Source organism: Hoeflea sp. AS60 (assembly GCF_038900115.1).
Classification (GTDB): Bacteria; Pseudomonadota; Alphaproteobacteria; order Rhizobiales; family Rhizobiaceae; genus Hoeflea.
Window position 1 is genome coordinate 115,344 of sequence record NZ_JBBMQP010000004.1, and the last position, 56,320, is coordinate 171,663.

The 56,320-nt window shown below is 59.4% G+C and carries 54 protein-coding genes (2 of these 54 only partly in view); 24 read left to right on the top strand and 30 right to left on the bottom strand.

Translation table 11 applies throughout. The annotated features are described in order from the left end of the window. A protein-coding gene (locus WNZ14_RS20970) for a DUF2147 domain-containing protein (protein ID WP_342870635.1) crosses the window boundary here: on the bottom strand, positions 1–352 show its 5' portion. 125 nt of this gene lie to the left of the window's left edge; the window shows 352 of its 477 coding nt (coding positions 1–352); it begins with the start codon at positions 350–352; the stop codon falls past the left edge of the window. Positions 353–685: 333 nt separating this feature from the next. Between WNZ14_RS20970 and WNZ14_RS20975 the strand changes: the two genes are divergently transcribed. After that, on the top strand, positions 686–952 hold the full coding sequence (locus WNZ14_RS20975) for a sel1 repeat family protein (RefSeq protein WP_342870636.1): 267 nt from the start codon (positions 686–688) through the stop codon (positions 950–952). A gap of 211 nt (positions 953–1,163) precedes the next feature. Here the strand turns inward: WNZ14_RS20975 and WNZ14_RS20980 are convergent, their stop codons facing one another. After that, positions 1,164–2,276 carry a pyridoxal phosphate-dependent aminotransferase gene (locus tag WNZ14_RS20980; protein ID WP_342870637.1) on the bottom strand — a complete coding sequence of 371 codons (1,113 nt, stop codon included), beginning with the start codon at positions 2,274–2,276 and terminating at the stop codon, positions 1,164–1,166. Positions 2,277–2,494: 218 nt separating this feature from the next. On the opposite strand from WNZ14_RS20980, the gene WNZ14_RS20985 reads away from it, so the two are divergent. From WNZ14_RS20985 to glpK, 3 genes are all read left to right on the top strand, one after another. Next, complete coding sequence (locus WNZ14_RS20985) at positions 2,495–3,451, top strand: AEC family transporter (RefSeq protein WP_342870638.1); 957 nt, start codon at positions 2,495–2,497, stop codon at positions 3,449–3,451. A gap of 115 nt (positions 3,452–3,566) precedes the next feature. Further along, positions 3,567–5,072, top strand: coding sequence for a glycerol-3-phosphate dehydrogenase (gene glpD, locus WNZ14_RS20990; protein ID WP_342870639.1), 1,506 nt, complete (start codon positions 3,567–3,569; stop codon positions 5,070–5,072). A gap of 75 nt (positions 5,073–5,147) precedes the next feature. Beyond that, positions 5,148–6,635 carry a glycerol kinase GlpK gene (gene glpK / locus WNZ14_RS20995; protein WP_342870640.1) on the top strand — a complete coding sequence of 496 codons (1,488 nt, stop codon included), beginning with the start codon at positions 5,148–5,150 and terminating at the stop codon, positions 6,633–6,635. Positions 6,636–6,767: 132 nt separating this feature from the next. On the opposite strand, the gene WNZ14_RS21000 is transcribed toward glpK, so the two are convergent. Next, on the bottom strand, positions 6,768–7,658 hold the full coding sequence (locus tag WNZ14_RS21000) for an alpha/beta hydrolase (protein ID WP_342870641.1): 891 nt from the start codon (positions 7,656–7,658) through the stop codon (positions 6,768–6,770). A gap of 166 nt (positions 7,659–7,824) precedes the next feature. Here WNZ14_RS21000 and WNZ14_RS21005 point away from each other — a divergent pair, with 166 nt between their 5' ends. From WNZ14_RS21005 to WNZ14_RS21015, 3 genes are all read left to right on the top strand, one after another. After that, complete coding sequence (locus WNZ14_RS21005; RefSeq protein WP_342870642.1) at positions 7,825–8,772, top strand: helix-turn-helix domain-containing protein; 948 nt, start codon at positions 7,825–7,827, stop codon at positions 8,770–8,772. An 80-nt stretch (positions 8,773–8,852) separates the two neighbouring features. Beyond that, a complete protein-coding gene (locus WNZ14_RS21010) occupies positions 8,853–9,746 on the top strand; it encodes an alpha/beta hydrolase (RefSeq protein WP_342870643.1) in 894 nt (297 codons plus the stop codon). 129 nt (positions 9,747–9,875) lie between these two features. After that, complete coding sequence (locus tag WNZ14_RS21015; RefSeq protein WP_342870644.1) at positions 9,876–10,247, top strand: VOC family protein; 372 nt, start codon at positions 9,876–9,878, stop codon at positions 10,245–10,247. A 134-nt stretch (positions 10,248–10,381) separates the two neighbouring features. On the opposite strand, the gene WNZ14_RS21020 is transcribed toward WNZ14_RS21015, so the two are convergent. From WNZ14_RS21020 to pcaC, 9 genes are all read right to left on the bottom strand, one after another. Beyond that, positions 10,382–11,746 carry a L,D-transpeptidase gene (locus WNZ14_RS21020; RefSeq protein ID WP_342870645.1) on the bottom strand — a complete coding sequence of 455 codons (1,365 nt, stop codon included), beginning with the start codon at positions 11,744–11,746 and terminating at the stop codon, positions 10,382–10,384. Positions 11,747–11,839: 93 nt separating this feature from the next. Beyond that, positions 11,840–13,021 carry a 4-hydroxybenzoate 3-monooxygenase gene (gene pobA, locus WNZ14_RS21025; protein WP_342870646.1) on the bottom strand — a complete coding sequence of 394 codons (1,182 nt, stop codon included), beginning with the start codon at positions 13,019–13,021 and terminating at the stop codon, positions 11,840–11,842. Next, entirely contained in the window at positions 13,018–14,076 is a 1,059-nt protein-coding gene (locus WNZ14_RS21030; protein WP_342870647.1) for a 3-carboxy-cis,cis-muconate cycloisomerase, read from the bottom strand. Before WNZ14_RS21030 ends, pobA begins: the two co-directional genes overlap by 4 nt. Before the next feature lies 1 nt (position 14,077). Further along, on the bottom strand, positions 14,078–15,283 hold the full coding sequence (pcaF, locus tag WNZ14_RS21035; protein WP_342870648.1) for a 3-oxoadipyl-CoA thiolase: 1,206 nt from the start codon (positions 15,281–15,283) through the stop codon (positions 14,078–14,080). Beyond that, complete coding sequence (locus WNZ14_RS21040; RefSeq protein WP_342870649.1) at positions 15,283–16,077, bottom strand: CoA-transferase subunit beta; 795 nt, start codon at positions 16,075–16,077, stop codon at positions 15,283–15,285. Before WNZ14_RS21040 ends, pcaF begins: the two co-directional genes overlap by 1 nt. Continuing rightward, positions 16,074–16,928 (bottom strand): CoA transferase subunit A, encoded by an 855-nt coding sequence (locus WNZ14_RS21045; RefSeq protein WP_342870650.1) that lies wholly within the window; start codon positions 16,926–16,928, stop codon positions 16,074–16,076. Before WNZ14_RS21045 ends, WNZ14_RS21040 begins: the two co-directional genes overlap by 4 nt. Positions 16,929–16,942: 14 nt before the next feature. Further along, complete coding sequence (gene pcaG, locus WNZ14_RS21050) at positions 16,943–17,569, bottom strand: protocatechuate 3,4-dioxygenase subunit alpha (RefSeq protein ID WP_342870651.1); 627 nt, start codon at positions 17,567–17,569, stop codon at positions 16,943–16,945. A gap of 1 nt (position 17,570) precedes the next feature. Next, complete coding sequence (gene pcaH, locus WNZ14_RS21055; RefSeq protein WP_342870652.1) at positions 17,571–18,311, bottom strand: protocatechuate 3,4-dioxygenase subunit beta; 741 nt, start codon at positions 18,309–18,311, stop codon at positions 17,571–17,573. Then, complete coding sequence (gene pcaC, locus WNZ14_RS21060; protein ID WP_342870653.1) at positions 18,308–18,703, bottom strand: 4-carboxymuconolactone decarboxylase; 396 nt, start codon at positions 18,701–18,703, stop codon at positions 18,308–18,310. The genes pcaH and pcaC overlap by 4 nt, the downstream gene beginning before the upstream one ends. 91 nt (positions 18,704–18,794) lie before the next feature. Here pcaC and pcaQ point away from each other — a divergent pair, with 91 nt between their 5' ends. Together pcaQ and WNZ14_RS21070 are read left to right on the top strand one after the other, a co-directional pair. Then, the gene (gene pcaQ, locus WNZ14_RS21065; RefSeq protein WP_342870654.1) at positions 18,795–19,712 is read left to right on the top strand and encodes a pca operon transcription factor PcaQ; all 918 of its coding nucleotides are present in this window, start codon (positions 18,795–18,797) and stop codon (positions 19,710–19,712) included. 124 nt (positions 19,713–19,836) lie between these two features. Then, positions 19,837–20,613 (top strand): DeoR/GlpR family DNA-binding transcription regulator, encoded by a 777-nt coding sequence (locus tag WNZ14_RS21070; RefSeq protein WP_342870655.1) that lies wholly within the window; start codon positions 19,837–19,839, stop codon positions 20,611–20,613. Here the strand turns inward: WNZ14_RS21070 and WNZ14_RS21075 are convergent. Beyond that, complete coding sequence (locus WNZ14_RS21075; RefSeq protein ID WP_342870656.1) at positions 20,610–21,407, bottom strand: pyrroline-5-carboxylate reductase dimerization domain-containing protein; 798 nt, start codon at positions 21,405–21,407, stop codon at positions 20,610–20,612. The two genes, WNZ14_RS21070 and WNZ14_RS21075, sit on opposite strands and share 4 nt — an antisense overlap. Before the next feature lie 437 nt (positions 21,408–21,844). Between WNZ14_RS21075 and WNZ14_RS21080 the strand changes: the two genes are divergently transcribed. Next, positions 21,845–22,990, top strand: a complete 1,146-nt coding sequence (locus tag WNZ14_RS21080; protein WP_342870657.1) for an efflux RND transporter periplasmic adaptor subunit — start codon at positions 21,845–21,847, stop codon at positions 22,988–22,990. Beyond that, entirely contained in the window at positions 22,987–26,130 is a 3,144-nt protein-coding gene (locus WNZ14_RS21085) for an efflux RND transporter permease subunit (RefSeq protein WP_342870658.1), read from the top strand. The genes WNZ14_RS21080 and WNZ14_RS21085 overlap by 4 nt, the downstream gene beginning before the upstream one ends. Before the next feature lie 93 nt (positions 26,131–26,223). On the opposite strand, the gene WNZ14_RS21090 is transcribed toward WNZ14_RS21085, so the two are convergent. Then, a complete protein-coding gene (locus tag WNZ14_RS21090) occupies positions 26,224–27,195 on the bottom strand; it encodes an SLAC1 anion channel family protein (RefSeq protein WP_342870659.1) in 972 nt (323 codons plus the stop codon). Between the two features lie 580 nt (positions 27,196–27,775). Here WNZ14_RS21090 and WNZ14_RS21095 point away from each other — a divergent pair. The 4 genes from WNZ14_RS21095 to WNZ14_RS21110 are packed head-to-tail and all read left to right on the top strand — an operon-like array spanning position 27,776 to position 31,651. Next, positions 27,776–28,828, top strand: a complete 1,053-nt coding sequence (locus WNZ14_RS21095; protein ID WP_342870701.1) for an ABC transporter ATP-binding protein — start codon at positions 27,776–27,778, stop codon at positions 28,826–28,828. Continuing rightward, positions 28,825–29,721, top strand: coding sequence for an ABC transporter permease (locus WNZ14_RS21100; RefSeq protein ID WP_342870660.1), 897 nt, complete (start codon positions 28,825–28,827; stop codon positions 29,719–29,721). The genes WNZ14_RS21095 and WNZ14_RS21100 overlap by 4 nt, the downstream gene beginning before the upstream one ends. Beyond that, on the top strand, positions 29,718–30,551 hold the full coding sequence (locus WNZ14_RS21105; protein WP_342870661.1) for an ABC transporter permease: 834 nt from the start codon (positions 29,718–29,720) through the stop codon (positions 30,549–30,551). The genes WNZ14_RS21100 and WNZ14_RS21105 overlap by 4 nt, the downstream gene beginning before the upstream one ends. A gap of 32 nt (positions 30,552–30,583) precedes the next feature. Continuing rightward, on the top strand, positions 30,584–31,651 hold the full coding sequence (locus tag WNZ14_RS21110) for an extracellular solute-binding protein (protein ID WP_342870662.1): 1,068 nt from the start codon (positions 30,584–30,586) through the stop codon (positions 31,649–31,651). Between the two features lie 71 nt (positions 31,652–31,722). Here the strand turns inward: WNZ14_RS21110 and WNZ14_RS21115 are convergent, their stop codons facing one another. The 8 genes from WNZ14_RS21115 to WNZ14_RS21150 all read right to left on the bottom strand — a co-directional run bounded on the left by WNZ14_RS21115 (position 31,723) and on the right by WNZ14_RS21150 (position 39,848). Next, a complete protein-coding gene (locus WNZ14_RS21115; protein WP_342870702.1) occupies positions 31,723–32,508 on the bottom strand; it encodes an ABC transporter permease in 786 nt (261 codons plus the stop codon). A 67-nt stretch (positions 32,509–32,575) separates the two neighbouring features. Continuing rightward, positions 32,576–33,346 carry an ABC transporter ATP-binding protein gene (locus WNZ14_RS21120; protein ID WP_342870663.1) on the bottom strand — a complete coding sequence of 257 codons (771 nt, stop codon included), beginning with the start codon at positions 33,344–33,346 and terminating at the stop codon, positions 32,576–32,578. Positions 33,347–33,432: 86 nt separating this feature from the next. Beyond that, positions 33,433–34,467: an ABC transporter substrate-binding protein gene (locus WNZ14_RS21125; RefSeq protein WP_342870664.1), complete on the bottom strand. Its 1,035-nt coding sequence runs from the start codon at positions 34,465–34,467 to the stop codon at positions 33,433–33,435. A gap of 85 nt (positions 34,468–34,552) precedes the next feature. Beyond that, entirely contained in the window at positions 34,553–35,215 is a 663-nt protein-coding gene (locus WNZ14_RS21130; RefSeq protein ID WP_342870665.1) for a GntR family transcriptional regulator, read from the bottom strand. Positions 35,216–35,276: 61 nt separating this feature from the next. Then, positions 35,277–35,510, bottom strand: coding sequence for a hypothetical protein (locus WNZ14_RS21135; RefSeq protein WP_342870666.1), 234 nt, complete (start codon positions 35,508–35,510; stop codon positions 35,277–35,279). An 18-nt stretch (positions 35,511–35,528) separates the two neighbouring features. Then, a complete protein-coding gene (locus WNZ14_RS21140; protein ID WP_342870667.1) occupies positions 35,529–36,734 on the bottom strand; it encodes an aminomethyltransferase family protein in 1,206 nt (401 codons plus the stop codon). A 1-nt stretch (position 36,735) separates the two neighbouring features. Further along, positions 36,736–38,247 carry an NAD(P)/FAD-dependent oxidoreductase gene (locus tag WNZ14_RS21145; RefSeq protein ID WP_342870668.1) on the bottom strand — a complete coding sequence of 504 codons (1,512 nt, stop codon included), beginning with the start codon at positions 38,245–38,247 and terminating at the stop codon, positions 36,736–36,738. Beyond that, positions 38,244–39,848 (bottom strand): NAD(P)/FAD-dependent oxidoreductase, encoded by a 1,605-nt coding sequence (locus WNZ14_RS21150; RefSeq protein ID WP_342870669.1) that lies wholly within the window; start codon positions 39,846–39,848, stop codon positions 38,244–38,246. The genes WNZ14_RS21145 and WNZ14_RS21150 overlap by 4 nt, the downstream gene beginning before the upstream one ends. A 103-nt stretch (positions 39,849–39,951) precedes the next feature. On the opposite strand from WNZ14_RS21150, the gene WNZ14_RS21155 reads away from it, so the two are divergent. From WNZ14_RS21155 to WNZ14_RS21170, 4 genes are all read left to right on the top strand, one after another. Beyond that, entirely contained in the window at positions 39,952–40,572 is a 621-nt protein-coding gene (locus WNZ14_RS21155; RefSeq protein ID WP_342870670.1) for a TetR family transcriptional regulator C-terminal domain-containing protein, read from the top strand. 211 nt (positions 40,573–40,783) lie between these two features. After that, positions 40,784–41,629: a methyltransferase domain-containing protein gene (locus WNZ14_RS21160; protein ID WP_342870671.1), complete on the top strand. Its 846-nt coding sequence runs from the start codon at positions 40,784–40,786 to the stop codon at positions 41,627–41,629. A 117-nt stretch (positions 41,630–41,746) separates the two neighbouring features. Continuing rightward, positions 41,747–42,346 (top strand): TetR family transcriptional regulator C-terminal domain-containing protein, encoded by a 600-nt coding sequence (locus WNZ14_RS21165; RefSeq protein WP_342870703.1) that lies wholly within the window; start codon positions 41,747–41,749, stop codon positions 42,344–42,346. 80 nt (positions 42,347–42,426) lie between these two features. Next, positions 42,427–43,440, top strand: a complete 1,014-nt coding sequence (locus tag WNZ14_RS21170; RefSeq protein WP_342870704.1) for an extracellular solute-binding protein — start codon at positions 42,427–42,429, stop codon at positions 43,438–43,440. Between the two features lie 70 nt (positions 43,441–43,510). Here WNZ14_RS21170 and WNZ14_RS21175 read toward each other — a convergent pair whose 3' ends face one another. From WNZ14_RS21175 to WNZ14_RS21185, 3 genes are all read right to left on the bottom strand, one after another. Then, on the bottom strand, positions 43,511–44,584 hold the full coding sequence (locus WNZ14_RS21175; protein WP_342870705.1) for an ABC transporter ATP-binding protein: 1,074 nt from the start codon (positions 44,582–44,584) through the stop codon (positions 43,511–43,513). A 65-nt stretch (positions 44,585–44,649) separates the two neighbouring features. Beyond that, a complete protein-coding gene (locus tag WNZ14_RS21180) occupies positions 44,650–45,456 on the bottom strand; it encodes an ABC transporter permease (protein WP_342870672.1) in 807 nt (268 codons plus the stop codon). After that, positions 45,453–46,307, bottom strand: a complete 855-nt coding sequence (locus WNZ14_RS21185; RefSeq protein WP_342870706.1) for an ABC transporter permease — start codon at positions 46,305–46,307, stop codon at positions 45,453–45,455. The genes WNZ14_RS21180 and WNZ14_RS21185 overlap by 4 nt, the downstream gene beginning before the upstream one ends. A gap of 299 nt (positions 46,308–46,606) precedes the next feature. On the opposite strand from WNZ14_RS21185, the gene WNZ14_RS21190 reads away from it, so the two are divergent. Further along, complete coding sequence (locus tag WNZ14_RS21190; RefSeq protein WP_342870673.1) at positions 46,607–48,001, top strand: aminotransferase; 1,395 nt, start codon at positions 46,607–46,609, stop codon at positions 47,999–48,001. Positions 48,002–48,101: 100 nt separating this feature from the next. On the opposite strand, the gene WNZ14_RS21195 is transcribed toward WNZ14_RS21190, so the two are convergent. The 5 genes from WNZ14_RS21195 to WNZ14_RS21215 all read right to left on the bottom strand — a co-directional run bounded on the left by WNZ14_RS21195 (position 48,102) and on the right by WNZ14_RS21215 (position 53,044). Next, positions 48,102–49,304 (bottom strand): aromatic ring-hydroxylating dioxygenase subunit alpha, encoded by a 1,203-nt coding sequence (locus tag WNZ14_RS21195; protein ID WP_342870674.1) that lies wholly within the window; start codon positions 49,302–49,304, stop codon positions 48,102–48,104. 234 nt (positions 49,305–49,538) lie between these two features. Then, positions 49,539–50,852, bottom strand: a complete 1,314-nt coding sequence (locus WNZ14_RS21200) for a TRAP transporter large permease (RefSeq protein WP_342870675.1) — start codon at positions 50,850–50,852, stop codon at positions 49,539–49,541. After that, positions 50,845–51,351 (bottom strand): TRAP transporter small permease subunit, encoded by a 507-nt coding sequence (locus tag WNZ14_RS21205; protein WP_342870676.1) that lies wholly within the window; start codon positions 51,349–51,351, stop codon positions 50,845–50,847. Before WNZ14_RS21205 ends, WNZ14_RS21200 begins: the two co-directional genes overlap by 8 nt. 69 nt (positions 51,352–51,420) lie before the next feature. Beyond that, complete coding sequence (locus WNZ14_RS21210; RefSeq protein WP_342870677.1) at positions 51,421–52,443, bottom strand: TRAP transporter substrate-binding protein; 1,023 nt, start codon at positions 52,441–52,443, stop codon at positions 51,421–51,423. A 103-nt stretch (positions 52,444–52,546) separates the two neighbouring features. Continuing rightward, the gene (locus WNZ14_RS21215; RefSeq protein ID WP_342870678.1) at positions 52,547–53,044 is read right to left on the bottom strand and encodes a MarR family winged helix-turn-helix transcriptional regulator; all 498 of its coding nucleotides are present in this window, start codon (positions 53,042–53,044) and stop codon (positions 52,547–52,549) included. A gap of 160 nt (positions 53,045–53,204) precedes the next feature. Here WNZ14_RS21215 and WNZ14_RS21220 point away from each other — a divergent pair, with 160 nt between their 5' ends. The 4 genes in view from WNZ14_RS21220 to WNZ14_RS21235 are tightly spaced (at most 11 nt apart) and all read left to right on the top strand, a layout consistent with a single transcriptional unit that may run on beyond the window. Then, on the top strand, positions 53,205–54,122 hold the full coding sequence (locus WNZ14_RS21220) for a PDR/VanB family oxidoreductase (RefSeq protein ID WP_342870679.1): 918 nt from the start codon (positions 53,205–53,207) through the stop codon (positions 54,120–54,122). Between the two features lie 11 nt (positions 54,123–54,133). Beyond that, positions 54,134–55,474, top strand: coding sequence for an aromatic ring-hydroxylating dioxygenase subunit alpha (locus WNZ14_RS21225; protein ID WP_342870680.1), 1,341 nt, complete (start codon positions 54,134–54,136; stop codon positions 55,472–55,474). Further along, a complete protein-coding gene (locus WNZ14_RS21230) occupies positions 55,471–55,950 on the top strand; it encodes an aromatic-ring-hydroxylating dioxygenase subunit beta (protein WP_342870681.1) in 480 nt (159 codons plus the stop codon). Before WNZ14_RS21225 ends, WNZ14_RS21230 begins: the two co-directional genes overlap by 4 nt. After that, positions 55,947–56,320: the start of an AMP-binding protein gene (locus tag WNZ14_RS21235; RefSeq protein WP_342870682.1), read on the top strand. Its footprint extends 1,270 nt past the window's final position; the window shows 374 of its 1,644 coding nt (coding positions 1–374); its start codon is at positions 55,947–55,949; its stop codon lies beyond the right edge, outside the window. Before WNZ14_RS21230 ends, WNZ14_RS21235 begins: the two co-directional genes overlap by 4 nt.

Sequence of the window (56,320 nt, forward strand, 5' to 3'; positions counted from 1 at the left end):
TTCCGCTGTAGCTGGAACCGTTTCCGGTGAATTTTCCGACGCTCTTACCTGCGAACTCGCCCGATACGGCTTTCGCACAGAAACTGTTGCCACATTTGGAAAACTTGACCAGAGCACCGTTTGACGGTCTCAGCCATGTTCCCTCGATAGGTTCTGCTGCCAGCGCCGGAGCGGTCATGGCGGCGACAAGCGCGCCAGCTACAATCAAATTGCGGATCATCGTGTTCCTCCAAAGGATTGACGCGCTTGCTCGAGCGCATTTCTTACTTAGCTCGAGTTTACGTAAAGGTAAACTGAGATTTCTGAGGGGCAAAATCGGCTTTTCGAGCCCATGCGGACCGCGCTTTTTCATGTGCAGTGTTTGTCGTCCGCTCAGATTTTCAGAAAATGCGATGCATCTTTGGTTAGCCGTTCGTAACTTTTCCAGCCGGGCCAAAAACGCCGGATTCGGTCACTCTGGCCGAAACGCAACGGCTTGGATGTTTAACAAAATCGCAAATTTACGAAGCCTTCGGACTTTGTTCGTTTCCAGTTAAGCATGCAATTTAACGCGCTTTTTAATCGATAACGGCACACTCCAATCCAACAAGACAGCGCCGGGCCAAACCGGACAGACGCACAAAACAGATGGCTCCCAGGAGCTGACAGGGACAACGAAACAAACCACCTTACGGGGACTGAGAAAATGGCACGTTACGAAATTCACGATCAGGATCAGGCACTCATCGGCGGCGAAGCCAAGGCTGATGTCTTCTGCGAAATGGGTCTGATGTATGCGACCGGACGCGAATGCGAAGTCGATTACATCGCCGCACACAAGTGGCTCAACATCGCCGCAATCAAGGGCTCGGACCGGGCAGCAACACTACGCGCCGAACTGGCCGAAAGCATGAGCAAGGCGGAACTTGCTGCGGCGCTGCGCGCTGCACGCGAATGGATGACCATGCATTGATCTCGGCATTGATCCGGGCCTTGAGCCTGAAAGATCTTTGCAGCGCAGGGCGCCCGCTCGGGCAACCGCATGCCACCACCGACAAGACTTTACCTCGAGGGGAACGAGGCAGGGGCCATAACTCCGGACAAAACGGAGAGGCTTTCACATAGGCCGCAACTGCCCATGCCTGGTCAGTTGCGGCCTTTTTCTTTTGGCTCGCAGCGCAAGTTCATCCGAGCTCTGCGACAACCTCAGACAGAGCCTTCTCGAACAGGCCGATCTCAGCCTCCGGTCCGGTCGAAATGCGGATGCAGCGGTTGAGTGGCGCAACGCCTGGCATGCGGATGAAGATGCCACGGCTGACCAGGCCATCGAGCAATGCCTTGGCGTAAGCCGCGTCCCGCCCGCAATCGATGGTGACGAAATTGGTGGCCGACGGGATCGGCGTAAAGCCGTGACTTTCTGCGATTGCCCCGATCCGTTCCCGCGATGCGGAAACCTCGGAAATGACATGACCGAGCCAGGCCTGGTCCTGAAGTGCAGCAAGAGCTGCGGCTTGGCCGAGGCGATTGACGCCAAAGTGGTTTCGCACCCGGTGGAACATCGCCACCGTTTCCTCGACCCCAAAGACATAACCGACGCGCTGGCCGGCGAGGCCATAGGCCTTGGAAAATGTGCGGAAGCGCAGCACGTTGGGCATGTCGGCGAGCAAGGCGATCGCGGGAACGGCGGAAGCGGGGGCAGTTTCGCCATAGGCCTCGTCCAGAACCAGCATGGTGGTTTCGGGCAGGGCCCTGGCGAAGGCGATTACCGCTTCGGCCGAATGCCAAGTGCCCATCGGGTTGTCAGGATTGGAGAGATAGACCATGGCCGCATTTTCGCGCTGGACGGACTCAAGCAGCGCATCCAGATCCTCGTGGTCATTGCGGTAGGGAACAGTCACCAGCCGGCCGCCAAAGCCCGCGACATGGAAGTTGAACGTCGGATAGGCGCCGAGCGAGCTTACCACCGGGGTTCCGGGTTCGACGATCAGCCGCACGATCAGCCCCAGCAACCCGTCAATGCCTTCGCCAACCACAACCCGTTCCGGCGCCAGTCCCAGATGGGCAGCCAGCGCCACCCGCAGATCATGGTTCTCCGGATCGGCATAGCGCCAGCTCAGCTGCGCCTCTTGGGTAATCGAATCGATCACCGACGGCGCCGGCCCAAACCCGCTCTCATTGGCCCCAAGCCGCGCCCTGAATGTCTCGCCCCGAGCCCGCTCCTGGGTCTCCGGCCCGACAAACGGCACGGTGGGCGGCAGGGACTGGGCAAGGCCTGTGAAACGGGAGAAGCTGGTCATGGCAGGATCGGTCCTCGGTGAATGGCTCGAAATCCCTACCGGCAATGGGGCATCGCTTCAAGCGGGGATGGGGTTGCGTGCGCCACGATGATCCGACCACTCCCTGAGTGGGAGTTCGGGTTTCCGCCGACGTATCACGTCAAATAACCCCCGACGCTTTTCGCGGCCGTTCGCACGGTCTATGAACAAAGTCCCGCCACCATGCCCTTGAGTCCCTTATGCCCCCCTTTGCCGAAACCATCCTTGTTGTCTTCACATTGATTGCCATCGGCTATGGCGCGGCGGCGTTCCGGGTGCTCAAGCCCGAGACCGGTGACGGATTGTCGGATTTCGTGTTCACCATCGCCGTGCCGCTCTTGTTGTTTCGCACCATCGCCACGGCGACATTCGATCATGGCGCGCCGTGGGCGCTGTGGGTGACCTATTTCACCGCCATTTTCGTGACCTGGAGCTCAGCGCATCTGGTCATTCGGTCGGGCTTTGGCCGCGATGCGCGCTCGGGCGTGGTGGCCGGGGTGACGGCGGGTTTCTCCAATCTGGTGCTCTTGGGCATCCCGTTCATGTCGGGCGTTTATGGCGAGGCGGGTCTCGCCATCCTGTCGCAGATCGTCTCGGTTCACCTACCGATCATGATGGCAGCGTCGATCATTCTTTTTGAATGGGCGCTCAAGCGGGATGGCGCCGCTACCGGGCCAAAATCGGTCTTCGCGCTGGTGACGGGGTTTGTGCGGCAGCTGATCGCCAATCCGCTGATCATCGGCATTTTTGCGGGGCTGCTGGTCCGGCTGTCGGGGCTAGAGATTCCGGGGGTCGCGGACCGGGTGATTGGAAGTCTTGCCGGTGTGGCTGGCACATTGGCGCTGTTTGCGATGGGGGTTTCGCTCAGGGGCTACGGGATCCGCGGGCAGGTGAGCCAGGCGCTGGCGATGGTGTCGCTGAAACTGGTGTTGATGCCCGCGGTGGCTCTTCTGATGGCGTTGCTGCTCAATCTGCCCGAATTCCAGGCCAAGGTCGCGGTCGCCGCAGCATCGCTGCCGGCGGGGGTCAATTCCTGGCTGATTGCCAATCGTCTGGGTACCGGTCAACGGCTTGCCTCGACCTCAATGACGATCGGCACAGCATTTGCCGCCGTCTCGACTGGCGTCTGGTTGCTGATAGCAGAAGCGGTCCTGTGAGCGGCTCGCAAGCGGGCTCTTGAAGCGGTGTTTTTCTTTCGTTTGTTTTCTTTTGACATTCGTAAAGGTTTCGTTTTAGACCAAGTAGCAATATAATGCATGACCGGAGAGGCCAATGACGCAGGACAAACTCCATGATGTTTTCGTTATTGGCGGCGGCATCAACGGATGCGGCATCGCCCGCGACGCCATCGGTCGTGGCTATTCGGTGTTTCTGGCAGAGATGAACGATCTGGCATCAGGCACATCGTCCTGGTCGTCGAAGCTCATCCACGGTGGTTTCCGCTATCTTGAGTATTATGAATTCCGGCTGGTGCGCGAAGCTCTGAGCGAACGCGAAGTGCTGCTGGCAAATGCGCCGCACATCATCTGGCCGCTCAGGTTTGTGCTGCCGCATCACACCGACATGCGGCCGGCCTGGCTGCTCCGGCTTGGGCTGTTCCTTTATGATCACATCGGCACCCGCAAGCTGCTGCCCGGAACCAAGACGGTCGATCTGAAGACAGCGGCCGTGGGCAAGCCGCTCAAGCCGCTTTTCACCAAGGGCTTCGAGTATTCGGACTGCTGGGTCAACGACGCCCGGCTGGTGGTGCTCAATGCACGCGATGCCGCAGATCGGGGCGCGGTTGTGCGAACCCGCACGGAAGTGGTGTCAGCCGAGCGCAAGGACGGTATCTGGGAGGTCACGATAGCCGACCGGGCAACCGGCGCGCGCGAAACCGTAAAGGCGCGGTTGATCGTCAATGCCGGTGGGCCATGGGTCGACCGGATCCTGTCCGGTGTCGTCGGCCGCAATGATGCGCAAAATGTCCGGCTGGTGCAGGGCAGCCATATCGTGGTGCCGAAGCTGCATGAGCACGACCGTGCCTACATCTTCCAGAACGGCGACGGGCGCATTATCTTCGCGCTGCCCTATGAGGAGGATTTCACCCTGATAGGCACCACCGACCAGGATTATCAAGGTGATCCAAAAGACGTCGCCATCTCGGACGCCGAGATCGACTATCTTTGTGCGGCGGCAAGTGAGTATTTCACCAAGCCCGTTGAGCGGTCTTCCATTGTCTGGACCTATTCGGGTGTGCGCCCGCTCTATGATGACGGGGCATCTGCGGCGCAGGAAATAACGCGCGAATATGTGCTCAAGCCGGACCCGGCCGAGGGTGCGCCGCTCATCAACATCTTTGGCGGCAAGATCACCACCTATCGCAAATTGTCGGAATCGATGCTGGAACTGATCGAGGAGCGGCTTGGAAAGAAATCGGCGCCCTGGACACACCGGGCAGCACTGCCAGGCGGCGATTTCCCGGCTGACGGTTTCGACAAACAGGTTGCACTTTTGCAGGCAGACTATGCGCTTCTCGACCCCAAACAGGCCCGGCGTTATGTGCGCCAGTATGGAACGCGGGCGTGGGTGTTGCTTGACGGTGCTCAGACACGCGATGATCTGGGCCAGCACTTTGGCTTCGGGCTCTATGCGCTTGAAGTCGATTACCTGATGGCGCACGAATGGGCTATGGAGGCGGCAGACGTTCTCTGGCGGCGGACCAAACGCGGAATTCGATTCAACGCGGAGCAAGTGGTCGCGCTTGAAGACTATATGGCTGCAAAGCGGCCGGCATAAGCGGGAGAATGGCGGCGGCGGGGGTTTGCACAAGGCGCGAATCCGGGTCAAATTCGGCCAGCATTGGAGGACGTAATGAGCGGATATATTCTCGCGATCGATCAGGGCACCACTTCGAGCAGGGCCATCGTGTTTGACGGCGAGATGCGAATCGCTGGCGTCGGGCAGAAAGAGTTCACGCAGATCTATCCGCAATCGGGCTGGGTCGAGCACGATCCGGAGGAAATCTGGAAAACAGTGGTCTGGGCGGTCAAGCAGGCCTTGAAGAAGGCAGGCGTCGAGGCCTCGGACATTTCCGCGATCGGCATCACCAACCAGCGCGAGACCGTGGTGGTTTGGGAACGCGAGACCGGCAAGCCGATCCACAATGCGATTGTCTGGCAGGACCGGCGCACGGCCTCCTATTGCGAAAAGCTCAAGCGCCAGGATCTCGAAAAAACCTTCACCCGGAAGACGGGTCTGCTGCTCGATCCCTATTTTTCCGGAACCAAGCTGTCGTGGATGCTGGCCAATGTGAAGGGCACCAGGGCGCGGGCTGCGCGCGGCGAACTCTGCTTTGGCACCATCGACACATTCCTGATCTGGCGGCTGACCGGCGGCAAGTCATTTGTCACCGATGCGACCAATGCCTCACGGACGCTGATGTTCAACATCACCACCCAGGAATGGGACGCGGAGCTGTTGAAGATCCTGCGCATTCCCGGGGACATGATGCCGGAAGTCAAAGACTGCGCGGCTGATTTCGGCATCACCGACAAGGCGCTCTTCGGCGCGGAAATTCCGATCCTGGGCGTCGCTGGTGATCAGCAGGCGGCGACCATCGGCCAGGCCTGTTTCGAGCCTGGAATGCTGAAATCGACCTATGGCACCGGCTGCTTTGCACTGCTCAACACCGGCGAAGACATGGTGCGATCAAAGAACCGGCTGCTGACTACCATCGCCTACCGGCTCGACGGCAAGGTGACCTATGCTCTGGAAGGTTCGATCTTCATAGCGGGGGCCGCAGTGCAATGGCTGCGTGACGGAATCAAGGTGATCAAGAAGGCCGAACACAGCGGCGATCTGGCGGCGGAAGCCGATCCGACGCAGAATGTCTATCTTGTGCCTGCATTCACAGGCCTTGGCGCACCACACTGGAATGCCGAGGCGCGCGGCGCGATCTACGGGATGACACGCAACACCGGGCCTGCCGAGTTCGCCCGCGCGGCGCTGGAGGCGGTCTGCTACCAGACGCGCGACCTGCTCGACGCCATGCACAAGGACTGGAAGAGTTCGGAATCCGACACAGTGCTGCGCGTCGATGGCGGCATGGTGGCGTCAGACTGGACCATGCAGCGTCTGGCCGATATTCTTGACGCGCCGGTGGATCGGCCGACCATCCTTGAGACCACGGCGCTGGGCGCTGCCTGGCTTGCGGGTCAGCGGGCCGGTGTCTGGCCCAAGCAGAAAGCATTTGCCAAGGCCTGGTCGCGCGATCGGCAATTCAAGCCGAAGATGGACGATTTGACCCGCAACGCCAAGCTCAAGGGCTGGCGGGACGCGGTGCGGCGGACGCTGAGTTAGCCTGTCCGGCGGACCTTCATTTGAACAACTGCCACCGGCCGTACATACAGCCGGTGGCGGGTTTCTTGTTTCCTAGCCGTTACCCCAAAATGATGAGTCGCGTCTGCCGCTAAGGCCTTATGTTCCGCCGGATTACATCAGGTGCCTTGTAAACCAGCCACACTGTTCTGGCGCGGAGATGGCAAAGGCATCATCGACATAGGCGTCGAAGTGTCCGCAATCTAGGATCAGCAGCTTTTTCGGCTCAAGCGCGTTCTCGTAAGCCTTCAGAGTAAGGTCTGCTGGGGTCAGGTGATCCTTGTTGCCGATGACGATCATCAGCGGGGTCGGCGCGATGCGGGCAATGTATTCGCCCGGTTCATACTCGGTGAACATCTCCATCGATCGAAGCGTGATCTCGTTTTGCCATCTGCCGAGGTTTTCGGGCGGCAGGGTCGTGAAGAAGGTCAGGCTATCCTCGGTCGGCAGCGCACAGGGGCCGCCCTCGGCTGAGACCACAGGCAGGGTCAATGGCGCTTCGCCGGCAAGACGTCCGGCGCGGTCGGCAGCAAAACCCTCGCGCAGACCGACCCAGTGATCGCTGCGCACCAGGCGCTGGGCATTGGCCAGCCCGGCCACCAGGGGCACCTGGGCGACAACGCATTTAACGCGCCGATCCATTGCCGCAACCACCAGAACATGACCACCGCTATAGCTTGAGCCCCAGATGCCGATCTTGTCGGCATTCACGTCGTCCCGGCTCTGAACATAGGTGATCGCATCGCGGAAATCGCGAATCTGCTGGATCGGGTCAATTTCGCCGCGAGGCGTTCCGGCGCTGTCGCCGAGGTTACGGTTGTCATAAACCAGAACGTTCATTCCGGCGGCCTGAAAGGTCTTGGCGAACCCTTCGAGATGCATTTCCTTGGTCGCTGAGAAACCATGGCACATGACGATTGTCGGAGCGGGAACGCTCCCGGCGGCAAAAAACCAGCCGGCCAGCTTGGTGCCGTCTTCAGTTTTAAATGAGATGTCGTGTTTCATGCGATTTCCTCCCGTGCATGCAAGACTGCGCCAAAGTAGGTTGACCTCGTTCCCGGTGCTTGACCCGGAGTGCGCTAATCGCCATCATTTGATGCGAAATTCTGCGGAGGAGGCGGCCAGAGGAGCATCTGACTTTTTGTCAATGCGCCGCTTTTGGGAGAACATCATGGAATGGGCGACAGCAGAGCTCCCGGCAGGAGACCGGTATGAGGCATGGAGATATGCGCTCAACGATACGCATCTGCCATGGAGCCTCGGAAGGCCTCAATCAAAGCACTTCTCGGCCTCGTTGCGAAGCTTGGCCGTTGAGGGATTGAGTATTGTCGATTGTGCTTGTGATCCCTGCCATGGCTATCGAGACTTCAGGGACATCCGTAGCGGCGATGATGGCTGCTTTGGCGTTTTGATGGTGCGCAAGGGGCGTGAACGGGTTGAACAGGACGGCGAGGTTGTTGAGCTGTTTGCAGGTTCGACCCTGATCTGGGACGCCAGCCGTCCGGCCGCCTTCGAGGTTCTGGAGCCTCTGGAAAAGTGCACGCTTCTGGTGACCCGGGACATGCTCAAACGCGAAACCGGCCTCTCGGAATTGCCCGTTGGCGTGCTCGACAGTTCCCGCGGGTTTGGTGCATTGCTGCATGGACGCGCCAGCCTTCTCGGACCGGTTTTTACCGATTTCGACGAGCGGGAAAAGGTTCGGCTGGCGTCCGCCATGCTGATGGACCTCACGCATGCGATCGAGGCCAGGCTGCGCCCTAATGCCGTGCCGCCGCGGACCCGGCTGATCCAGCGGATCAACCTGATCATCGACACGAAATTTTCCGATCCCGGGCTGGACCTGCGCGGTGTGGCGGAGTGCGCGGGCATTTCGGTCCGCTATCTGCATCAGGTTCTCGAGGGCGCAACTGAAACTGCCGGCAACCGGATTGTCCGGCGGCGGCTTGAGGCCTTGCAGCACGCGTTGTCTGACCCGGCATTGGCAAGCGTCAGCATTACACAGATTGGCTTTGCCAGTGGTTTTTCCAGTGCGACACACATAAGCAGGGCGTTTCGCGAACACTATGGCGAAACGCCGTCGGAATTTCGCAAGAAAGCACTGTCAACGCCAATCCAGTGAGGAACCTCGATCTGGCTTTGGTTGAATGAGCCGGGCAGGTAGGTCATTTGCGCTGCCTGCAGGACTTTTAAGGACAATTTATGGATGTCGTCACACACCGCCATGTCGAATTGAATGGCAATCCGTTCCATTATCTCGAATGGGGCAATGCGGATGCGCCGGTTCTGCTTTTCCTGCACGGGTTTCCCGAATATGGCGCGTCATGGACCGAGGTCGCGGAGCGGTTGGCCGACAGCTACCATTGCATTGCACCCGACCAGCGCGGGTTTGGCCAGAGCTGGGCACCGGCTGCGGTCGAAGCTTATGAGATGCGGGAGCTCGTCGGTGACATGGCGGCGTTGATCGGCACTCTGGCTGATCAGGTCACCGTGGTCGGACACGACTGGGGGGCTGCCGTGGCCTACGGGCTGGCCATGTTCCGGCCTGAGCTGGTGTCGGGGCTGGTCATTCTGAATGGGGTTCATCCGGCACCCTTCCAGAGGGAACTCGCTGCCGGTGGCGCGCAAACGGCAGCCTCTCAATATATCCGGTTTCTGCGTCCCGAAGGGTCGGAGGATAAGCTGTCGGCTGATGATTACGAAGGGCTGATGCGGCTGTTTTCAGCGCGGATGGATCTGAGCTGGCTGACGCCGGAGCGGCTCAAGCTTTACAAGGCGGAATGGTCGCGCCCCGGCCGATTGCGGGCGATGATCAACTGGTATCGGGCTTCGCCTCTGCAAGTCGCAAACCCCGGCGAACCGCTGACGGATCTTCCGGCACTTCGAAAAGACAGGTTACAGGTGCGCTGCCCGCATCTGCTGATCTGGGGCGACGCTGACACGGCCTTGCTGCCGGCTTGTATTGATGGTCTGGAGGAGTACGCGGCAGAGCTGACGGTTCATCATGTGGCCGACGCTGATCACTGGATTTGCCATCAGAAGCCGCAGGTTGTCGCAAGGTTGATCAGGTCGTGGATCAACCAGGCGCCCGCGTGATCGGCTGAGGGCAGGTCTTGGAATAGGCAGCATTACCTGCCGGGGGCTGACCGAGTTCCCAAGACCGGGGGATGCGGTTAGGATTTGGGCGGGACAGTCCCGATTGCAGATTTTGGAGAGGACAGGGCAATGGAGCTTGGTGCATTCTCACTCAGTCTCGCCGTCAAGGATTTGGCGGTATCGCGCGCGTTTTATGAAAAGCTGGGGTTCACCGCATTTGGCGGTGATGCTGATCAAGGCTGGCTGATCCTGAGCAATGGCGGCTGTGTGATCGGGCTGTTTCAGGGGATGTTCGAGAAGAACATGCTCACTTTCAATCCCGGCTGGCGGGAAAAGGCCGAGCCGTTGGCAGAGTTTACCGATATCCGCGAGTTGCAGAAACAACTCAAGGCCAAGGGCATGGCTTTCAACGCGGAGGCCGATGAATCCAGCAGCGGTCCCGCCAGTTTCGTGATCATGGATCCCGACGGAAATCCGATCCTGGTCGACCAGCACCGCTGAGACCGGTCAGCTTGGAGCCCCTGTTGCCGATCAAGGCGAGCTGCTTGCCGTCCTGAGTCCGGAAAGCCCCTTATGTTCCTGGTTTTCAAAACATTCAAGCAAACGCGCATGTTTGATCTTGCGCGTTTGCTGCTCTACTCGACGAAGCTCACGCTGACGCCGGGCGTTACCATGCCGGCTAGTTCTTCCGCATCCCAGTTGGTCAGCCGTACGCAGCCATGGCTCTGTGTTTTGCCGATGGTCGAGGGTTCGGGTGTGCCGTGGATGCCGTAGGTGGGTTTGGAAAGTGCGATCCACATCGTCCCGACGGGACCGTTGGGTCCAGGTGGAACCTGAAGCACCTTGTCGTTGTCGCCCTGCTTGAAATTGATCTTCGGATTGTAGGTGTAGCCCGGATTGTGCGCCACGCGCTCGATGGTCACCTCACCTGAGGGCGAAGGCGTGTCGCTCGACCCGATCGTGGCAGGGTAGGCTGCAAGAAGTTTGCCGGCCGCGTCGTAAGCACGAACCTGTTTGCGGGCCTTGTCGGCAACGATTTGGGTAACCACGCCGGTCTTCTTCTTGCCGGTCGCAACGACCTTGATCTGCACGCCGGGCAGGGTGAAGTCGATACCGGGATTGAGCGCCTTGAGATAGTCTTCGTCCATGTGGAAGCGCTCGGCCAGCATCTCCGCTGTCGATGTGTAGGCCAGACGTTCAAGTCGCGCCTTCTCGGCATAATCCGTTGGGATCTCGGCAACGAACGGACCTGCGGCGTCTTCGGCGGTGATGGTGTAGGTGGTGAATGCAAGCCCACCCTCCGCAGACAGGCGGCTGACGATCAGGTCTGTGTCGGCGGGATCGAGCCGCTCGCCAGTGGCTTCAAACCAGGAATCGAGCGCTTTGGAGACGTTTGATCCCATGCGGCCGTCGATCACGCCCGGTGATATGCCGTTGCGATCAAGATAGACCTGAAGTGCGGTCACTTGTGCTTTCGACAGGGAAGGGGACTTCTGCTGAGCCTTCGCAGGCGCCATGCCGGGTGTCTGGGCCGGTTCCTGCGGAGCAGCTTCAAGCTGTGGAACCTCGATGATTTTCGGCCGGGTTGGTACCGTGCCGGTTGTCGGATTGAGGTCGCGGCGTTCTATGCTGGCTTTTGGTGCCTCAGGGAATGTGTCCCGCGAAAATTGCTCGCGCGGTGGCTGTGGGGGTGGGGGGAATGCCGACCCTTGCATATCTTGCCTGCCAGCGTTTTGCTGATTGTATTGCCATGCGGGGACCTCGAAACCGATCACCTGATCCCAGTTGTCCACGAGCAGCCTGCGGCCTTGAGTGTCGACGATCACGCGGACCGAACCGGCTTCCGGGATCTGGCGCATCAATTCGCCGTCAAGGTCGACGAGAACCGTGCGCTGCCCGCCATACTGATCGGCAAAGGCGGGCCCTGCAGCGAGTGTGCCGACTGAGATAAACGCTGCGGTCAAAAACGCTGCTGTGGGGCGGAATCGTGAGGTGGTCATGTTTTGGTCAACCTGCGGCTTGTGCAACAACAATGGCAGCATCATTGTCAGAGTCTGCTGAATGCAAGCTGAACAAACTGATAAAAACCGGCTTCAGTAAGGCAGGCCGATATAGTTTTCCGCGAGCGCCTGTTTCATCGCTTCGGATTCGAGCGTGTAGGCCAGCTCGGTTTCATGGATGCGAGCTTCAAACGGGGCCTGTTCGGGGAAGCGATGCAGCATCGTCGTCATCCACCAGGAGAACCTCACAGCTTTCCAGACCCTTGCCAGAGCGCGGCTCGAATAGGCATCAAGCAATGCTGTGTCGCGTTCGAGGAAATGGCCGCGCAGACCCTCGAACAGGTAATGGACGTCAGAGGCAGCGAGGTTGAGACCCTTGGCGCCGGTTGGCGGAACGATGTGAGCCGCGTCGCCGACCAGAAACAGGTTGCCAAAGCGCATCGGCTCGGCAACGAAGGATCGCAACGGCGCGATCGACTTTTCGAAGGATGGCCCGGTGATCATGGCTTCAGCGGTTTCCGGCGGCAGCCGGCGGCGCAGTTCGGCCCAGAACTGATCGTCCGACCAGGCATCAATGCTGTCACCGGCATTGCACTGAATGTAGTAGCGGCTGCGTGTGTTCGAGCGCATCGAGCAGAGTGCGAAGCCGCGGGAATGGCTGGCATAGATCAGTTCATGGCTGACCGGCGGCACATCGGCGAGAATGCCTAGCCAGCCAAAGGGATAGACTTTCTCGAAAGTGCGGATGGCATCCTCTGGCACCGAGCGGCGGCTTGAGCCATGAAAGCCATCGCAGCCGGCAATGAAGCGGCAGTCAATCCGGACATCCTCGCCCTTTATTCGGCAAGTGACATAGGGCTTGGTGGTTTCAAAATCGTGCAGCTCGACGTCTTCTACCTCGTAGCTGGTTTCGCCACCAGTTTCCGCGCGGCGGTCGACAAGATCCCGGGTGACCTCGGTCTGACCGTAGACCATCACCCTGTTGCCACCGGTCAATTTGGCCAGGTCGATACGATGGGTATCGTTTTCGCAAGTGATGGCGAAACCGTCGTGAACCAGGCCTTCTGCATGCATCCGCGCGCCCGCGCCGGCCTTCTCCAGAAGTTGCATGGTGCCTTTTTCGAGCACGCCGGCGCGCACCCGTGAAAGGACATGGTCAAGGCTGGAGCGTTCGAGAATGAGCGTCTGGATTCCAATGTCGTGCAAGAGCTGGCCGAGCAGCAGGCCGGAGGGGCCTGCGCCGATGATGCAGACATCAGTTGAGAGCGTCTTCATGCAGGTTTTCCCATCACTTCAATCGACTGAACGAGCGCGATGGCAGCTGCGAGACTTGCGCCAGCGGTTTCGCACATTTGCGGCAAGATCATCCATTCGAGCATCCAGGCGGCACCTGAGCGTTCGAGTTCGTGGACCTGCGCCTGATGCATGCCGGACACAAGCGTGGCGTTGAAACGCGCCAGCGTGACCAGGCGTTCGGCAGTGACCGGGTTTTGCTTGTGCGGCATCGCCGATGACGAACCGCCGCCGGACATCTTGATATCCTCGTCGCCGCGCAGCGCCATCAGCGCCACGTCCTGACCGATCTTGCCGAGCGTTCCGGTGAGTTCGGACACGAAGTTGGCGTGGGCCAGAACCGGGCCGCGTGCCGAATGCCAGCTATGGCCGGGCCAGCGCAGATCAAGCTCACGCCCCAGGGTTTCGGCGATGATGGCGGCCTTGTCGCCAAGCGCCTGAAGATCACCCACTGCACCACCAAATTGCAGGATCCGGGTCTGTTCCCGAAGTTTCGGCAGGCGGGAGCGCAGGTCCTCAAGCGGATGCCGCCAGGCGGCGAGCCGGTCGGATGCGGTGAAGCCAAGGGCTGGCTGCATCCGGGTGATGGCCTGCAGCGCATTTTCGCCGTTCCGTGTCTCAAGGTCGGCAAGCTGTGCCAGCAGCTTGTCGAGCCGTTTTGACAGGATGGTTCCGGTTTTCGCCAGAGTTTCAATGGTGGCTGTGTCGACCAGATCCTGGCTGGTGGCGCCGTGATGAAGCAACTTGCTGCCGGGACCGGAAACGTGAGCGCGCAACTGCCTCAGATACTCAGGCACCGGCACGCCATCCTGAATACTGGCTTCGGCTATGGCGGCCTGGTCAGGCGCGAAATTTGCGACCTGGTCGATGAGGTGCGCTGCATCGGCTGGATCGATCAGGTGGGCCTGTGAAAGCCCCCTGATCAGTGCCTGCTCGAAGCGAGAGAAGCTGGCGAAGAGCTTGTGGTCAGAGAACTGTTCAGCGATTTCCTGATCGCTGAACAATACCTTGGTCCATGTCTGTTCGCCAACTGCCATCTCAGACCCGTTCCAGCGCGATGGCGATGCCCTGGCCTACGCCTATGCACATGGTGGCGAGTGCCAGCTTTTCGTTGCGCACAGCCAGTTCAAGGGCTGCGGTGCCGGTGATGCGGGCGCCGGACATGCCGAGCGGATGGCCAAGTGCGATGGCGCCGCCATTCGGGTTGATGTGATCGGCGTCTTCCTGCAGCCCAAGCTGGCGCAGGACGGCGATGCCCTGGCTGGCGAAAGCCTCGTTGAGTTCGATGACGCCGAAATCGGACGGCTTCAGGCCAAGACGTGCACAGAGCTTCTGCGTCGCGGGAGCAGGGCCGATCCCCATTATCCGCGGCTCGACACCGGCAGTGGCGCCGCCGAGAATGCGGGCGATCGGCGTGAGGCCATGCTTTTTCGCTGCGGCTTCGCTGGCGATGATCAGGGCTGCTGCACCGTCATTGACGCCGGACGCGTTGCCAGCGGTCACGCTGCCGCCAGCGCGGAACGGGGATTTCAGCTTTGCCAGTTGCTCAAGCGTGGTCTGCGGACGCGGATGTTCGTCGGTATCCACGACAATAGGGTCGCCTTTACGCTGGGGAATTTCCACCGCAACGATTTCCTTGGCGAAACGGCTTGAAGCTTGCGCCTTGCCGGCGCGGGTCTGGCTGCGCAGTGCGAAGGCATCCTGATCGGCGCGGCTGATGTCATAATCCTCGGCGACGTTCTCGCCGGTTTCAGGCATCGAATCGACACCATACTGGGACCTGAGAGCCGGGTTGACGAAACGCCAGCCGATGGTGGTGTCGTAGATTTCGGCATTGCGCGAAAAGGCCGTGTCTGCCTTGGGCATGACGAACGGTGCGCGCGACATGCTCTCGACGCCGCCGGCGATGACCAGTTCAGCTTCGCCCGAACGGATGATGCGCGCGGCAGCAAGCACCGCGTCCATGCCCGATCCGCAGAGGCGGTTGAGCGTGGTTCCGGGAACCGAGACCGGAAGTCCTGCGAGCAGGGTGGCCATGCGGGCGACGTTGCGGTTGTCTTCGCCAGCCTGGTTGGCACAGCCGTAATAGACCTCGTCGATTGTGGCCCAATCGACATTTGCATTGCGTTCCTTCAAAGCGCGCATCGGGATTGCGCCCAGATCATCGGCGCGGACGCCAGCCAGGGCGCCGCCAAAACGGCCAATCGGGGTGCGGACATAATCACAAATGAATGCTTCGGCCATCAGGCGGCTTCTCCAGTTTTTCCGCCCGAATGGGCGGCTTTGGTGCGGGCGTTGAGATCACGCAGGGTTTTGAGCTCAATCTCGGTTGGGCTCGGGGTCTCACCCAGTTCATCTGCAAACCGCACGGTCCAACCGCATTCGGCCTGAACCATCTCGCGGGTGACGCCGGGGTGCAACAGAACCACGGTGAACTCGTGTGTTACAGGATCAGTCCGCCAGACCGCAAGGTCAGTCACCATCAGTGTCGGGCCCTTGGTGGTGATCCCGAGCCGTGCCCGGTGGTCGCCACCTTCGCCGTGGCCGAAACTGGTGAAGAAGTCGATCTTTTCGACCATGGCGCGTCTGGATTGCTTGAGCGTGATGAAGATCTCGCCGCAGGATGAGGCAATTTCCGGTGCACCGCCGCCGCCGGGCAGGCGGGTCTTGGGATGATCGTAATCGCCGATCACGGTGGTGTTGATGTTGCCGAAGCGGTCGATCTGGGCGGCGCCGAGAAAGCCCACGGTCACGCGTCCGCCCTGAAGCCAGTAACGAAACATCTCGGGCACCGAGACAGTGGTGACCGCCGTTTCGCTGAGTTCACCATCGCCGATGGACAGCGGCAGAACAGATGGCGCGGTGCCGATTGTGCCGCTCTCATAAATCAGGGTCACGTCGGGCGCATGGGTGAGCCGGGCAACGTTGCAGGCAGCCGATGGCGCGCCGATGCCGACGAAGCAGACATCGGTGTTTTTCAGCGCACGTGCAGCGGCGATGGTCATCATTTCAGTGGGGGTGAAATCTGTCTGGCTCATGCCGGGCTCCTGAGGTGGCTGATCCGGTCGGCAAAATCCTCCGGCTTGGCCTCGAGTACGTTGTCTTTCATCCAGGCGAGGAAAGTGTCGCGTTCGGCTGCAATCTTGTCCCAGGCGATGTAGCTCGCATTATCGCGCGAATAATAACCGTGGGCATAGGACGGATGAGCTCCGCCCGGCACCTCACAGATCGCGCTGACGGTCCAGCCGGGCAGCACGCAGGCATTGGGATGGGCGGACAGATGGTCGACGATTTCCTCTACCGTCACCACCGAGCGCTTGGCCGCAAGAACAGCTTCCTTCTGCACGCCGACGATGCCCTCGATCAGCACGTTGCCTTTTCGGTCGGCTTTCTGGGCGTGAATGAAGGTGACGTCGGGGCGGATGGCCGGGACCGCAGCCAGTTCCTCGCCGGTGAACGGGCAGGTGACCGATTTGATGTTGGGATTGACCTTGGCCAGTTCCGCGCCCTTGTAGCCGCGAAAGGCTGCAAAGGGCAGGCCGGCTGCGCCCGCCTCATAGGCGTTGGCCATGGCGGCGTGGGAATGTTCCTCGATTTCGAGTTTATGCGGCCAGCCGTTTTCGACCGCGTCGCGCAAGCGCCTGAGCAGGCCGACGCCCGGATTGCCGGCATAGGAGAAGATCAACTTCTTGACCATGCCCATGCCAATCAGTTGGTCGTAGATGACATCAGGCGTCATGCGCACCAGGGTCAGATCCTTGATGCCCTGGCGAATTGCCTCGTGCGCGCTCGCGTGCGGGATCAGATGGGTGAAACCCTCAAAGGCGACGGTATCACCCGAGTTGAGATTTTGCGCTACCGCTTCGGGCAACGTCATGAATTGCGCCATGATCTGCTTCTCTCTCATATATCGAAGAAAACGGTTTCCTGCGGGCCCTGCAGGTGAATGTCGAGGCTGTAGTGACCTGCTCCGCCCTTGGCGATCATCGTCGCCACCCGTTCGCGGGGGTCGATGCGCGCCAGAACCGGATCGCTGGCATTGGCCTCTGTTTCGTCCTCGAAATAGATCCGGGTGTTGAGCCCCAGATTAATGCCGCGGGACACGATCCAGATGTTGATGTGAGGTGCCTGCGGGCGGCCGTCGGAAAACGGAACCCGACCGGGCTTGATGGTTTCGAAACGAAATTGGCCGGTTTCGGCATCGGCGGCGCACCGGCCCCAGCCAGTGAAGGCAGGATCGGCGGTTCCGCGCTGCTCGGCATGGCTGTTGTACAATCCATCAGCATCGGCCTGCCAGATTTCAACCAGAACGTCCTTGAGCGGCGCTCCGGCACCGTCGATGACGCGGCCTTCCACAGTGATGCGGTCGCCGCTGGTCTTGTCCGTGACCATCACGGTGCCGAGGTCGGTGTCGTAGACGCCGGTGATGCCGGAGAAATTCGGCGTCAGTCCGATATGAACATAGGGGCCTGCGGTCTGGGACGGCGATTCCTTGAAGGGGTAGAGCGGTGTCTGCGCAATGTCGGTCATGTCAGTTGCCCTCCAAGCGGTTTTCGAACAGCGTCAAGCGGCTGCCGCGCAGAATGACATCGAAGCGGTAGGTGAGCGAATCCATCGGAGCCGAGGCGTTCATGTCGAGCCGTGCTACCAGGGTTTCGATTGCGGCGGGATCCTTGATTGTCCTCACGATCGGGCACAGCGGGATCAACGGATCGCCTTCGAAATACATCTGTGTGATCAGGCGCTGGGCAAAGGCCTGGCCGAAGACTGAAATGTGGATGTGAGCCGGCCGCCAGTCATTCGGACCGTTGGGCCAGGGGTAAGGGCCAGGACGGATGGTGCGGAAGGCATAGGCACCATCATCGCCCGAGATTGTGCGTCCGCAGCCGCCGAAGTTGGGATCGAGTGGCGCCAGATAACCATCCTTCTTGTGACGATAGCGCCCGCCGGCATTGGCCTGCCAGAACTCGAGCAGGACACCCGGGACCGGCTGTCCTCGCTCATCGAGTACGCGTCCCTGAACGACAATGCGCTCGCCGATGGCGCTCATGCCGGGCTGGGCAAAATTCAGCGTCAGGTCATTGTCGAGCTTGCCGATGAGATCGTGGCCGAACGCAGGGCCAGTGGTTTCCGAAAGGCTGTTGGCGAAAGCCACAAGCGGCCTTTGCGGCGAACGCAGAACGGTAGACTTGTAGCCCGGATCGTAGGCCTTGGGGTGCCAGGACCGATCGCGTGGAAAGTAGTTTGTGACGGGTGGGGTCTTCGATGTCATGAGCTGGCTCCGCTCGAAGCGGTTTTCATTTCGGCCAGCGTCCGCTTGGCGATGCGGAATGCGGTGTTGGCTGCAGGAACGCCTGCGTAGATCGCCACATGCATAAGGGCTTCACAGATGTCTTCTTCGGTGGCGCCGGTGTTGGCCGTGGCGCGGACGTGCATGGCGACTTCTTCCTCGTGCCCGAGGGCCGCCAGCAGCGCGATGGTGACAATCGAGCGGTCGCGCTTGCTCCAGTTTGGCCGCGACCAAAGGCCTTCCCAGGCGCTTGATGTGATCAGATCCTGAAACGGGGCGTCGAAGGGTGTCTTTGCTGCAATGGACCTGTCGACATGGGCGTCGCCCAGCACAGACCGGCGCGTTTGCTCGCCAGTGGATTTTGCTTCCGCCATTAGATCCTCCCTGCCAATCCAAGACCTACTTTACATACTGGAATGGAAATGAATAATGATTTCTTGAGACAACAATGATCGCGGAACTGGTATGGATATCTCGCGTCGCATCAAGATCCGGCATCTGGAAGCCTTTGTCGAAGTGGCGCGACAGAAGAGCGTCGGCCGTGCCGCGATCACCTTGTCGCTGACGCAGCCGGCGGTGACGCGGACCATTCGCGAACTCGAAGAGATCGTAGGCGCAGCACTGATCGAGCGGGACGGGCGGGGCATCCGGCTGTCGCATCAGGGCGAGGTCTTCCTTTCGCATGCCGGATCTGGACTTGCGGCTGTGCGCGGCGGTATCGCGGCGCTCGCCAATGTCGCCACAACCACTGGTCCGCCAGTGCGCATTGGTGCGCTGCCGACCGTGTCGGCCACCATCATGCCGGCCGCAGTGGTTGAATTCCTGGCGTCCGGATTGAAGAGCCCGCTCAGGGTTACGACCGGCGAGAACCGGGTGCTGCTCGACCAGCTGCGCAAGGGTGATCTCGACCTGGTGATGGGGCGGATGCCTGCGCCCGAAAACATGACAAGCCTCAGGTTCGAGCCGTTTTATCGGGACCGGGTGGTCTTCATTGTTGCGAAAACGCATCCGCTGTCGGGACAGCGGCAGGTGGCGGCCGACATTCTCTCGCGCCACCCGGTTCTGGTGCCGCCCGCAGGATCGATCATCCATCCCTTTGTCGAGCGGGTGATGCTGGAACAGGGTATGGCGGCGCCGGTGCAGGCGGTGGAGACCGTGTCTGACAGTTTCGGCCGCGCCTTCCTGCGGTCGACAAATGCGATATGGATCATTTCGCGCGGCGTGGTGGCGGCCGAGCTCGCGTCGGGCGAGTTTGTCGAATTGCCGATCGACACCGGCTCGACCATGGGCGCGGTCGGCCTGATCACACGCGACGTCGACCGGCCGCATGATGCGGCGCTGTTCTTTGCCGATATCCTGAGGCGGCGTACGGCCCAGAGCTGATTGGTGCTTGCGCAGCCTGTCTGGTTGAAACCAGACAACTCACGAAACGCGGAACGGATTTTGACTTTCGTTTCTTTCGTTTTAGAGTGAACACGAAACCAGACAATCTCGGGAATCGATGCCGATGTACCTTGCGCCGCGCCATTCTGAAATTATCGAACTTGCCAAAACCGAAGGCAGGGTTCTGGTGGACGATCTGGCCAGCCGGTTTGAGGTGACGCCGCAGACTATCCGCAAGGACCTCAATGATCTGTGCGACCGGCAATTGCTGATGCGCATTCACGGCGGTGCGGTGATTCCGTCGAGCACACAGAACATGGAATATGCACAGCGCGGCAAGATTGCCGCAGAGGAAAAACAGACTATAGGCGATGCTGCCGCAGCGCTGATCCCGGACAATGCGTCGCTGTTCATCAATATTGGCACCACCACCGAGGCGGTGAGCCAGGCGCTTTTGCGGCATGGGCGGTTGATGATCATCACCAACAACATCAATGTCGCCAACAGAATGCGTCCCTATACCCAGTTCGAGGTGGTGATCGCCGGTGGCGTGGTGCGCGCATCCGACGGGGGGATCGTCGGGGAGGCGGCCGTTGATTTCATCCGCCAGTTCAAGGTGGATTATGCGGTGATCGGCACATCGGCGATTGATCCGGACGGAGCGCTGCTCGACTACGATTTCCGAGAGGTGAAGGTGGCACAGGCGATCATCGCCAATGCGCGTCAGGTGATCCTAGTTGCCGACTCGACCAAGTTCGAGCGCACCGCGCCGGTGAGGATCGGCCATCTCGAACAAGTCGATACATTTGTCACCGATCTTTGCCCTGACGACAGGGTTCGTAAGATCTGCCGCGATTTTGATGTCGAACTGATCGAAACCAAGCGTCTATCAGACAACTAGCGGATGTTGCGCGCTTTCTCGACTGCGGCATCAAGGCCTGCTGCGATGGCGTCCCTGATTGGCGAATTCTTCATTCGGTTGAGACCCGCGGCGGTGGTGCCCGCATATTCGACCATCTCCTGCACATGGTCAGATGGTGTGGCCTTGCCATGGGCCAGCATGGCGCCGGCGGAGAAGAACAGCTGGCGAATGGCTCGATCCGCGATTTCAGGTGAAATGCCGGCTTTGACTGCATAGTCGATCATGCATTCGGCGTAGTAAGCGACGAAACCCGGGACCGGCCCGGTCATAGCGGTAAAGTGATCGAGGTGAGCCTCGTCAGCGATTTCATCGGTCGACCCGCAGGCCTCGAAAATTGCTGCGACCGTGGCTCGATTGCCGTCATCGATTTCGGCAGTAGCGACCCAGGGCGAGTAGGCCAGCCCGATTGCCGCGGCCGGGCTGCAGACGGCCCGGACAATCCGGTCAGAGCCTGTGAGGCTTCGAAGCTCGTCGATCCCGATCCCGGCCATCACCGAAATCACCAGTTTTCCCGGAACCTGAACCGACGCCTGAGAAGCTGATGCCGGCGGAACAGAGAGAATGACCACGTCACAGGCTTCGGACAATTGTTTGTTGTCGGTGGTAAAATTGACTTGCGGAAATTGCTCGAAGCCCGCCTTGCTGCCGGTTCTGTTCGAGATCCAGAGATCTGTTTCCTCGACAGCCTTGCGATCGAGCAGCGCGGTTGAAATGGCACTTCCGAGCATGCCCGAGCCGCCTATGATGCCAATTGAGAGTGCGTTCTCCGTCATCAGAATCTCTCCCGAGTGCAATCAATCAAATATGACCGAAGTGTAGCCCGATTCCCGTATTTGGAAACCGGCCGAGAGAGCAGGGTGAGATCCGTGTGCGATCTGCAACTGCAGACCAGGCAGTTGCTCGATAGAAGCCCTTTATTATCAATAGGCTGTGATTGCCAGACGCTCAGTGGGGACTGACTGCGATCAATGAATTTGGTGATACACATTGCTAAAGCTTAACCTGTTGCCGTGAAGCCACTTTGCCCAGCCGTTTGAGCCTCGAGTGATCAATTCGGACCAAGGTTCCTTTTCGGCCCGAAAGTTGCCATTATATAGGCTTCGACGCGAAAGCCCGTTCACGGTTGCAACAACCGATGGTATGCGCCCAAATCGGGCGCTTCCGGTCTATCGGAGCCTCAGCGCAGAACTAATGTAAGAGCAGGTTCAATATGGCTATGCCAAGGTTTCATACCGTCGCAGCATTCGTGGTTCTGGGCGTTTCCGCCGCATGGGTGCTTACCGGCGAATTTTCGTCGATCGGCAGTGCTGCGCAGGATACGACCAGCGATGAGCCGAAGGTCGAGCAAGCCGCCGCTTCCACCGAGAAGATGTTGCGCACGGTGGCGGTGATCGAGCCTGCCTTTATCCAGCACCACCGCATCATACGGATCTCCGGGGTGACTGCGCCGGACAAGCGAACCACGCTTGCCACCCGCAGCGCCGGGATCCTGGGCGAGCTCAAGGTCAAGAAGGGCGATACGGTTCAGGCCGGCGATGTCGTTCTGGTGCTTGATGGCGCTGAAAAGCAGGCGATGGTGGACACCGCAAGAGCCCTTTTGGACCAGCGCAAGAAGGAAGCCGACAACATCGAGCGCCTGGTCAAGAACGGGATCTCGCCGTCAACGCAGAGCGATGTTGCTCGTTCGGCGCTGGCCTCGGCGCGTTCGCAACTCGAAGCGGCTCAGGCCGATATCGACCGCCTGACAGTGGTTGCTCCGTTTGGTGGTATCATCGACCAGGTGATGGTCGAGGAGGGCAGCTGGCTGCCTTCGGGCGAAGCGGCGGCCGTGCTTCTGCAACTCGATCCTGTGGTGGCGCTCGGCGAAGTCAGCGAACGCGAAATTGCCCACGTCACCGTCGGCAGCTCGGCCGACGTGCGGTTGATCAGCGGAGACGTTGTTTCCGGCACTGTCCGCCACATCAGTCTGGAAGCAACGTCGGGCACACGCACGTTCCCGATCGAAGTTGCCATTGATAATCCGGAAAACACGATTCCCTCGGGAATGACCGCCGAAATCATGATCAGGTCCGAGGCCGTGACGGCAGTCAAGCTGCCGCGCTCCGTGGTAACACTGGATGCAGCTGGTAATCTCGGTTTGAGGATCCTCAAAGCCGACAACACGGTGGGCTTCGTGCCAATCGACCTGATCGACGATTCTCCCTCGGGTCTGATTTTGAGCGGCGTTCCGCAGGACGCCAAGATCATTGTGGCCGGACAGGATCTGGTCAGTGAGGGTGAAACCGTCAATGCAGTGCCTGCCGATGCCACTCTGGTGACCGGTGCGACCGTCAAGTCGACGGAGCAATCGCAATGAATTTCGTCGATGTCGCCATCCGGAATGCGCGGCTGACACTTGCCGTTCTCCTGTTCCTGATCATCGCCGGAACGATGGCCTATATCTCGATTCCCAAGGAAGCCGAGCCGGACATCCAGATCCCGATCATCTATGTGAGCCTGACCTATCAGGGGATTTCGCCTGAGGATTCGGAGCGGTTGCTGCTGCGTCCGATTGAAAGCAAGCTCAAGAACATCACCGGCATCAAGGAGATGCGCTCGACTGCCTATCAGGGCGGCGGCAATGTGGTGATCGAGTTCATGGCCGGCGCCGATCTTGGCAAGGCGCTCGATGACGTGCGCAACAAGGTTTCCGACGCCAAGCCGGACCTGCCGCAAGGCGCAGAAGAGCCGACGGTCAACGAGGTCAATATCTCCGAGTTCCCGGTGCTGGTGGTGACACTTGCAGGCGACGTGCCCGAGCGTGCATTGACCCGTGCCGCGCGCGAACTTCGTGACCGGATCGAGGAGGTCAACGGTGTTCTTGATGCGTCGCTGCAGGGCGCGCGCGATGATCTGGTTGAGGTGATCATTGATCCGGTGAAGCTGTCCTCCTACGGCTTGCAGCTCGACCAGCTGATCGCCGGGGTCAATGAATCCAACTCCGTGGTTGCGGCGGGCGCAATGGAAGGGGACGAGGGGCATTATGCGGTCAAGGTGCCGTTGCTGATCGAAACCCCCGAGGATGTCGCCAATCTGCCGATCATCGCGGGACCCAACGCCGTTGTGCGTGCGCGCGATCTTGCCACCATCCGCTCGACCTTCAAGGACGCGGAGACCATTACCCGGCTGAACGGCAAGCCGGCGATCGCGATCGAAGTCTCCAAGCGCACCGGCGCGAACCTGATCGAGACCGTGGATGCGGTCAAGGTGGTGGCAAACGAGTTCAAAACGTTGTTGCCGGAAGGCGCTGTCATCGGCTTCAGCCAGGACAAGTCGACCTCGATTAGGCAGCTGTTGAGCGATCTGCAGAACTCGGTGCTGACCGCGGTGATCCTGGTGTTCATCGTCATCCTTTATGCGCTGTCGGGCAGGGCCTCGCTGTTGATCGGCTTTGCCATTCCGGCGTCGTTCCTGATGGGCATTCTGGCGCTGTCACTGGCCGGGCTGACGGTCAATATCGTGGTGCTGTTCAGTCTTATCCTGGCAGTGGGCATGCTGGTCGACGATGCCATCATCGTGACCGAGTTTGCCGAACGCCGCATGACCGAGGGCATGGACCGGAAAGAGGCCTTCTCGCTGGCGGCCAAGCGCATGGCCGGTCCGGTGGTTGCAGCGACGCTGACCCGTGTTGCGGCGTTTTCGCCGCTCCTGTTCTGGCCCGGGATGGTCGGCGAGTTCATGAAATACATGCCGATCACCCTGATCGCCACGCTTTCTGCCTCGCTGCTCTATGCGCTCGTGTTCACGCCGACGCTGGGTGCGATGTTTGCCAAGCCGACCATCGACGACGGCCCCAAGCGTGACGGGCTTTACATGCGGTTTGTGGCACGTGCGGTGCGGCACCCGTTCATCGTGGTGTTCTTGACGCTGACAGCCCTGATCGTGGTGCCGGTTGCCTATGGCAAATACGGCAATGGTGTCGAGTTCTTCCCCAATGTCGAACCTGACTATGGCCTGCTCTACGTTCATGCGCGTGGCAACCTTTCGCTGGACGAAAAGGACGCCGCAGTCCGCATGGTTGAAAAGCGGATCATTGGCTGGCCCGGGCTGACCAGTGTCTACACCCGCGTCGGCAAGGTCGGCGGCGGCGGCAACGATGTGGCCGAGGATGTGGTGGGCGTCATCCAGTACGAATTTGTCGACTGGCGGGAGCGCAAGCCGGCGGGAGAAATCCTTGACGACTTCCGGCGTGAACTGACCGGTTTCCCGGGTGTCGATATCGAGGTTCTTGTGCCGGAAGGTGGACCTCCTACCGGCAAGGCGATTCAGATCCAGCTCTCCGCGGTCGATCCGGCGGGGCTGGCCGAGGTTGCCCGTAAGGTGGCCGCGCAACTCAAGGCGACACCCGGTGTCATCGATATTGCAGATGGTCTGCCGCCGCCTGGCGTGGACTGGGAAATCAAGGTGGATCGCGCGGTCGCAGCCCGTTACGGCATAGGCCCGGCTTCGGTTGGCACCGTGGTGCAGCTTGTCACGACCGGGTTGAAACTGACGGACTATCGCCCGGCAGGCGCGGACGACGCGGTTGATATCAGGCTGAGGCTGCCCGAAGACCGGCGCACGCTCGCCACGCTTGATGATCTCAGAATTGAAACCGCCCAAGGGTCGGTACCGATTTCGAACTTTGTCACCCGGGAGCCCGCCGCCAGTGTCGGTACGCTGAGCCGGATTGACGGGGTGCGGACCATCACCGTGTCCGCCGGGATCAATGAAGGGATCCAGGCTGATCCGCTGCGCCAAGGCATCGTTGCCGAACTGGAGAAGGCTGATCTCAATTCAATCGGCATTCGCTGGAAACTGGCGGGCGAGGATGAAGAGCAGAAAGCGGCCAGCGCGTTCCTCGGCAAGGCATTCGGCGCCGCGATCTTCCTGATCTTTGTCGTGCTTCTGGCCCAGTTCAACAATTTCCTCTCGGTGGCACTGGTGCTGTCAGCGGTGGTGATGTCGACCATTGGGGTGTTCCTGGGGCTTTTGATCATGGGGCAGCCGCTCGGCATCGTGATGACCGGTATCGGCATCATTGCGCTTGCGGGTGTGGTGGTGAACAACAACATCGTGCTGATCGACACTTACGACCACCTCAGGCGGGAAGGCAGCGACAAGCTTGAGGCCATTCTCGAGACCTGCCGCGAGCGTGCCCGGCCGGTGGTTCTGACCGCCGTGACCGCGATCCTGGGTGTTCTGCCGATTGCTTTCGGGTTCAATCTCGAAATCATGGCGCATGAGACCACTTACGGCGCCCCGTCAACGCAATGGTGGATCTCGCTGTCGAGCGCGATCGTGTTTGGCCTGGCGTTCTCGACCATTCTGACGCTGGTGGTGACGCCGTCGCTCTTGATGATCGTCACCCGCTCCAAGAACAGCAAGATCACCGCCTGGTGGCAGCGGATGAAAGCCAAGGTTGGGCTTGGCCGCAAGCAGGTTCTGCCTGCGGCAAGGGGAGAGGCCGCGGAGTAACCGCGTTCATCTTTGTACTGACAACAATTCAATGGGCGCTCAGAGATAGCCATCCGAGCGCCCATGTTGTTTGAGCCACCCCTGTTTGCGACCTTATTCCGGCCGACAGATCTCCTTGGCGCGGATGGCCTGTGCGGTGCGCACCAAGAGTGTTGCGACGGCAAAAGCAAGGCAGATGGTCAGGGCAAAGCCGATCAGACGGTGGGCATGGGATCCGGTCTCATTTGCGAAGACGAAAGAGGCGACCGCGAGTGCTGCGACCGGAAATGTCAGTGCCCACCAGGACAAGGCGAATGGCAGCCGGACGAATCGCGGCGCCTGTGTCAGCACGATCAGTGCGAACACATATCCGATATTGAGCAACACGCGGGCGAAGGCGTCGACATCTCCGGTCAGTCGCACCCAGGCGACAAAGGCCACCGCGGGCGGAGCAATCAGGATCACCAATGTCGGCATTAGCCGTGCCGGCAAAGGGTCATGAAAGATCAGGCGGTTCATCACCAGTGTGAGCAGCACGACCCAGAACAGGATGCCGGCCGAGAAGAACAGCCAGGAAAGTTCGGTCATGCCAAAATTGACGCCCGCGAGGGGGACCAGCACATTGCCGACGGCCGGGATGAACCAGGCAGGTGACAGGTGCAGCGGCTGGAAGGTTCGATGTCCGATCCAGTTGGCGATGACACTGAGCGAAAGAATGCCCTGTGCCGCGACCCCGATGCTCCAGATCACGTAGGCCATGCCGGGCACGCTCGGTGCCAGGGCAGTGCTCAGGAGCAGCAGCGAGATGGAGATGGTGGGGAAGAAGGCAATTCGAACCGGATGGTTCCATTCCGCCCGGACCGCATCAGGGTGCCGGACGAGCTTGAGGCCGTAGAAAACGATCAGTACCGCAAACACGGCGACAGCAGTACCGAGGATGAATTGCGAGACGTTGGCTTCAGCTCCTGCGGCTTTCTCCGCAGCGGCCATCGACAGCGACAGCCCAAGCAGCCCCATCATGACTGCAAAGAAAGTGACAGGAAAGTTTTCCAGCCTGTCGGGCTTGGCTCCGTGCATATCGACCATTTTGCAAACAGCTCCTCAATCGGGTTTCCACCGTTCATCTGCCGAAATCTGCCTTGTCGGTCCATGACAAGGATCAAGCGGGACGTGCAGCCGCGGAATTCGGGTGTGACGGCAACGGAGTTGCGTCGACTGGGTCGCACAACAATCTGAAGCGGCAAGATGAACCAATCCGGACTTAAGTCATTCATTCCAATGTCGAAAAATGGAAGACAAGGACGCTGTTTTCTGCGATGTGTTATTGGCTTTGCCGTTTTGCCCTGAACTTTTCTGGATCGAGTCTACGCTTGTACGGGTTGCTGATTTTGTCGTTTTTGAAACATTGCAATGAACGCAAGCGACGTCAAAACTGGTCGATCCAACTTGACATCGCTATCTAATTGCTGAACGATCATTCAATATTGAATGGAAATGCAGTTGCGGATGACTGTGTTTTTCAGCGGTTCAGGTTGGCTGGAAATCAGCCGGTATGGGACTTTCTGGCCGTTGAAGCTTTCAAACAGGAGCGCCTTTGAACACCTCGATACAATCCGATGGAGAGCCTTTATCTGCAAAGGACAATTGTGCAGTTGCAGTTCGCTCCCTGAGCAAAGTGTTTGGCGCCGGCGCCAACGCATTTCGAGCACTTGATGATGTATCGGTGGACATTCAGAAAAACGAGTTTTTCACCCTGCTTGGACCATCAGGCTGCGGGAAAACGACACTCCTGAGATTGATTGCCGGATTTGAGCAGCCATCTTCGGGTGCGGTTCTGCTGGATGGGGTCGACCTCTCGTCAAAGCCGCCTTACCAGCGTCCGGTCAACACGGTTTTCCAGAATTATGCCTTGTTTCCGCATATGACCGTTTCGGAGAATATCTCGTTCGGGCTGGAGATGCTTGGACGACCCAAGGATCAGATCAAATCAGTGACGGCAGACATGTTGCGGCTGGTTCGGCTTGAGGCGATGGCCGATCGCAGGATCACGCAGATTTCCGGCGGGCAACAGCAGCGTGTGGCACTCGCCCGCGCGCTGGCGCCGCAGCCGAAGGTTCTGTTGCTCGATGAGCCGCTGTCGGCGCTTGACCTGCAGCTGCGCAAGGAGATGCAACTCGAGCTCAAGCGGTTGCAGACGGACACCGGCATTACCTTTGTCTTCGTCACCCATGATCAGGACGAGGCATTGACCATGTCGGACCGGATCGCGGTGATGAATGGCGGTGAAATCCTGCAGATCGGATCACCGCGCGAGATCTACGACAAGCCGCAGCACCGGTTCGTTGCAGGCTTTATCGGCGAGATCAATCTGCTGCCGGCCCAGACCATGGGTGAGGGGAACTATTCGATCGCTGGTGTGGGGAACTTGCGCTCCGATGATGCCTCAAACTTGCCCACGCGCGCTGCGGTGACGCTTGCGGTCAGGCCTGAACGGATCGCGCTGTCACAGCCATCGGCGGGCAAACTGCCGGGCGTGATTTCCAATGTGGTGTATCACGGCACCGACACGATCTTTCATTTCAAACTGGCGGATGGCCTGGAGATGCGGGCGCGCTCGCAGAACAACACGGCTGAAAGCCGTTCGTTCGCCAAGGGCGATGACATCGGCTGGTCGGTTGATGCGTCCTCGGTTTCTGTTCTGGCCGATGACCCGTCATGACCCGGGCGGGTAAAAACACGCTGTTTCGCGCTCTGCTGATCGGCCCGGCGCTGCTGGCAATCACTTGCTTCATGATCGTTCCGCTGGGACTGATGGCCTACATCTCGTTCCGAGGCAGGGATTATTCGGGCGGGGTGCTGTGGGACCAATTCAGCACGGAAGCCTATGTAAGGCTGTTCTTCGAACGCGAGCTTGATGGCACGCTTGCGCTGAACCTCAATTACATGTTCATCATCCTGCGTTCGGTCTGGCTGTCGTTCCTGACGATGGTGATCTCGCTGGCTGTGGGTCTGCCGGTGGCGATGTTCATGGCGACGCGGGACCGCAAGTGGAAGGCGGTCCTCGTCTTCATGGTGACGCTGCCGTTCTGGACCAATCTGCTGGTGCGCAATTATGCCTGGATCCTGCTCTTGCGCGATCATGGTACGATCAACTCGACCCTGATGTGGCTCGGGATCATTTCCGAGCCGTTGCCGCTTCTGCACAATGCCTTCGCAGTGGCAGTGGGGCTGACCTATTCGTTTCTGCCGTTCATGGTGCTGCCGATCTATTCGAGTCTCGAGAAGATGGATTTTCGGCTGGTCGAGGCGTCATTCGATCTCTACGCCAATCGCTGGCAAACCATTCGGCGGGTCATTCTGCCGCTGGCGTTTCCGGGCATCGTCGCGGGCTGTGTGCTGGTGTTCGTCCCCGCGCTCGGCGCCTACATCACGCCTGAACTGCTGGGCGGCGGCAAGACGCTGATGATCGGCAATCTGATCGGGTTCCAGTTTGGCGGCGCGCGCAACTGGCCGTTTGGTGCAGCGCTCGGCCTGTTCCTGCTGGCGCTGGTTCTGATCTCTCTCGGGCTTTATGCCCGGCGCTACCGTGGTGAACTGGAGGGATCGCAATGAACCTCAATCCCTTCCGCAGACGCGCCTTTCCGGGCGATGCGCGCCATTGGCCAGGGCTTCTCTTTGCGACTGCGGCGTTCTTTGCCTATGTTTACCTGCCGATCCTGATCCTGATCGCGCTGTCCTTCAACGAGAACCGGACGGTCACTGTCTGGACCGGATTTTCGCTCGACTGGTACCGCGTCGCATTCGAAAACCGCGATATCGTTGCAGCAGCAACCAATTCGCTGATCATTGCATCTGTCGCCTCAGTCAGTGCAACGACGCTTGCGACACTGGCTGCGCTCAGGATGGCGAGCAACGACCGCTTTCTCGGCAAGACCGGGATCAATGCGGTGTTCGCGCTGCCGATCACGGTTCCGGAAATCGTGCCCGCAGTCGCGACGCTGATGTTCTTTGCCAGTCTGGGCCTGACCTTCGGCCTCGGCACAGTGATCATCGGGCACATCGTGTTCTGCATTCCGTTCGCCTATCTGCCGATCCGGGCGCGGCTTGAAGGCATGGACCCGAAAATCGGCGAGGCGGCAGCGGATCTCTATGCCAATCCGATCCGAGCCTTCTGGCGGGTGACGTTGCCGCAACTGATCCCCGGGATCCTTTCGGGCCTGGTGCTCGCCTTCATCATTTCGCTGGATGACTTTGTCACCACGTTCTTTCTCGGCGGTGCGGGTTCGACCACATTGCCGATCTATATCTTCGGTTTGGTGAGAACCGGTGTCACCCCGGAGGTCAACGCGATCTCCTCGCTGATGCTGCTCTTGTCTCTGTCTCTTGTCTCCCTGTCCCTCTTCCTGGGGCGGGATCAAAACCGGAAATCAGGGCCCGGTTGAGACGCAAAGCCCACAAACAATTGGAGCAACTCATGATCAAGACCAACAGGGTAGGAAAGCACACCGCTAAATTGCTGATGGCGTCGGCAATCGCACTCACGACATTCAGCGGCAGTGCGCTGGCTGCAGGTGAACTGCATCTTTACAACTGGACCAACTATTTCGCACCCGACCTGCTCGAGCGCTTCGAGAAGGAAACCGGCACCAAGGTCACCGTCGACAACTTTGCCTCGGAAGAAGATCTTCTGGCCAAGCTGCAGGCTGGCGGCGGCGGCTATGACGTGATCTTTCCAGGCAGCACCACGCTTGGCGTGATGGTTGAAAAGGGCATGCTGGCCAAGATCGAAGTCTCCAAGATGGAGAACTTCAAGAACCTGCTGCCGGCGTTCACGACCATGGCGGGCGATGAGAACCGCGATTATTCGGCACCCTACATGTGGGGCACGACCGGCTTTACATACGATCCTGCAATGGTCCCGGGCGGCAAGATGGAAGAGAGCTGGAAGGCAATTTTCGAACCTGCCGATGAGCTTAAGGGCAAGATCGCCATGCTCAACGAAATGTCAGACGTCTGGAACGCTGCTGCCTATTACAAGGGCATCGACAAGTGCACCGAGGACCCGGCCGAAGCGCAGGTGATTCTCGACGTACTGATGGCGCAGAAGCCTGACGTGAAGCTCTATTCCAATGACGGAACCATCGACCGGATGGTGGCTGGCGAAGTGCCGGTGCACATGCAGTGGAATGGTGCTGCGCACCGCGTGAAGGCCAAGAAGCCTGAAGTGGTCTATGTCTATCCCAAGGAAGGCACCACCTTCTGGACCGACGTTATCGCCGTTCCGAAGGACGCGCCGAACATGGAAGCGGCAAAGACCTTCGTCAACTGGATGATGTCACCTGAAATTGCCGCCATGGCGTCTAACTACACCGGCTATTCCAATGCGGTTGCGGGCTCCGGTGAGTTCCTGAAGGACGATCTGAAGGCTGACCCTGCAGTCAATACGCCTGCTGAATACAATGAGCGCTTGCGTGCTTACAAAGCCTGTTCGCCAGCGTCAAAGGACCTGCGCGAAAAGGTCTGGACCAAGCTCAAGTCCTGATCTGAAAGCTTGAAACAAGAGGCCGGGCTCTTTGCAGCGTCCGGCCTTTTTTTGTTGCTGCCCGATAAGGATCAGGCGCGCCAGCTGAGCAGCATTCGCTCGGCTCGGCTGATAAGCCAGCCAACGGTCAGGCCAAGCACCGAGAGCATGGCAACGCCGGCGATCAGCTGGTCGGTTGCAAACAGCGCGCCGGCCATCAGGATGTAGGCGCCGATGCCGTATTCCGCGCCGATCATTTCAGCGGCGACCAGCAGGATGATGGCGATGGAGGCCGAGATGCGGAAGCCGGACAAGATTGCCGGCAGGGCGCCCGGAATGATGATCTTGCGAACGATCGACATCCAGGACAGCCCAAACGATTGCCCCATGCGGATCAGGTTGCGGTCGACATTGTCGACCCCGCCATAGGTGGCGATGACGGTTGGAAAGAAGACGCCGAACAGGATGGTCGCGACCTTCGAGCCTTCGCCAATGCCGAACCAGATGATGAACAGCGGCAGCAGCGCAATCTTCGGGATTGGAAACAGTGCCGATATGAACGGCGAGACCCCGGCGCGAACCAGCGAGAACAGGGCTATGGCCAATCCGACGAAGACGCCGATCAGGCTGCCCAGGCTCCAGCCGACGACCAGCCGGTAAAGGCTTGCGGAAAGGTGCTTCCAGATCATGCCGGTCTCGAACAGATCGGACATGGCGCCGGCGGCCTCAGACGGTGCTGGCAGGGCGATGTTGGAAATGAAGCCGGTCTGCGAGCCGATTTCCCACAGGATCACAAGCACGACAAACAAGAGCGGCGCAATGAACCGGTGCCTTGAGTGAACAAAGCCGCCGCCGCAGAACGGCACGGGTTTGACCATGCCCTGCGTGCTTTGTTGCAGATCGCTGACGTTGCGACGGGTGGCCTGTGGACGTTCGTTGGTGGCGTCAAGCGACATCGGACAGCTCCCGGTCGGCAGCGCGGGCCTCATCGCGCATGGCTTCCCAAAGCCTGCGCTGGATCGCAGCGGTTTCAGCGGGAAAATCAATCCGCTCGTTCAAAGGGATGTCGATGTCGACAATCTCGCGAATCTGTCCGGGTCGTCGTGACAGCATGACGATGCGATGCCCGAGCCGGACGGCTTCGGCCAGATTGTGGGTGATGTAGCAGGCGGAGAAGCCAACCTGCCCCCAGAGCTCGATCAGGTCGTCCATAAGCAGTTCGCGGGTCTGGCTGTCGAGCGCGGAGAGCGGCTCGTCCATCAGCATCACGGCCGGATTGACGGACAGCGCCCGGGCGATGGCGACGCGCTGCTTCATGCCGCCCGACAATTGGCGCGGCCAGGCGTTGGCGAATTCCGAAAGTTTGGTGCGGGCCAGCACATCGTCGATGATGGCTCGTGCCTTGTCCTTGCGGACCGAGTGATCCTCAAGCACCAGACTGATATTGCCCTCGACGGTGCGCCAAGGCAGCAGGGCGAAATCCTGGAAGACATAGGTAAGCGGGTTGAGGCTGTCTGAGGGCGGGTCTCCGGCAATCAGCGCGGCACCGGCATCGGGTTTTTCCAGCCCGCCCAGAATGCGCAACAGCGTTGACTTGCCGCAGCCCGAAGGGCCGACGATGCAGACGATTTCACCCGATCCGACCGACAGGGAAATGTCGCTCAAGACTTCAACATCACCATAGGAATGGCTGACGTGATCAAGGATCAGTTCCATGCGCGGGGCTTTCTGGTTTGGATCGTTGGGCGTGTTCCGCAGCGGTTTGTGCTGCGGAACACTGTTGGGCTGATCTATTGCAGCCCTTAGAAGGTCTCGACAAAGCTGGTGTCGACGAGATCGGCCATGGTGACGCCTTCAGGTGCCAAATTTTCTGACTGGAACCATTTCAGCTGGTCCTCGATGCTGCCGATATTGAGCTTTGCTCCGGCATTGATGCGCATGGCGCCGGCTGCAATGCGCGGGCCGGCCTTTTCGATCGGCTGGTCGGCATAGACATATTTGTGGACCATGCCGGTGATTTCGGCGACTTCGTCGGCGCTCATGGTCTTGTCGACAAAGGCCTCATTGTAGTCGGCGATACCCTTGGAAAGGCCGGCCAGAAACCGGGTCACCAGCTCGCGGTTTTCGGTGACATTCTTCGTCGATGTGAAGACGGTGGTGACCTGATAATTGTCGATGTAATCGGAAACCTTGCCGATTTCGACCACTTCAGGGCCCTTGGTCAGCGCACCGGCGATGTTCGGCACAATCGACCAGGCGTCGATCTGGCCCGATTTCAGCGCCGCGATTACTGCGGGCACCTTCTGCATCGGGGTGATCTTCAGCTCGGACCGGGCAAAGCCGGCCTTGTCGGCGATCTTGTGGGCCATGTAATGGAACGACGAGCCCTGAGTGGTGACGCCGAAGGTGTGGCCGGCAAGCTTGTCCGGGCTGGTGACGCCGGCGTCGAAGGCGGCCTTGGAGGCCAGGATCTTCTGGCCGGAAATTTCAGGAGTTTCCTGAAGCGCGCCGCCGATGATGCGGACGGCCCCCTTTTCGGCCAGGCTGATGAGACCACCGGAAATGGCGGTCATGCCAAAATCGATGTCGCCTGAAGCAATCGCAATGGCCATCGGCTGGGCGGCCTGGAAGCTGACGAATTCGACAGCGAGATCCTGTTCAGTGAAATAGCCCTTGCCTTCGGCAATGATGCTTGGCGAATGCGACGTCAGCGACAGGATGCCGATCTTGATGGCGTCTGCTGCCTGGGCGGCGGTAGACATTGACGCACTTGCGACAAGGCCGATTGCGGTGGCGGCGAACATGGAGATTGCCGTTCTGCGTGTAGTCTTGATCATGTGATCCTCCCTTTGGATGCTTTCGTGTCGATGGTACTCTCTCAGCACGTTGGCGCGATGCTCCTCCCGCGCGCTGATCGTGTTCTTACAAATTGCCGAAAGGCTCGAGAATGAGCTTTTCCAGCGCTTCGATGGCTTTCTGGTCATTGCGGGCAAGAACCGCGTCGACCAGCCGGTTGCGCATGGTTATCAGCTCCTCAGGCACGATGCCGCGTTCTTTCAGAACCGCGAAGCGGAACCGGCGGCTTTCGAAGAAGAGCCGGGACTGGAACTCGATCAACCGCGGCGAATTGCAGCGTGACACGAGAACGGCGTGAAACTCGCGATTGGCCTCGTCCCAATCGAGCGCCAATGCATCGATATCTCCCATGACCAGGTTATCCGCGCGATCAATAGCGTGGCGGGCTGCGATCAGTTCGCCCTCCCAGCGTACGGCGCCGTGTTTCATCGACCATTTGAGGCCAAGGCATTCGATTTCGGCGCGCAGCCGTGTGACGTCCTCGAGATCGGCCTGCGACGCAGACGCCACGCGAAAGCCGCGCTGGGTGCTGGCTTCGACAATGCCTTCATTGGCAAGCAATGTCAGCGCCTCGCGCAACGAGTGAGCGCTGCCGCCGTAGCGCTGGCGCAGATCTTCGATCTTCAGCCTTGAATCGGGAGGCAGTACGCCGAAGGAAATGTCCCTGCGCACCTGTTCGGCGATGAACTGCACGACCGTTGCCGCTTCGTCCTGCTTGAATCCGAACATCCGGATCTCCAAGAAACCAAAAAATATTGAAGAATTTGGTATTCGTTGAAGACAGGGAGAGTCAACCGGTTTTGTCGGTCGTCCGGCGGGAACGGGCGACTGCATCGGGATCCTCGGAATCAAGATTGCAGCATATGCGGTAGGCTTCTAGCGTTTCGGCGTGGAGTTTGCCGTGCTGGTAGAAATACATCGCCGCGCCATAGCGGTGCCAGCCTGACCCGGTCGCGCCAAGCGGCAGGGTCAACAGCTTGAGCTGCCGCTGGTCTTCCGCGCTCTCGGCCTTTATCTCAAGCATGATCCGCGCGCCATTGGGTCAAAAATCCGCCGGTGGAGTGGCTGAACGCCTCGGATGCACGAAAAAGGGCTTTGCAACAAGCTGGCATCTGGCCATGCGGCGCTGCCACCTGATCTCTTTCTGGAGGTAGATCTCCACCCACAGGTCATCGGTGACCGACTGGCCATAGGGGGCGTCGAGCCAGGCGTAGGCGATGTTGCGCTTGCAGGTTGGCGACCACAGGGCGGAGGTCACCTGGCCCACCTCGCGGGTCTTCCTGTGGTAGACCAGAGCATTGTGCGCGGGCTTGTCGCGCTCGATTTCGATCGCCACAAGTTTGCGCCGAGGCGTCTGTTTCGACAGATCGACAAGGGCGCGGCGGCCGTTGAAATGGGGTTTGTCGAGCGCTACCAGCCATTCAAAGCCTAGCTCGTAGGGCGTGTTGGCGCGATCGGGTCTGAGAACCGTTTGTGCTGAGAGGAAATCAATCTTTGGCAGCAGGAACCCGGCCTCGATGCGGGCCATCTCCAGCGCTTCGTAACCGATCACGCGCAGACCGCGAAGTTTTCCGGCATCCATCAGCGCGTCCCAGACCGTCAGCGCATCAGCAGGCTTGATCCAGAGCTCATAGCCGAGATCGCCGGTGAAGCCGGTACGGGAGATGGTGACAGCGGCGCCGCTGATTTCATATTCGGCGATCCCGAAAGTCTTGAGTGTCTCGATGCTCGCAAGCCCCAGATCCTTGAGCAGCGCACAGCTGGTCGGGCCCTGCAGCGCCAGCCCAGCGATGTCGCGGGTGACATCGTGGATTGCAACATCAAAGCCCCAGGCAATGTCTTCGAGCCAGGACAGTTGCGGTTCCTGGCAGCAGAGCCGGAATTCGGTGTCGGACAGGCGGAAGACCGTGCCGTCATCAACGACGTTGCCATCTTCATCGCACCAGATGCAGTAGGCGACGCGGCCCGGCTTCAGCTTGCGGATATCGCGGGTTACCAGCCGGTTGAGCACGGTTTCCGCGTCCGGCCCGGTGATGGCGTATTTGCACATCGGCGAGATGTCGAACAGCGTCGACTGGTTGCGGATGGCGAAATACTCGAACTCGACGTTGTCGAGCACCGACGGAGAGGCGTAGCCCATCCAGTTGACCCAGGACTGCTGACGATTTTGGTCAACCAGGCGATCATGGAAGGGCCCGGGTTCAAGCCCCATGGCCACCTGCGCGATTGATTTTGCCTTGGCAGCCATCTCAGTTTCCTCCGTCGCGAAGTGCTGTGCGCGCTGCATTGAAGCCGGGAGCGCCGGAAATGTCGCCTCCGGGATGGGCGCCTGCGCCGCACAGATAAAGGCCTTTGACCGGCATGCGGTACTGCGCCGCTCCGTCGAACGGGCGCAGCATCAACAGTTGATCGACCCGCAGCTCTCCATGATGCCAATGCCCGCCCGAGGCGCCGTAGCCGGTTTCGATGTCGACGGGCGACATCACGCGGCTGGCTGTGACAGCGGAGGCTATGCCGGGCAGTGCTTCTTCCAGTACGGCCATAACAGAGTTTGCGAGTTTTGACTTGGCTTCGTCGGTCCAGCCGCCGGTGAGATCATGGGGCGTGAACTGAGCGGAGACACACAGGCGTTTGGCTGTGGCATCATAGGTTGCTTCGAACACCGGCCGTTCCGGCATGTCGCCATATTTGGCGGCATTGAAGGATGTCTCGATCACCTGCATGGTGGGCGCGAATACCAGTCTCTGACCATGTTCGATCTTGCCGCCACTGGTTAGCGACGGCATTTCCGCAACATCGAAATCGAGGCGGCTGACCATGCCTTTGGATGCCATGTTGCGGCAGCGCCGAACGAACTCGCCATCGAGATGCTCGACGCCCAGCAGTGTCATCAGCGTGACCTTGGGCGAGGCGTTGGAGAACACTGTTGCGGCCGCGATCTCCTCGCCGGACTGAAGCCGCACGCCAGTCGCCTTGTCCTGATCGACCAGAATTTTTGCCACCGGCGCGCCGGTGCGGATTTCGCCGCCGGCGCTGGTCACGCAATCACTCAAGGCCTTGACCAGGGCGCCCGGACCGCCTTCGGGCATGACGCGAAGGCCGTGGCCGTGCGTTGATTGTGATGCCATGCGGTAGAGCAATGTGAGCACCGTTCCCGGAGACCGGGGACCCATGGCCCCGCCAAGAGTTGCGTCCATGGCGAGGACGCCGGCCAGAGGCCCGTCGCCGATTTCGTCGTTCAGCAGATCCCAGGCATTGGACAGGATGATGCGCAACAGATCGCGCATCTCGGTCTTGCCGAGCAGGCGCATCTTCAACGCCATCTTGGCCAGTCCCGCCATTTCACCAAGACTTGCCTTGCTAAGGCCCGGCGGGGATTGGAGCATCATCACGCCGAGCGCCTGTGCCTGACGGCCAAGGCGGGCGTGAAGCGTGGCGTAGTCATGTTCCGTGATGGCATCGGTGCCAGTCACGTGGCCACCGATGATACGCAATGGCGGTCCATCAGAGCCGAATGCGAGCGTCTCGACCGGCTTTGCGCCGTGGAGCCGTTTCTGGTCCAGCTGGAGCACTCTGGCGATTTCCGGGCGCAGTGCGTAGGGCAGGGGCGCGACACGGAAACTCGCATCGCCAAGCATGCCGCCGACATGATCGCGGGCTTCCAGCACCAGAACCGTCTTACCCTTGCGGGCAAGGACTGCCGCCGCGACGAGGCCATTGTGGCCCGCGCCGATGATGATTGCGTCGTATCGCGCGCTCATGCCGACATCCCCATGTCGATCTTGTGGCCGAGATCGCTGAGCACCTCGCGCGCCGCATTGGCGCCAGGCGCGCCCATGACGCCGCCGCCGGGATGGGTGGAGGAGCCGCACATATAGAGACCCTTGATCGGTGAACGATATTGCGCGTAGCCGGGCACCGGACGGTTGAACAGCAACTGATCAAAAGTCAGCTCACCCTGGAAGATGTTGCCCTCGGTCAGGCCAACCTGATCTTCGATATCCTTCGGGGTCCGGATTTCCTTGTGCACGATCAGCTTGCGGAAATCCGGGCTGTGGCGCTCGATCTTGGAGATCACGGTTTCGGCGAAAGCCTCGCGGTTGGTGTCGTCCCATTCGCCGTTCGCCAGCTCATAGGGTGCGTATTGCACGAAGATGGTGGCGTAATGTTTTCCGGGCGGGGCCATGGTCGGGTCGATCTGGGTCGGGATCAGGAAATCGACATAGGGACTGGCCGACCATTTTCCATCCTTCCAGTCGTCATAGGCGCGTTCGATCTCGGCCATGTCGTCCAGAAAATGCAGGTCACCGCGCAGGAAGGAGGCGTCTTTCGGAGCGCCGTTGAAGCTCGGCATGCCATCAAGCGCCACGTTGAGCTTGCCCGATGAGCCGCGAAAGCGGTAGCGCTTGACGCCCTTGACGAAATCCTGCGGCAGCTCCTTTTCGTCGGTGTGATCGATGAAGGTGCGGCGGACATCCATGCCTGACACGATTGTCTCAGCCTGCAGTTCGTCGCCGTTTTCGAGCACGACGCCGCGGACCTTGCCGTCCTTGACCGTGAAGTGGTCAAGCCCGGAGCCGGTGCGGATCTCGCCGCCGGAGGCTTCAAACGAGCGGGCCATGGCTTGGGTGATCGAGCCCATGCCGCCGCGGGCAAAGCCCCAGGCGCCGATCGCGCCATCGACTTCGCCCATGTAGTGGTGCAGCAGCACGTAAGCCGTTCCGGGAGAATAGGGGCCGAGGCCTGTACCGATGATGCCGGAGCCCGCGATATAGGCCTTGATCATCGGGGTCTCGAAATACTGGTCGAGATATTCGGCGATCGACATGGTCCAGAAACGAACGGTCTCCGCCATTTCGCTCGGGCCCAGATTGTGAAAGCGCTTGATGATGTAGAGGAGCTCGGCGATATCGCGCGGCTTCATCGACGCAGGGTCGGGGGCAGTGCGCAGCAGCAGTGGCTTGATGAACTTGCACTGGCGCATCACGGCGCGGGAATAGCGCTCATAGCCATCAGCATCGCGGGGCGAGTGACGGATCAGTTCCCGGCGCAGCGCGTCATGGTCAGACATATAGGCGAAGTAGTCGCCCTTGGAATCGAACACTGCGCCGCCTTCATAGGGGATCACCTGCAGGCCGTGTCTGGGCAGCTCGAGCGCGCGGATGATCTCCGGTCGCAGAAGCGAGCAGACGTAAGAGCAGTTCGAATAGGTCCAGCCGGGCGTCAGAGACAGGCTGACCGCCGCACCGCCGACATGATCTTCCTTTTCGACGATCAATGTCTTCAAACCGGCCCGGGCCATGAAGCAGGCAGCTGTCAAACCATTGTGGCCAGCTCCTACGATGATCGCGTCATATTTCATGGCCAGTCCCGGAATTGATAAAAACCAAGGCTAGAATAAACTGAGCGTTCAGTCAAAAAATTTGTTCTGTTATCTTTCCAGCCTCTGCGGTAGAGGTTTGCACATGACCCAAAACGCAGATGCTCAAAAGGTCTCGCCGACCAGCATTCGCACACAGGCACGAGTGATCGAGGCCGTGGTTGAAGTGGTTGCGCGTCATGGTATCAGCGGTACGACATTCGCCAGTGTTTCGGCCGCTGCCGGGGTGTCCCAGGGTGTGCTGGTCTTCCATTTCAAGAACAAGGAAGGCTTGCTGACCGAGGCCTTGTCGCGTTTGCTGCAGGAATATAAACAAGCCTGGCAGAAAGCGATCGCCGCCCCTGATCCGCTCGATCGTATTCTGGAACTGATCCGGATCGATTTTTGCCCCGAGATCTGCAACCAGACCAAACTTGCCTTGTGGTTTTCGTTTTGGGGGGAGGCGGGCACGCAGCAGCTCTACAACACGATTTGCGTTCAAGCCGAGATCGAGCGCAATGATGCAATGCTCCACAGCTGCCGCGATCTCGTGGGGACATCGGGAGGTCCAGACCCGGATCTACTGACCCAATCGATTGATGCCTTTACCGACGGCTTGTGGGTGCAGCTGCATTTGCAGGGCCACCCGCTCACGCGGGAGGAAGCGCTGCAATCAGCCTATGCGCATCTTCGGCTTCTCATTCCCGAGCATGCGCACAGGTTCTGAGCAGGACATTTGTCTGTCAATCAGCGACCCATACGGGTCGGTGTGACAGAGTGAACGGAGCAGGCATTCTCCGCCGTGCGGTGTGTTTTACAAGCCTGTTTCAGGCCCTCTTTCAGACTGCTATTGAATGAACGTTCAACAAATTTGTTGCATTGATAGCTCTTTGCGCCAATAATTCGCCAAATCGTTTGAGTGAGGAACACGACCCATCATGACGGATGGCTTTCCCAATTCGACACCAAGTGAGCCTGCCGGGGATGCGCCCGAAGGCGCTGCGCCTGAGTATGACGATACCGCGATCCGGTTTCTGGAAGCCTTGTGGGGCGAGGGGTTCCTGTCGCCCGGTGGACCAGACGAGGTGCGACGGGTTGTCACTGACATCGATCTTTCGGGCAGCCAGGTGCTTGATATCGGATGCGGGTCGGGCGGCATCACGCTGTTTCTGGCGCGCGAATATCAACCTGCAGGCATCGTCGGGTTTGATGTCGAGCAGCCGGTTGTTGATCTGGCGACGAAACGTGCCATGCAGCAGGGGCTTGCGGATCGGGCGAGCTTCGTGCGCGGCGCACCGGGGCCGCTGCCATTTCCGGACCAGAGTTTTGATGTGGTGTTTTCCAAGGATGCGCTCATTCATGTGGCCGACAAGGAGGCGCTGTTTGCAGACATCTACCGGGTGCTCAAGCCCGGTGGTCGTTTTGCCGCCAGTGACTGGCTGACCTCGCACGATGGCGAGCCATCCGAGGCGATGCGCGCCTATCTTGCCGCCGAGGGCCTGAGTTTCGGAATGGCGTCGGCTCAACGTTATGAAGGCGCAATGGAGAAGGCGGGCTTCACTGACGTGCGGACGGTCAACCGCAATGCCTGGTACCGAGAGGTGGCGCGGGCTGAGCTGGAGCGGCTCAAGGGCCCCCTTTATGGCCCGGTCGCCGAGGCAGTTGGTACCGACTACGTCGACAAGAACATCAAGACCTGGACCGCCATGCAGGCGGTGCTCGACAGCGGCGAACACTGCCCGACGCATGTGTTCGGAACCAGACCAGGTTCAAAGGCAAACTGATGAAGAAGGATCGAAACTCTGAGCTCAGTACGTAAGAATGAAACTGCGGCTCCGGTCACGCCGACCACGGAAGCGGCAAGGCGGCGTGAGCCCAAGGCGCTGCGCCGGGAGCAACTGATCAACGCCACGATCGATTCACTGGCAAAGCGCGGCTATGCGGCAACGACGCTTGCCGACGTGGCCGACGGTGCGGGATTGTCCCGCGGGATCGTCAATTTCCATTTCACCAGCAAGGACAATTTGCTGAGCGAAACCATCAAGTACCTGCAGGACGAGTACACGGCCAACTGGCTGGCGATGGTGGAAAAGGCGAAGGCGGATACGGCGTCACAATTGCTGGCATTGGTAACGGCTGATCTCGACAGGAAGATCTGCACCCACCGCAAGCTCGCCGCCTGGTTTGCCCTGATCACGGAAGCCAAGTCCCGGCCGACTTATCAAAAACTCGCCTGGGAGAGGGACGAAAAATACCGCACGACGCTGGCCTCGATGTGCACGCGGGCCAAAGAGGAGGGCGGATACGGCTTCGATGCGCAGAGCACGGCTGATGCGATCTATGCCATGCAGGAAGGCCTGTGGCTCCGAATGATGCTATTCGGCAAGAATTACAAGCGCGAGACAGCGCTCAAGGTCGTTCTCGATACCCTGTGCACAATATTTCCAAAGCACTTCGCAGCCGACGGTACGCCGTCGAAATTTCACGCAGAAGACTCATGAAGGAGATAAGAATGCAAAAAAAACAATCCAGAGGTTTGATTTTCAGTTTCGCGGTTGCCCTGTCGCTGAGCGCCGCGCCGATGACGGTGTCAGCCGCAGATGGTGAGCTGACCGTGTTTGACTGGGCGGGCTATGAAGACCCGGCGTTCCATCCGGCCTATGTCGAGAAAAACGGCGATTCGCCGACATTCGCGTTTTTCGGGGATGAGGAGGAAGCCTTCCAGAAGCTCAGGACCGGGTTCAGGGCCGATGTCGGGCACCCGTGCTCGCAGAGCGTGGTGAAGTGGCGCGATGCAGGACTGCTCAAGCCGCTTGATACCTCGCGGATTTCCGAATGGGACAACGTCCTGCCAGGCTTCAAGGCGATGAAGGACCTGATGACCACCGAGGACGGCCAGGCCTGGTTGGTGCCTTTCGAGTGGGGTAACACCGCCGTCACCTACCGGACTGACAAGGTCGATGAAGCGGACATCAAATCGTTGACGGCCTTTGCCGATCCGAAATTCAAGGACCGTGTATCGATCGGCGACAGTGTAGATGATGCCTATGCGCTTGCGTCGCTGGCGATTGGGCTGAAGGACTGGTCCAAGATGACCGATGCGCAATTCGATCAGGCTTCGGCGTTCCTGCGCGACGTTCACAAGAATGTCCGCCTCTACTGGACCGACAACACCGAGTTGAGCCAGGCTATGGCGGGCGAGGAAGTTGATCTGGCCTGGGCGTGGAATGAAACAGCGACCACGCTGAAGGCCGACGGGGTGCCTGTCGCCATCAAGAAGGACACCGACGAAGGCCTGTCGACATGGGTCTGCGGTTACGTGCTTTTGAAGGACGGCGAAGGCAGCGAAGACAAAGCCTATGATTACATCAATGCGACGCTCGACCCTGCGGTCTCGTCCTACATCGTTTCCGAATGGGGCTATGGCCACAGCAACGCGAACGGCATGGCTGCGATCGACGCCGAAACGCTTAAAGGCGCCGGCTATGATGACGTGTCATCGTTTGTCGACAAGACACTCTTCCAGTCGCCGGTTCCGGTGGAACTGAAGCAGAAGATGATCGCTGAATTCGAGAAGATCAAAGCCGGATACTGATTGGCGTCAGTCCGCTGTCCAAGACAAAGAAAAGGCGCCTTAACCGGCGCCTTTTTTGTATGGTGCAGGCTCAGCCCTGCATGATGACGAACGCATCCCTGTCATAGGTGATGCGGACATCCGAGCCGATAGGAATATCATCAGCCCCGAAATCGTTGGTCTCGACGATGGAGAGATGCTGGTTCTGGCCCTCTACGCCGACCGCGAGGGAGGTCACTTCGCCAAAGTAATTGCGATCAACCACCTTGCCGGTGACGATCGGATCAGCGGTTTCGCCCTCCCAGACGATGCGCAGCCGCTCGGGCCGTATGCCGATCATGGCCTTTGCCGGGTCAGAAATCGCCTTGCCCGAGAGATGCCCGCTGATGTCGCCGATACCGGGCAGGCTTGCCTTGAAGTCGGTGCCGCTGAGGGCGAGATGCGACGAGGTGAGGAAATTCATGCCCCCCAGGAAATCAGCGACCTGACGGGTGGCAGGGTTCTGGTAGATTTCCTTGGGGTCGGCGATCTGGGCGATCTGACCTGAAAACATCACCGCAATCCGGTCAGACATGCTCAGCGCTTCATACTGGTCGTGGGTGACCAGCACGAATGTAATGCCGATCTGGCGTTGCAGATGCCTGAGTTCGACCTGCATCTGCTCGCGCAATTGCTTGTCGAGCGCGGACAGCGGCTCATCGAGCAGCAGCACCTTGGGGCGCATCACCAGTGCCCGAGCCAGAGCGACGCGCTGGCGCTGTCCGCCGGAGAGCTGGTTGCCCATGCGCGGACCAAGCTGGGAGAGCTCGACCTGTGCCAGAGCCTCCTTGACCCGTTTTTCTTCCTCTGCCCGCCCCAACCGCAGCCGCTTCAAGCCGTAAGCGATGTTCTCCGACACATTGAGGTGGGGGAAGATGGCGTAGCTTTGAAAAACCATATTGGTCGGTCGCAAATTCGGCGGAATGCCGAGCATGGATTTGCCACCGATCAGAATCTCGCCGGAGGAGGGGTTGTCGAAGCCGCCGATCATCCTGAGAAGCGTGGTCTTGCCGCATCCCGACGGCCCAAGAAGCGAGAAGAACTCGCCTTCCCTGATCGAGGCGTTGAGGGTGTCGAGCGCGCGGAAGGTGCCGAAGCTCTTGTCGACATTCCTGATTTCAATCATCGGGGAGGCTGTCATGATTCACCTGCCGGCTTGGCCATATTAATGTTCAGCATCGGCTGTACTCCTCATGGGCGGACCGCCATTTTGCGCTCTGCCCGACGGCGGAAGAGTTCCGCGGCTGTAAGCAGAACAAGTGATGCGGCAATCAGGATGGAGCCGAGCGCCAGAACATTGGGCAGCTTGGCTGCGAAGCGCAGTTGCCCCCAGATGTAGACCGGCAGGGTCGGCTCGGTGCCGCTCAAGAAAAAGGCGAGGATGAATTCGTCGAGCGAAATGGTGAACGTCACCAGGACGCTGGAGACGATGGACGGCATCAGCATGGGCAGCGTCACGCGTCTGAGGGTTCCAAAGGCGGTTTCGCCGAGATCGCGCGAGGCTTCCTCCATGCTGGGGTCGAAGCCTTCGAAGCCCGAAACCAGAACGGTGACCGAATAGGGGACGCAGATCAGCAAGTGCCCGAGGATGACCGTGATCAGCGAGAGCTGCATGCCAAGGCCCAGCATCACCACGAGAAGGGAAATGGCGATGATGATCTCGGGCAGGATCAGCGGCGCCATGATCAGGCTGCTTGCCGCAGCCTTGCCGCGGAAACGGTGCCGTGTCATGGCGCGGGCGGCGCAAATGCCCAGAACAGTGCTCAGAAATGCTGCGCTTATGCCGACAATGAGCGAGTTCCATGCAGCGCCCTGCATGGCGGCGTTACCAGCCAGGCCCTCGTACCATTTGAGGGTGAAGCCAACCAATGGGAGCTTCGGCGTGGCTGAATCGTTGAAGGAAAAGATCGGCAGCAGCAGCACGGGGAAATAGAGGATCGCGACATAGATGATTACGTAGGTCGCCAGGATCCGTCTGGATGTGGGGAGGAACCTCATTTGAGAAGCCTCTTCGTGCCGGCGAGGAGCAGGACAATGGCGCCCGCGACCATCGAGACGATTACCATGGTGCTGACGGCAAGTGCTGCGCCCAGCGGCCAGTTGGAGGCCTTGCCGAACTGTACCTGAATGGCATTGGCGATCATTATGCCATCCTTGCCGCCGACCAGCTTGGGGGTGACATAATCGCCGACCGTTGGGATCATGACGATCATGAGAGCCGCAATGATACCGGGCATGGTGAGTGGCAGCGTTATCCTGAGAAAGCGGCGCACCGGGCCATCACCGAGGTCTGCTGCGGCTTCAAGAAGCGAGCGGTCGAGCTTTTCAAGCGAGACGAACAAGGGCAGGATCGCGAAGGCGGCCCAGCTGTGGGCCAGTGTGATGATCACCGCGTTGACGTTGTAGATCAGCGAGCTCAGGGGCTCGGCAATGATGCCCAGATAAAGCAGGGTTTCGTTGAGCACGCCCTTGTAGCCGAGGATCACCTTCCACGACAGAATTCTGAGAAGATAGCCTGACCAGAACGGGACGGTGATGATGAACAGCCAGAGACCTTTGTAACGGCCGCCGTAAAATGACACGAACCAGGCGACCGGATAGGCGAGAATGACGGTGACAAAAGCAACGGTGACCGACACGAAAAGCGAGCGCATCAGCAGGTCGCGATAGATCGGCTCGGTCAGCGCCGCCTTGTAGTTTTTCAAAGTGAAGGTGTGGTCGATGGTCAGGTAGTCCTGCGACCAGAAGCTGTTCGCCACAATCACGATGATCGGCCCGATCAGCAGCAGCATGGCGTAAAGCAGCGGCGGAGAAATGGTCAGCCAGCCCTTGCCGGATTCAGAGCGCATGAACCGTGTGATCGGTGTCTGACCGCCGGCGTGCGGCATCGGCAGTGTGGGGGCAGATGGATCCAAATGCAGTTCCTCGCCGTGACCGGATATGCCAGCGGTTCCCATGCCGGCTTTCAGAGCGCCCGTCCTTCTGGGCAGGGCCCGGAACAAGTCGTCCCGATTTGAAGCCAAAAGAGAGTTGAATGCAAGCCGTTTTTCTGCCAAATTGACTGAACAGCCATTCAGTAACTCATCCAGATGGTGCCGCAAAGCTGTTGTAATCCGGTGCCGCGCATACCTCTCGGAAAGTCCGTATCATGTCCGCAAATCAAGCCAATCTGTACAAGAAGTCCACGCAGGATGCGGCTGATCACCTCGTTCAGCCGTGGCCATCGGCTGGTTCGATCGGCGCTGAATCGCGCGGCATGCTCGGGTCAGGCGAGGGGGTGTATGTGCATGACGAGAAGGGGCGCAAGCTGATCGATGGTCCGGCCGGGATGTGGTGCACCAATGTTGGTCACCGCAACGAAATCCTCGCAGATGCTCTCAAGGAGCAGGCGATGGAGCTGTCCTACAATTCTCCCTGGTACACATCCAACGAGCCATCGGCGGAGCTGGCGCGGCGCATTGCCGAGCATGCCCCGGGCGATCTCAACCACGTGTTCTTCACAACCGGTGGATCAACGGCGGTCGAGAGTGCGCTTCGGTTCGCGCAGTTCTACAACAATGTGCGAGGGCTTGAAGGAAAGAAGAAGATCATCTGCCGGGACGGCGGATATCATGGCAGCACCTATCTGTCGGCAAGTCTGAACGGCAGCCAGCGATCGCGAAACTGGATGGATTTCGCAGATGACATGATGATCCGGCTGTCCTGCCCCGATCCTTTCCGTCGCCCCAAGGACATGAGCCTCGAGGCTTTCCGTGATCAGCTTGTGGCCGAGTTTGCCGAGGCGGTCCGTGTCAACGGGGCCGAGAATATTGCAGCCTTTGTCGGCGAGCCGATCATGGCATCGGGTGGCGTCATCATTCCGCCGGAGGGATATTTCAAGGCGATCCGGGACATCTGCAGCGCAAACGACATCCTGTTTATTGCCGACGAAGTGGTGACCGCTTTTGGCAGGCTCGGGCATGTGTTTGCATCCGAAGCGTGCTTTGATGTCGTGCCGGACATTATCACCTTCGCCAAGGGCGTTACCTCGGGCTATTTCCCGCTGGGTGGCATGGTGGTGTCAGACCGGTTGCTCTCGGGCCTCAGGGCTTCCAATCATCCCGAAGCGATGTATGCGCACGGATTGACCTATTCCAGCCATCCGATCGGTTGTGCGGTGGCGTTGAAAAACCTCGACATACTTGAAGATAACCTGCTCGAGTATGCACGCGAAATCACGCCCTATTTTCACGAGAAGATGAAAATGCTGGAAGAGCTGGAACTAGTCGGCGAGGTCAGGGGTATGGGGCTGATGGCCTGCATCGAGTGCGTTGCCGACCGCGAAAGCCACAACCCGATCCGGCTTGACACCGAAGTCGGCGTCCGGATCGACCGGCATTGCCAGGAACTGGGTCTGCTGGTCCGGCCGCTGGTGCATATGTGCGTGATGTCGCCGCCGCTGGTGATTACCCGCGACCAGATCGACACCATGGCAGGCATCCTGCATGAGGGGATTTCGCGGACCATGCGTGACCTGCGCCAGGAAGGGATCTGGCAGGGTTAGGCGCTTCGCCAATCACCTGAATCCTCGGACCTCCAAAACAAAACACCCGCCCCGAAAAAAAACGGGCGGGTGTTTGTGTCTCAATCGTTTGAGTGGTCGATCAGAAGTTGATTGTCATCTCGGAATTCAGCCGTGCCACGTCATCTTCTTTGGGCCGCTCCGCCAGTGTGCTGATCGGCAGGACCGCACGGATATGGTCGTGGTGGCTGCGCACGCCATATTCCAGATCCGACAGATAGAAGCCCTTGAAAGCGCTCGAATTCATCGCCTCGTTCGACCATTCGGTCAGCTGGACGTCTTCACCCATGGTTTCCTGGTCAATGCGGACTGCAAGTTTGCGTGCCACGGTCTGTTGCCGAGTTTCGTCGCGGTAGCGGTAGATGGACCCGCGCAGCAGGGTTTCGCCGGTGGAGAGCGGGAACTCCTGATAGAACTGCACCAGTTCCGGCGTTACAGCGATGACGGCATTTGGGAACATGCCGTAGTAGACCCAGGCGCGCTTGAGATAGTCCGGCATACCGGGGCGTGGCTGCATGGCCTTGAGATAGTTGCGCACACTCCAGCGGCGTCCACTCTCGTTGCAATCGGCATAGGATCTCGACATGCCGTCGACAAAAGGCTCATCGAAATAGGACCGTCCATAGAGGTCCTGCAGGGCCGGGTGAGCGAGCGCGACATGGTAGCCTTCGTTGTCGACGTCGCGAACGGATTTCCAGTTGACCTTGGAGACCATGGTCCAGATCTCGCCAGTTGGCACCATGTCGGCGATGTCGAAATGGGCGATTTCCTCGGCGAAAGGCTGGAACATCTCGGCGACCGAGGCTTGCATGCCTTTCTCAAAACGAACAAAGACGAAGCCGTTCCAGATTTCAGCTTCAAGCGGCTGCAACCCGAACTCGTTCTTGTCCAGATCGGGGAAGGATTTCGGCCGCGCGGCACCGCGGAGCGTACCGTCAAGATTGTAGACCCAACCATGGAAAGGGCACACGAGAGCGCCCTTGCAGGAGCCTTGCTCATCGGCCACGACGCGGGCGCCGCGATGTCGGCACATGTTGTGGAATGCCCGTACTTCGCCATCTGCGCCGCGCATGACCAGCGCCCGCTCGCCGCACATGTCGAAGGCGATGTAGTTGCCAGGCTCCGCCAGATCAGAGACATGGCAGGCGATCTGCCAGTGCTTGCGGAACAACTCGCGCTTCTCAAGCTCCAGAAACGCCGCGCTGTGATAGGTCCAACCGGGCAGGCCGCAGCGGTCCCAATTCTCGGGTATCGAAATATCGCGATGGGAAATGGGGCTGTTCATATGGCACCTAAAATTTGAGTAATCACTCAGAAAATAGGATGATCGAGCGGCGACGTCAAGTCGAACGGGCTTTCAGGCACAGCCAGCATGCATCAATACGGACTTCTTGCTGCCGAACCGATGCATGCGGGGGAGATAGAGCGAATGCTTTTCTGTGTGACGTTGACTGTTGGTCCAGCTTTCATTGGACCTGATGTCGGGGAACCCTGAACAACTTTCGCCTTTGGCCTGATGTTACATCTGCGACGGCAGAAACAGCACCAGCCACGGAAACAGGACCAGGATCAGCAAGCGGACGATGTCCATCATCCAGAACGGCGTGACGCCCTTGAAGATGGTGCCAACGGAGATGTCGCCGACCACGCTTTTCAGGATGAAGACGTTCAATCCGACCGGCGGGGTGATCAGGCTGATTTCGGTCACCACGACGACGATGATGCCGAACCAGACCGGATCGTAACCAAGTCCGATGACGATCGGGAAGAAGATCGGAACGGTCAGCAGCAGCATGGAGAGGCTTTCGAACACACAGCCGAGCGCCACGTAGATGAGGAGGATGACCGTCATCACCAGCCACGGAGAGAGGTCGGCGCTGACGATCATATCGCGCAAGCCTTCGGGCAAGCCTGCGTAGTTGACGAAGTTCGAGAAGATCCAGGCGCCGATCAGCACGCTGAAAAGCTGCGCGGTGGTTGTCGCGGTTTCCTTGAGCACCGTGAGGGTTTCGCTGACCGAAAGTGTGCCGCGGAAGAGCGCAATCAGGAAGGCCCCCATCGCGCCCATGCCCGCGGCTTCAGTGGGCGAGAATGTGAGGTGGATTGGCCAGAAATCGAGCGCGCCGTAAAGCCCGCCGATGACAAGGAAAAACAGCAGCAGAACGGACCAGACGCCGCTCAGGGCCTGTAATTTCTCTGAAAGGCTGAAGCGTCGGCCGGCGGGCCCTGCGGCCGGGTTGCGGTAGACCGAGATCTGGACCGCGACGAGGTAGAACAGGATGCCGAGAATGCCGGGTACGATTCCGGCGATGAACAGCTTGCCGATGGAGGTTTCGGTCAGAAGGCCGTAGATCACCAGGATGACGGAGGGCGGTATCAGGATGCCCAGTGTGCCGCCGGCAGCGATTGATGCTGATGACAGTTCGTCCGAATATCCGAGCTTGCGCATTTCCGGCATCACCACCTTGGACATGGTGGCGGCGGTGGCGAGCGATGATCCGCAGATGGCCGCAAAGCCGCCGCATGCGGCAATCGTCGCCATTGCAAGGCCGCCGCGGAAATGGCCGAGAAAGGCGTTCGAGACCTGATAGAGTTCACGGCTGATGCCGCCCTTGTTGACAAAAAGGCCCATCAGAATGAACAGCGGCACAACCGACAATCCGTAATCCTGACTGGTATCGATGATCAGTCGCGACACAAGCGAGATCGCGGCGACGAAATTGGTCTCGTAGGTCATGCCGACCATGCCGACGATGCCCATGGCGAACGCAATAGGCATGCGCAGCAGCACCAGCAACAGCACTGCCGCAAAACCGATCAGGGATTCAATCATTTGCGCCTCGGAGCAGGTCTGGCTTGAAGAGAATGACCAGCCCGCGAAGCGCCATGGTTATGGCGGTCACAAGCGTCATGAAGGCAATGAACCAGGTGATGTAGAAAACCGGGATCGAGAGATACTCGGTCAGATCCCCGTAGCTGCGCGCACGTGCGGCCAGATCAAACGATCGCATCGCAGGCCATACGAGCAGAACGCCGCAAGCAAGCGTGATCAGGCCATCGAGAATGCGTTCGACACCAGCACGGCGAAACAGAGGGTCGAGGAGATCAACCACGATATGATCGGCCCTGCCAGATACGACGGGAAGGGCAGAGAACACGATCACTGCCATGGCAATGCGTGTGAGCTCGGTGGCGGCCTCTATGGGGGCGGAAAAGGTGGAGCGCATGATGACATCGGCAAATGTCAGCACCATCAACACGAACAATGTCGCTGCGGCGAGGAGCATTGGCAACTCCGTCAGCCGGTTCAACACTCTGGCGATTGATTTCATTGCAGGCTCCTTGGGGCAGGCTCCTCAGGGGCAGATTTGCGGGCGCGCGATGGCGCGCCCGCAAAAATGTTACTTGCCGTAGGATGCCATTGTCGACGCCACCATCTCGTGGGCAGCGTCAGCATCGATACCCAGAGCCGAAATTTCGGCCAGGACCTTTGTGCGAACACGAGCCGCCATTTCCGCAAACTTGGCCTGGTCTTCTGCACTGGCAACGACGATCTTGTTGTCGCCCGAGGCCATGGTGGCCTCGCGCGCCTGCTCGTCACTCTTGTCCCAGGCGATGCCCATCATCTTCGATGCCGGTTCGCCGAAGACCTTTGCTTCGAGAGCTGCCTGCACGTCCTCAGGCATGGAAGCGAACTTGTCTTCGCTCATGATCACGGCAAAAGCGCCACGATAGAAGCCGCCGGGCATTTCGTAGACGTTCTTGGCGACTTCATTGAGCTTGAAGCTGATGCGCTCGCCCATGTTCATGGCTACCGCATCGGCAGCGCCTGAAGACAGGGTCTCGTAGACCTTGGGAGCTGGCACCTGAATGCCGATGAGTCCGAGTTCAGCGCCGACGTCAGCTGAAACGCCGCCGCCGAGACGGGTCTTGAGACCCTGCAGGTCAGTCAGCGTATTGACCGGCTTGTTGGAGTGGATCTGGCCGGGGCCATGGGTGGTCAGCGCAATGACCTTGGTGCCCTTGAACTCATTGAGCTGGGCAAGATACTTGTCGTACGCCTGCCAGTAGGCGACGGATGCGGCTTCCGCATTGCCTTCATAACCGGGAAGTTCGATCAGCTTGGTGCCGACAAAGCGGCCTGGCTGATAGCCGGGGAAAATGATGGTGATATCGGCCGCGCCATCGAGGATAAGATCCATCTGCGCCGGCGGTGGGGCCAGGCCCATCTTGATCTCGCCGCTGACCTTGCCATCGGTGGCTTCCTCCATCATTCCGATGAGGCCCTGAAGCATCTCGGTGTTGATCGGATGCGATGGCGGCAGCCAGCTTGAGATGGTCAGGTTGATGTCAGCAGCCATTGCCGACGCGGAAAAGCCAACCGCCAGCACCGTGCTCGCGAATAGTGTCCCAATCTTTTTCATGCGCTTCCTCCCAGAAAGTGCGGTCAGAAGTTCATTTCCTGACCGCGAAGACAGAAACATGCAATATCATATAAAAACATGCAATGTCATCTATCAACGTTTTTCAGGAATTCGCTTTCTCGGCATTTTGACCGAGATGATCGGGATGGTCTGATTCAAGATGCTGGATGAGTGCGCGCAGGGTATCCTTGATCTCCGCGCCGTTTCTGCTCTTGAATGATGTGAGCAAATCCAACTCGTGCCTCTTTGCGTCTGCAACCAGTTCCTCGGCGAGCGAACGCCCTTTGGCCGTCAGGAAAACACGTACGCGACGACCGTCTTTCGGATCGCTTCGGCGTTTGACCAGGCCGCGCGCGTCCATCTGTATGATGATCTTTGTAAGCCGCGATTGCTCAATCATGGCGTAGCGTGCAAGCTCGGTCACCATGGAGCCGTCAGTATCAGTGAGACAGGCCAGGACCCGCCATTCGGGAGCGCGTAGCCCGCGTGTGCGCACATGGCCGTGAAAGCGCGCGCTTGCCGCCTCGCTGGCGGCTGCCAGCAGGTAAAGCAGGTAATTAGGGACAAAGGGGTCCTTGCCGTCTTCGAGTATGTTGCTCATCCGGATTCCGCGCTATCAAGGGGAGCTTTCATCGCATCCCGTGATTGTATGTTCAACAAAAACCTCTTGACAACAAATATATGAAAATTCATGTTTCTTGATAGAGGAGAACGTGAAATTGGTTGAGCCGATGAAATTGAAAGTCGTGTCAGCACGTAAAGTGACCGATAAAGTTCGGGAGCTTGTGTTTGTTCGCAGCGATGGTGGCGAGCTTGCGGGCTATGCGCCCGGTGCGCATGTCAAATTTCAGCTGCCCTCAGGGGAACGGTCCTATTCGCTGATCGATTTCAAGCCTGTTTCCGGCGACGGTGGCCCCGGCGAATATCGCTTTGCGGTTCAACTCGAGATGCAAAGCACCGGCGGGTCGCAGCATATGCACGATTTGGCGGTCGGCGACGAGGCCGTCGTTTCACCGCCCGGCAATGATTTCCCGTTGGTCCCGAACGCGCCGGCTCTGCTGATTGCGGGCGGCATCGGCATCACACCGATGATCAGCATGGCAACTGCACTTGCCTTTGCTGCAACCCCGTTCCGGTTTCACTATGCCGGCCGCACCAGCTCGGCGATGGCTTACCGGGATGAGCTTGCGGCAGCATTTGGCGATCAGCTGACATTACATTTTGATGATCAGCCGGACACAGCGCTCAATCTGCAGAAGCTTGCTGCATCAGTTGGCGAGGATGAGCATGTCTACGTGTGCGGCCCGAAGGGAATGATCGACGCGGTGAAATCGGCAATGGAAACCGCGGGCATTGCAGCGGACCGGGTGCATTTTGAACTGTTCACATCTGCAGCCGAGCAGTCTGGAGACGTGGCTTTCGAGGTCGAGGTTCATGCCACCGGTGAGGTCTTTACCGTACCGCCCGGAAAAACCATTATCGAAGTGCTCGAAGACGGTGGAGTTGATCTCATCCACGATTGCCTGCGGGGTGATTGCGGGATCTGCAAGACCGATATTATTGATGGCGTGCCCGATCATCGGGATGTTGTGCTGAGTGACAGTGAGAAAGCCGAAGGCAAGGTGATGCAGATTTGCGTGAGCCGGGCGAAATCAGCCCGCCTCGTGCTCGATCTCTAGGGGAGATATCAATGGGTCATTACGAACAGAACCCGGCCGCGATCAAGGCGTTGTTTCGCGGCAATGAAGTCCACCGGGACGTCTATACCGATCAGGAGCTCTACCGGCTCGAGATGAAACACCTGTTCACCAATGCCTGGGTGTTTGTCGGGCATGAGAGCCAGACCCCGAACAAGGGCGATTATTTCTCCACGCAAGTTGGCGATCAGCCGGTGATCCAGGTCCGCCACAGCGATGGCGAAGTGCATGTGCTGCACAATCGCTGTCCACACAAGGGCACCAAGATCGTCATTGACCGGGCCGGCAACACCGGCAAGTTCTTCCGCTGCCCCTACCATGCCTGGTCGTTCAAGACCGATGGCTGCCTGCTCGCGATCCCGCTGAAGAAGGGCTACGACAACACCGGACTGGAAAACACCGACAACGCAAAAGGCATGCGTGCGGTTGGCGAGGTGAAGAACTATCGCGGCTTCATCTTCTGCCGTCTGGCCGAGAGTGGAATTTCCTTCGAGGATTTTTTCGGCGGCTCTCTTTCCTCGATCGACAACATGGTGGACCGATCACCAGCAGGAAGGCTGGAAGTTGCAGGGCCGCCACTGCGCTACATGCACCACTGCAACTGGAAAATGCTGGTCGAGAACCAGACCGACACCTGCCATCCGATGGTGGCGCATGAAAGCTCTGCCGGAACAGCGGTCAAGCTCTGGAAAGAGCTCGACATGCCCGAAGGCACACCTTTGCCGGCGGCGATGGAGATCATCGCGCCCTTCATGTCGCCTTACGAATTCTTCGAGAACATGGGAATCCGCACCTGGCCCAACGGCCATGGCCACACCGGCGTGCACAACTCGATCCATTCCAATTACTCGGCAATACCCGGCTACATGGACAAGCTGGTCGAGGCCTATGGTGAGGAGAAGGCCAAGGCGATCCTCGGCGAGAGCCGCCACAACACAGTCTATTTCCCCAACATCATGATCAAGGGGCCGATCCAGCAGCTCAGGGTGTTCATCCCGCTGGCGGCCGACAAGACGCTGGTGGAAAGCTATATCTACCGGTTGGTCGACGGCCCCGAAGAGCTGACCGCGCGCAGCGCGATGTACAACCGCATGATCAATGCGCCGAGCTCTATCGTCGGACACGACGATCTGGAAATGTACGAGCGCGCCCAGGAGGGGCTGCAATCTGATGGCCTGGAATGGGTCAATATCCAGCGGCTCTACGAGGAGGACGAAGACTTCTCCGAGGAAGCGATTGAAAATGGCACCACAGAAAGGCAGATGCGCAACCAGTTTGATGCCTGGGTCAAGTTCATGACCTGGGACATGGACGTCCAGGAGGCCGCGGAATGAGCGTCTCCAGGGATCAGCTGATCGACTTCATCTATGAAGAAGTACGCATGCTCGATGAGGGGCGTTACGACGAGTGGCTCGCCTTGTGGCTCAAGGGCGGACACTACTGGATGCCGCTTGACTACAAACAGACTGATCCGATCAACGTTACATCGCTGATGTATGAAGACCTCTTCATGCTCAAATTGCGGGTCGAGCGGCTGACCGGCGCACGGACATTCTCGCAGAAGCCCAAGAGCCGATGCCACCACGTTATCCAGCGTCCGTTTGTCGACGAGATGAATGAGGCGGACGGAACCTTTGTGACCACCACATTCATGCATTATGTCGAGACCCGGCTTGACGAGCAGTTCCTCTTGGCGCTGACGGCCCGGCATGAGATTGCGCTGGTTGATGGCAAGCTGCGGATTGCCAACAAACGCGTCGACATCCTCAATTGCGACGCGGCCTTCCGCAACATTCAGCTGCTGCCATGATCCAACAGGGTACCCAAACCATCTGGCAGGCCTTCGCTGCCACCGCAGGGCTTTATCCGGAACGCCCAGTCTTCAATGTTATGGCTGAGACCGCTTCAATCTACGGCATTGAGCCGGGGGAGCTGAGCTACCGGCAGGTGCAGGAGCAGGTCACACTGTTGGCCGCGGCGCTGCAGCAGAAGGGGTACGGGCCTGGCTACCGGGTCATGCTTCTGCTTGAAAACCGGCCGGAATTCTTCGTCTGGCTTCTGGCGCTCAACCGCATTGGCGCTTCCGTTGTGCCGGTCAACCCGGATCTGAGACATTCAGAACTCACCTATATGGCAGGTCATTCCGAGCCGTCGCTGATCGTCGGGCTTGCACTTCGCTC

Excerpts from the sequence above, each read along its gene's own strand:
- WNZ14_RS20975 (WP_342870636.1), top strand. The coding sequence starts at position 686 with ATGGCACGTTACGAAATTCACGATCAGGATCAGGCACTCATCGGCGGC.
- WNZ14_RS20980 (WP_342870637.1), bottom strand. The coding sequence starts at position 2,276 with ATGACCAGCTTCTCCCGTTTCACAGGCCTTGCCCAGTCCCTGCCGCCC.
- WNZ14_RS20985 (WP_342870638.1), top strand. The coding sequence starts at position 2,495 with ATGCCCCCCTTTGCCGAAACCATCCTTGTTGTCTTCACATTGATTGCC.
- glpD (WP_342870639.1), top strand. The coding sequence starts at position 3,567 with ATGACGCAGGACAAACTCCATGATGTTTTCGTTATTGGCGGCGGCATC.
- glpK (WP_342870640.1), top strand. The coding sequence starts at position 5,148 with ATGAGCGGATATATTCTCGCGATCGATCAGGGCACCACTTCGAGCAGG.
- WNZ14_RS21000 (WP_342870641.1), bottom strand. The coding sequence starts at position 7,658 with ATGAAACACGACATCTCATTTAAAACTGAAGACGGCACCAAGCTGGCC.
- WNZ14_RS21005 (WP_342870642.1), top strand. The coding sequence starts at position 7,825 with ATGGAATGGGCGACAGCAGAGCTCCCGGCAGGAGACCGGTATGAGGCA.
- WNZ14_RS21010 (WP_342870643.1), top strand. The coding sequence starts at position 8,853 with ATGGATGTCGTCACACACCGCCATGTCGAATTGAATGGCAATCCGTTC.
- WNZ14_RS21015 (WP_342870644.1), top strand. The coding sequence starts at position 9,876 with ATGGAGCTTGGTGCATTCTCACTCAGTCTCGCCGTCAAGGATTTGGCG.
- WNZ14_RS21020 (WP_342870645.1), bottom strand. The coding sequence starts at position 11,746 with ATGACCACCTCACGATTCCGCCCCACAGCAGCGTTTTTGACCGCAGCG.
- pobA (WP_342870646.1), bottom strand. The coding sequence starts at position 13,021 with ATGAAGACGCTCTCAACTGATGTCTGCATCATCGGCGCAGGCCCCTCC.
- WNZ14_RS21030 (WP_342870647.1), bottom strand. The coding sequence starts at position 14,076 with ATGGCAGTTGGCGAACAGACATGGACCAAGGTATTGTTCAGCGATCAG.
- pcaF (WP_342870648.1), bottom strand. The coding sequence starts at position 15,283 with ATGGCCGAAGCATTCATTTGTGATTATGTCCGCACCCCGATTGGCCGT.
- WNZ14_RS21040 (WP_342870649.1), bottom strand. The coding sequence starts at position 16,077 with ATGAGCCAGACAGATTTCACCCCCACTGAAATGATGACCATCGCCGCT.
- WNZ14_RS21045 (WP_342870650.1), bottom strand. The coding sequence starts at position 16,928 with ATGGCGCAATTCATGACGTTGCCCGAAGCGGTAGCGCAAAATCTCAAC.
- pcaG (WP_342870651.1), bottom strand. The coding sequence starts at position 17,569 with ATGACCGACATTGCGCAGACACCGCTCTACCCCTTCAAGGAATCGCCG.
- pcaH (WP_342870652.1), bottom strand. The coding sequence starts at position 18,311 with ATGACATCGAAGACCCCACCCGTCACAAACTACTTTCCACGCGATCGG.
- pcaC (WP_342870653.1), bottom strand. The coding sequence starts at position 18,703 with ATGGCGGAAGCAAAATCCACTGGCGAGCAAACGCGCCGGTCTGTGCTG.
- pcaQ (WP_342870654.1), top strand. The coding sequence starts at position 18,795 with ATGGATATCTCGCGTCGCATCAAGATCCGGCATCTGGAAGCCTTTGTC.
- WNZ14_RS21070 (WP_342870655.1), top strand. The coding sequence starts at position 19,837 with ATGTACCTTGCGCCGCGCCATTCTGAAATTATCGAACTTGCCAAAACC.
- WNZ14_RS21075 (WP_342870656.1), bottom strand. The coding sequence starts at position 21,407 with ATGACGGAGAACGCACTCTCAATTGGCATCATAGGCGGCTCGGGCATG.
- WNZ14_RS21080 (WP_342870657.1), top strand. The coding sequence starts at position 21,845 with ATGGCTATGCCAAGGTTTCATACCGTCGCAGCATTCGTGGTTCTGGGC.
- WNZ14_RS21085 (WP_342870658.1), top strand. The coding sequence starts at position 22,987 with ATGAATTTCGTCGATGTCGCCATCCGGAATGCGCGGCTGACACTTGCC.
- WNZ14_RS21090 (WP_342870659.1), bottom strand. The coding sequence starts at position 27,195 with ATGGTCGATATGCACGGAGCCAAGCCCGACAGGCTGGAAAACTTTCCT.
- WNZ14_RS21100 (WP_342870660.1), top strand. The coding sequence starts at position 28,825 with ATGACCCGGGCGGGTAAAAACACGCTGTTTCGCGCTCTGCTGATCGGC.
- WNZ14_RS21105 (WP_342870661.1), top strand. The coding sequence starts at position 29,718 with ATGAACCTCAATCCCTTCCGCAGACGCGCCTTTCCGGGCGATGCGCGC.
- WNZ14_RS21110 (WP_342870662.1), top strand. The coding sequence starts at position 30,584 with ATGATCAAGACCAACAGGGTAGGAAAGCACACCGCTAAATTGCTGATG.
- WNZ14_RS21115 (WP_342870702.1), bottom strand. The coding sequence starts at position 32,508 with ATGGTCAAACCCGTGCCGTTCTGCGGCGGCGGCTTTGTTCACTCAAGG.
- WNZ14_RS21120 (WP_342870663.1), bottom strand. The coding sequence starts at position 33,346 with ATGGAACTGATCCTTGATCACGTCAGCCATTCCTATGGTGATGTTGAA.
- WNZ14_RS21125 (WP_342870664.1), bottom strand. The coding sequence starts at position 34,467 with ATGATCAAGACTACACGCAGAACGGCAATCTCCATGTTCGCCGCCACC.
- WNZ14_RS21130 (WP_342870665.1), bottom strand. The coding sequence starts at position 35,215 with ATGTTCGGATTCAAGCAGGACGAAGCGGCAACGGTCGTGCAGTTCATC.
- WNZ14_RS21135 (WP_342870666.1), bottom strand. The coding sequence starts at position 35,510 with ATGCTTGAGATAAAGGCCGAGAGCGCGGAAGACCAGCGGCAGCTCAAG.
- WNZ14_RS21140 (WP_342870667.1), bottom strand. The coding sequence starts at position 36,734 with ATGGCTGCCAAGGCAAAATCAATCGCGCAGGTGGCCATGGGGCTTGAA.
- WNZ14_RS21145 (WP_342870668.1), bottom strand. The coding sequence starts at position 38,247 with ATGAGCGCGCGATACGACGCAATCATCATCGGCGCGGGCCACAATGGC.
- WNZ14_RS21150 (WP_342870669.1), bottom strand. The coding sequence starts at position 39,848 with ATGAAATATGACGCGATCATCGTAGGAGCTGGCCACAATGGTTTGACA.
- WNZ14_RS21155 (WP_342870670.1), top strand. The coding sequence starts at position 39,952 with ATGACCCAAAACGCAGATGCTCAAAAGGTCTCGCCGACCAGCATTCGC.
- WNZ14_RS21160 (WP_342870671.1), top strand. The coding sequence starts at position 40,784 with ATGACGGATGGCTTTCCCAATTCGACACCAAGTGAGCCTGCCGGGGAT.
- WNZ14_RS21170 (WP_342870704.1), top strand. The coding sequence starts at position 42,427 with ATGACGGTGTCAGCCGCAGATGGTGAGCTGACCGTGTTTGACTGGGCG.
- WNZ14_RS21175 (WP_342870705.1), bottom strand. The coding sequence starts at position 44,584 with ATGATTGAAATCAGGAATGTCGACAAGAGCTTCGGCACCTTCCGCGCG.
- WNZ14_RS21180 (WP_342870672.1), bottom strand. The coding sequence starts at position 45,456 with ATGAGGTTCCTCCCCACATCCAGACGGATCCTGGCGACCTACGTAATC.
- WNZ14_RS21185 (WP_342870706.1), bottom strand. The coding sequence starts at position 46,307 with ATGCGCTCTGAATCCGGCAAGGGCTGGCTGACCATTTCTCCGCCGCTG.
- WNZ14_RS21190 (WP_342870673.1), top strand. The coding sequence starts at position 46,607 with ATGTCCGCAAATCAAGCCAATCTGTACAAGAAGTCCACGCAGGATGCG.
- WNZ14_RS21195 (WP_342870674.1), bottom strand. The coding sequence starts at position 49,304 with ATGAACAGCCCCATTTCCCATCGCGATATTTCGATACCCGAGAATTGG.
- WNZ14_RS21200 (WP_342870675.1), bottom strand. The coding sequence starts at position 50,852 with ATGATTGAATCCCTGATCGGTTTTGCGGCAGTGCTGTTGCTGGTGCTG.
- WNZ14_RS21205 (WP_342870676.1), bottom strand. The coding sequence starts at position 51,351 with ATGAAATCAATCGCCAGAGTGTTGAACCGGCTGACGGAGTTGCCAATG.
- WNZ14_RS21210 (WP_342870677.1), bottom strand. The coding sequence starts at position 52,443 with ATGAAAAAGATTGGGACACTATTCGCGAGCACGGTGCTGGCGGTTGGC.
- WNZ14_RS21215 (WP_342870678.1), bottom strand. The coding sequence starts at position 53,044 with ATGAGCAACATACTCGAAGACGGCAAGGACCCCTTTGTCCCTAATTAC.
- WNZ14_RS21225 (WP_342870680.1), top strand. The coding sequence starts at position 54,134 with ATGGGTCATTACGAACAGAACCCGGCCGCGATCAAGGCGTTGTTTCGC.
- WNZ14_RS21230 (WP_342870681.1), top strand. The coding sequence starts at position 55,471 with ATGAGCGTCTCCAGGGATCAGCTGATCGACTTCATCTATGAAGAAGTA.